Below are 46,679 nucleotides of genomic sequence, written 5' to 3'. Positions count from 1 at the left end.
GCTAATGAGAGGCTGTTTCGTTCGTTGAAAGACTACTTCTATTTAACTATCTTCAACTCTTTTATAATATTTGGCGCTTCCATCACCCTATCTATTATATACAAAACATAACGAATATCGACACTGATCATGCGCTGCATCGAGGGTTCGAAGAGGATATCACCACTCAGCGACTCCCAGTTACCATCGAATGCCAGGCCTATAAGCTCCGCTTTACCATTCAGCACGGGGCTGCCGGAGTTGCCGCCAGTAATATCGTTATCGGACAAAAAATTCACCCTCATGCAGCCATCTTTATCACCATACATTCCAAAATCCTTTGAGCGGATGGCATCGAGGATATATCTCTGTACATCAAACTCCGGGTCACCCGGTTTCTGTTTCTCCAATACTCCCTCTGTTGTTGTATAGTAATCGTACCAGACAGCATCACGCGGTTTGTAACCTTTCACCGTTCCGTAGCTCATCCGCTGCGTGAAATTGGCATCGGGATAGAAAGTTCTATGGGAATCCATTTCCATCAAGGCTGCCATGAACTCCCTTTCGCCACGAAGTATTTTCTCATAGGCCGGCATCATCTTTCCCGACAGTTCATACCCCATATCGGTCGCGGACAGCGCCAGCTCCATAGCCGGATCGTTTGTCAGCTCCTGCATATCGGCAGACTGCAACAGCTGCAGTAACTCTTCCAGAGAGGTAAACTGTGTATTGCAAAACAGCCAGTCGGCATATTTTTCATAATCGCCTCCGAACTCCTCCCTTATTTTATTGTAAATATCGGGATGATATTGTTCAGGCACACGTTCTGCATAAAGCTTCATTAAAATGGGAAGCACCTTTTTATCCAGTCCGGGATCATAATTTTTATACGACTCTATAAGACGGTCGTTAATAAACGCCTGCTTGTCCTCTTCGGTTCCACCGGAATCGAACTGAAGGATGGTGTTGGCAAACCTTATCAGCTCTATACCGTTATTGAATGTCTCTAGAAAGTAGGTAGTATAACGAGCCATTTCATCTGAGCCGGTATAGGCCTCTTTAAGAGTTGTGAGAGTGCTATCGTATTTTGCTTTGTTGTTGGGATTGCTGTTGATCCATTTAAGCAACCTTGCTTCCAGTAACTCTTTCCGGGGTAATACTTCAAGATTGACAATTGCCTTGTTCATTCCCATTGAGTTTTTCCAGTAGTTGGAGCTTCCGGCGTACTTATTGGAGTATTTGATGCGGATTGTGTCGTTTTTTTTCATGGCATCCCACCATACATCCTGCTTTGCGCCCCTCACCTCAACACGGGGAGTGTTTTCAGACTCCATTGTCTGGTGTATTCCCCAAGACGACAAATATCGTTGCGTACTCCCAGGATATCCTACCGTCATCGAATAATCGCCCTGCGTAACACCTGCAATCGAAACGGGAACTACATGTTTGGGTTTGTACGGAACGTTGCTTTTACTGTAATTTGCAGGCTTGTTGTTCTTTCCGGCATAGACACGAAAGACAGAGAAATCACCTGTATGCCTCGGCCACATCCAGTTATCGGTATCACCCCCGAACTTCCCCACCGACGAGGGAGGAGCAACCACCAATCGTACATCACGGAAAACATCATAAATAGCCATATAGTACTTGTTGCGGGAGTAAAAAGGGACTACACGAACATGAGTAAACGGATCATCCTCATACTCCCTGATCAACTCGTTAGAGATGGAGTCAATAGCCAGCTCCCGCTGTATTTCACTGAGCACTAATGGCACATTGGGCACAATACGGCTGGTTACATCTGTCATCGACCTGAGGAACGAAACGGTAAGGCCATCTGCATACAATTCATCATCTCTTTTGTTTGCAGCAAAACCGTTCTTCAAATAGTCATGCTCAACATCGCTTAGTTTTTGTATAGCTCCATATCCACAGTGATGGTTAGTGAAAATCAATCCTTTTTTTGATACCGCAACACCACTGCATCCTCCGCCAAAGATGACAACAGCATCTTTCAGCGATGGGCTGTTTTCACTATAAAGTTTATCCGCTGGAAATGTAAAGCCCAACTCCTGCATACGTGCAACGCTCTCGCTATTAAGCTCCTTTAGAAGCCACATGCCCTCATCGGCTCTCGACAAGAATGTTACGAGCAATATAGCAAGAGATAAAAATGGTTTCTTCATAAAGAATAAAGTTTCTATATTGATTATTGATTATTGATTCCCAATTTCCTGATATTACATATCATCAAAATTGTTTACAATCTTAAATTTTTCTGATGTATCATCAAAAATTCTGAAATCTGAGCTCAAAATTCATAGTTGCAATTTCCAAATTACAAAATCCAAATTATGAGTTAATGATTCTATTTTAATGATCACTAAGTTTTTTCCTTCCCAATTAATTTTCTTTGAGTGCATCTTTTAGTGGCCCGTACTGAACTTATTGGGTTTTATGCCTTAAAATATTTCCCTATAAACGGCCATTCTCTCAAAGGGAATTCCCTCTTCACAACCACAAATATATACGCCACTATAAAAGCGGTGTTTAACAACAATCTGCTCCACAGATTTGGAACATAGTTATATGTTGACACAATTCCTGCAAAAAGGATTATTGACAGCAGAAAAAAGAATCCGGCTGATTTTAAATTGTATGGAATAGGATAATTTTTTTGCCCCAGGAAATAAGATATTAGCATCATAGATAGATTGGCAATGAATGACGCCCAGGCACATGCCATATAACCAAAGTGCGGAATAAACAGCACATTTATTAATATGGTGATAATAAAGCCAAATATTGAAATATATGCTCCCCATTTTGTCTGATCGGTAAGTTTGTACCAGAGAGAGAGATTGAAATAAATCCCGAAAAACAGCTCACCCATAAGGACAATTGGCACCACTTTCAATCCAACGTGATATTTAACGGGTATCAGATATTTGATAATATCAATGTAACCTACGGTCACTAGAAAGATTAACAATCCGAAGATGATGAAATATTTAGTAGCATCACTGAACGATTGCCTGTCACCTGAAGCCTCTTTATTCCGGGCAAAGATAAATGGTTCAAAGGCATAGCGGAATGCCTGGGTAAACATCACCATAATAATGGCTATCTTGAAGTTCTGTCCATAGATACCCAACTCCGTATAAGCATTTATCTTATCAGGATAAACCCAGGGAAAGACAATCTTATCGACTGTCTGATTCAAAATGCCCGCAACACCAAGAATAAGAATGGGGAAAGAATACTGCAACATTTTGCGGAGCAGCTGCATGTCGAAAGTCAATCTGATTCTCAGCTCCGGCGATACCATCAGAAACTGAATAACAGAAGCAGCAAGATTTGATATAAGTATGTAATCTACACCTTTACTGATATCGAACCAAGAAAATATGTCTGGGTAAACGGCTTGAAGCCGTGGACAAGCCAGAAAGAAGAAGAGGTTGAACAGGATGGTGAGTACTACGTTCGCTATCTTGATAGTCGCAAAACGTATGGGCCGCTTTTTAAACCTGAGATTGGCAAAAGGAATTGAACCAAGTACGTCAAAGCATAGGATTACAACCATGATTAACAGGTAGTGAGGTCTCATTGCCGTGCCACCCAATGCTAATGCTGCCGGCTTCAGAAATAATAATGCCAGGATAAAGAATATCGATGTTGTTGCAGCGATGCTGATAAATGTGGTTGAAAAAACCCTTACGGGGTTATCCTCCTTATTGGCAAAACGGAAAAAGCCGGTCTCCATCCCGTATGTAAGAATCACCTGTAGAAGAGCCACCCAGGCATAGAAATTGGTGAGCACCCCTATATCGGAGACCCTTGGCAGTGCAAAAGCCCAATAAAGCGATAAAAGCCAGCTAAGGAGTTTTGGCAGGACGCTTCCCAAACCGTAAAAAAAGGTCTCCTTTGCCAACGTTTTCATTCCATTCGCCATATTTATCTGAAAATTTTCATCGTTTCAAGTGATACGGTCACAAAAGTACAATTTTTCGTCAAGCTCTCCCAAAAAGGGGGTCATTATTTATCTTTAAGAATAATGGTAACCAAAAATTCAAAAAAAACCACTTACTTTGCAGGTTGAAACAAATATAAAGATAGAAATATGAAATAAAAGCATGTAATCAGCCTGTAACCTGAAGAAAAAGGTACTGGTAAAACATGCACTACAAAATTATGGCACAACAGGACGACGTTTTTAAGAAACTGGTATCGCATTGCAAAGAGTACGGGTTTGTATTCCCTTCAAGTGAGATCTATGATGGATTGGCAGCTGTGTATGATTACGGACAGATGGGTGTGGAACTAAAGAACAACCTTAAGAAATATTGGTGGGACAGCATGGTGCTACTGCATGAGAATGTGGTAGGAATAGATTCCGCCATCTTCATGCACCCTACCATCTGGAAAGCATCGGGACACGTGGAAGCTTTTAACGACCCGCTTATAGATAACAGGGACAGCAAGAAACGGTATCGTGCCGATGTACTGATAGAGGAGTATCTGGCAAAGCAGGATGACAAGATAGAGAAAGAGGTAAAAAAGGCTGAAAAACGTTTTGGAGACAGGTTTGATGAAAAAATGTTCCGTGAGACCAACCCTCGAGTATTGGAATACTGTGAGAAAAGGGATGAGATTCACAGCCGCTTTGTTAAGGCGCTTAACGATAACAATCTGGAGGAGCTACGCCAGATTATAATTGACTGCGAGATTGTTTGTCCAGTTAGCGGAACACGTAACTGGACAGAGGTGCGTCAGTTCAACCTGATGTTTGCCACAGAAATGGGATCTACATCCGACGGTGCCATGAAGGTTTATCTTCGACCCGAGACAGCACAGGGTATCTTTGTCAATTTCTTAAACGTCCAGAAAACAGGACGTATGAAGATACCTTTCGGCATTGCACAGATAGGGAAAGCATTCCGCAATGAGATCGTTGCCCGTCAGTTCATCTTCCGAATGCGTGAATTTGAACAGATGGAGATGCAGTTTTTTGTTGCCCCGGGAGAAGAACTGAAATGGTTTGAGCACTGGAAGCAATTCCGTATGAAATGGCACCAGGCTCTGGGTTTTGGGTCCGCAAAATATCGTTTTCACGACCACGATAAGCTGGCGCACTATGCTAACGCTGCTACAGACATAGAGTTTGAAATGCCGTTTGGATTTAAGGAGGTGGAAGGAATTCACTCCCGTACCGATTTCGATCTGAGCCAGCACGAGAAATATTCTGGCAAGAAGATGCAATACTTTGATCCGGAACTGAACAAATCTTATGTACCGTATGTGGTTGAGACCTCAATAGGTGTGGACAGGATGTTTCTATCGATACTGGCCGCTACCTACCACGAAGAGAGATTGGAAGACGGAGAGACACGGGTATTGCTGAAGCTGCCCCCGGCACTTGCACCCGTTAAACTGGCCATCCTCCCGCTTGTTAAAAAAGACGGGTTGCCAAAGAAAGCACGTGAAATTATGGACGAACTTAAATTTTGCTTTACCTGCCAGTACGACGAGAAAGATAGCATCGGCAAACGATATCGCCGACAAGATGCCATAGGCACACCTTTCTGTGCCACCATAGACCATCAGACGCTCGAAGACAATACGGTAACAATTCGTTATCGCGACACCATGGAACAAGAAAGGGTATCCATAGATTCACTGCAACACACCATTGCAGACAAGGCCGATATGAAATATTTACTGAAACAATTATCAGAATAGAATTATGAAGATGTATTCAACCATATTCATCATTTTAAGTGCTGCCATTCTGTTTACATCATGTGATAAAACAGAGACATTTGATGACAAGTGGAAGCTCGACAACGAAGCACAGTTTGCCCTCATCACTAACGATGCCAGGTATAAAAAGATAAATTCTCAATCAGGAAAAGGGTTTATCATGCAAAAGGAGATTGAGTCGGGTGACGGCGCAACCCCGTATTTCACCGACAGGGTTGAAGTGCTTTATACCGGATGGTATAAGCGCGACTGGTCGAAATCGGACACCTACAAAGATGATAAGGGTAACATCATCTACAATAAAGTAATTTTCGATTCAACTGCAAACAGAAATAATATCCCCAGTAAATTCCAGATAAAAGAGCTTGTAGATGGTTTTTCCACTGCACTGCAGCATATGAAGGTGGGTGACAAGTGGGAAATTTGGATCCCATGGTATATGGGATACGGAGATATTTCATCAGGGACTATCCCCGCTTACACCACTCTGGTTTTTGAAATTGAATTGGTCAGCATCCTTTAGAAATCACGTTAATAAACGAACAAACACCTGTTTTTTCACAAACTAAGCAAAAACTGTTCAATGGCACCTTTTACCTGAATACGGGCTCCATTGAATTTATTGACCATCACGGTAAAAGCCAACTTCTTGTTGCCATCGACCAGATATCCTGCGTAACACTGTACTCCGCCAATGCTGCCGCTCTTTGCCGAAACTTTACCACTTAGCCGGGTATTTTGGAGGAAGTTCTGAAGTGTTCCGTCCTGCCCTGCCTTCGGAAGTGAATCGAAGAAAGGAATTGAATAATTGCTTTTATTATACATATAAACCAGTAGATCATCTAAAAACAAGGCGCTCACCGCATCCTGAGGTGCCAGGCCACATCCGTCGTACATTTGCAGCGATGAGACGTCAACCCCTTTTCTCTTCCAGAACTCCTTAACATACTCTATACCTGCTTCAAGCGGATCGGCATAGATATCTTTATTGCTGTATCTTCCAATGGTACGGATAAGATGTTCGGTATAGTGATTGTTGCTCTCTACGTTTATCTCATGTATAATCTCCTTCAATGTGCGGGAAAGCTGTGTAAAGATAACCCTGCCGATATGGTACGGTTGGCTTCTGTCTGATGAGCAGTTCAGTGAAAAATAATCTGAACGGGCTGTCTCCACCTTGCCAATTTTAAAGCCGGCCCGGGAGAGATAAGCGGCAAGAGTCTCACCCAGCAGCAAGCCAGGATCGGGAATATCTCCTTTTATGCTGAATTCGACCCGCCCTGCAGGTATATCTCCTCTAACGGCCCGATCGTAAGAAAAAGGAACTCCATAAATATAACCGTTATCAAGTCCCGTGTTATTCAGCGACAAGCTGTTCAGAAACTTAAGCCCTTTTATTGCAGGTTCCGTGCGAAGAATTTTTGGACAGCCATTCTTATCGGTAGTATTGAAAAATAGCCTGTAGCTATTATCGAAAATACTGATCCCGTAAGCGCCAGCTGCATAATAATTACCAATGTCTATCCATGTCCATTCAGGAGAAATACCGTTGTAACCAAACAGGTTATCAACAACGTAGATAAAATATTCCGGGTCCACAGGAAGAGACTTTTTCAAGGCATCGACACCATTAATGAAGAAAGCGTTGGGGTTCTCTCTAAATGCTTCACTCCCCAAAGTGGGATCACCAGATCCAATAACCAGTATACGAGAGGGATCATTTGTATCTATCGCCAGGTCGGTCTTATATCTGTAGTTTTCGCCAAGAACTTCAATTGCTGTAGCTGTGGTAACCAGCTTCAGCACCGATGCCGGAGCGAGCGATTTATCGGCATTATATGACACAATCCTCTTCCCGGTTTTCATATCGGTAACAGATATTCCAACCGATGCATGCTTAAGAGCAGGATGAGTGATGAATTGCTGTAAAGCTGTCTGTGAATAGCCAAAGCTTGCTAAAAACAGGAAAACTGAGAGAACGAGATTTTTTTGCATCGAGACTTATCTTTTGATTTTAGCAAACTTACATAAAAAATTTGTGATCTTTTATGGAGCTTGAAAAAAATCAATGAGAATTTTTCGAAACAATATATATGATATTCCATATTGAAGTCACAGATAATGGGAAAAAAGAGATTGACAGGCAGACAGCCTACCCTTTCAGCAGTTCATCAATCCTTAACAACCGGTATTCTCTTTTTTTTAACTCTTTTATCAGATCATCCAATAAATCATACAGCTTATCGGTACGCTTCGGATCGGTTCCAATATGAATTAAAAGTACAAAACCATTCAATCCATCTTTCTCTTCATATTCTAAAATATTGTAATAAATTGTTTCCGAAGAACGGTAGTTCTTCATATCGGGAGTGGTGTAATCGGCATTTGATGTAGTTCCAGGTGTAAAATTTACTATCTGTACTCCCTTCGCTTTTGCCCAATAACTGATCTCCCGGTTATACCATTCATAAGGTGGCATAAAATAGCGGGGCGACTGAATTTTCAAACCAATTTTCCGCATTGCTTTATAGTTATCATTCAGATCTTTTTCAAACTGCCGGCGGGTCACAAGTGTTGAGTCGCGCTTATTCCAGTCGGCATATAGCAAGTGTTTATCGGAGTGTGGGCCCATATAATGGCCCTCCTCTCCTAGTTTTCGTGCTATGACAGAATATTTGCGATAAAACTCACCTGTGAGAAAAAATGAACCTTTCACTCCATTTTTTTCTAATGCTTGCAGAATGGTTTCGGCACCATCGGCATATTCGTGTCCTGTAAAAACCAGCGAGAGCTGCTTTTTGAATGTATTCCCACGCACTATGCCTCCCTCTTCAATTTTCTTATTTTTGCTTATCAGGACAGCCTTCGTAATACCCTCTTGAGGATAATAAACGTGGTTAAATTGCATAAAGTCCTTTTCTGCACATAACATTTGAGAAAAAGGAATCAGCAAAAAAACAAAAATCAATTTCCTCATATATTTTTTTATTCAACTTTCGGATCTGTTGCAACTACAGCCGTACATACTATATTTCAATACTTTATATGTTTATACAGAAATATTGATTGTAATTCGTGCAAGATACAAATTATGTATGATTCAAAAAAATTTCAATCAGAAGTTGCTTTTTTGAATAGTTCTCTTCTGTAATAAATCGCAAATCTTTCATCTAAGATACAGATAGGCAAGAGGTTACGCAGGACCCTCGAAAGAGCCATACTCTATTGACATTCAGCGATTTATAAGATTTAAAAAAAACACCAAACTATTGATATTGCATATAATATCAACATCTTTATTGGCACATTTGTAATAGATGAAACTTTTAGAGGGATTATAAGGTCAAAAAGCAGCCACAAAAAACCCTGCACAGGTAAATATGCAGGGATAGTAAAAATATTATGATCTGATTTAAAACTTATATCCTACAGAGAGATATGCGTTTTGGTTTTTTACATCGCCATTGGAATAATTGGCAATCTTAAGCAATCCCATATCCCATCCGAGATCAACAAGGAAAGGCCCAAATTCTGCACCTACACCGAGTCCTAACCCGGCATCAAATGGTTTAAGTAATCCATCATCGCCAAAAGTATCGGCCAGGTCAACACCACCACTTGAAATTTTACCTCCTACACCATAAGCTACATAAGGGCCGCCATGAAATACCATACGTGTTCCCGGGGTAATATCAGTCTTATAGGCATAATGGACAGGGATCTGCAAATTCAACGAATTAACTGTGCCGTCCACTTCTCCGATGATTGGAAAATCATAATCAATTTTTGTGCCTTTGGTTGTAAAAAAAAGCCCGGACTGAATTGCCATTGCAGGAGCAAATTCATACTCGGCAGCTAAACCAATATTAAACCCGAACTTAGCATTTTTACTGTTCAGTTCTTCACCCCAGAAATTGGACATATTCACGCCACCTTTTACTCCGAGACTTACTTGTGCGCTGACAGCCGTTGCAATTGCAAGCATGGATACAACTGCTACAAATCTAATTTTTTTCATAATTAATCAAGTTAAGTTTTAGTTAATATACCTATTATATATCTCATTCACAATACTTGAATTAAAACATTTTTAAAGGTTTTTTGTTCGCACCTGAAAGTTTATTTACCTATTCAACTCCCTTATGCATTAATTTCTGTCTCGTACAGCTAAATATGAGGAATATAGATGTTATTTTGGTAACAAAACAATATAATACATTTCCTTTAGGTAAAATCTATTTTACCGCAGTTCCGCGATCTTTCTTTCTGATTGTGTAGTGTTTGAATATTTACCGAAGTATTGGCTATAAATATCGCAGTTCAAACATGGGAAATGAGAAAATTTTATTTGCAACATCCTTTATCTGTTTGGAGGTTATTGCGTCTATTTCGGAAAACAGTTCATCCAACGATATATAACGGTTAAAATGCAAATAGTATTTTGCCATGGTCAAAGCATTATTTTCTCTGCTTTCAGATGCAATTCCCAATTGCCCTTTCCACTGTCGCTTAGCCAGCGACAGCTGCATAGGTGTTAACTCGATCTCTTTTACTTTATCTATCTCTTTATTAATAAGACTAATGCACTTATCCTTATTTTTGAGGTCACTTGTGAAATATATGGCAAATAGTCCAGTATCGGTATAAAAAGTGACATTGGACTCAACATTATAAGCCATGCCGTATCTCTCTCTGAGCATATTGTTAAGACGACTGTTCATACTTCCGCCACCCAGAATATTATTGAGCAGGTAGAGAGCCTGTTTTTGTGGATGATACATATCAAACGTATTACATCCCAACATAACATGTGACTGTGATGTGTTTTTATTTAGAACACGCTTATGTGGTGAAAAAAGAGCAGGTGCAAACCTTTCTTTGACAGGGCAAAAGGACTGGGGAACTGAAAAATATTTTTCCACCAGCCGTATTATTTTTGTAAAAGGTGTTTTACCAAAAGAAAAAAACAACATCTCTGAAGGGTGATATTGCCTTTGCACAAAACTAACAATACTATCCCTGTTAAAATTTCTCAACGAATCAGGATCCCCTAATATATAGTGTCCGATATCGTGTCCGGTGAACATCATATTCTCAAAATCGTCATAGATAAGCTCCGATGGTGAGTCGTAATAAGAGTTTATCTCATCGATAATAACCTCCCTCTCCCTGTCAATCTGATGCGAAGAGAACTCGGAATGAAATATCAGGTCGCTCAGTAATTCCACTGCCCTTGGAAAATATTCATGCAGAAAAGTAGAATAAATAAATGTCTCCTCCTTTGTAGTATAGGCATTCAGCTCTCCTCCAACATTCTCCATTCTATTGGAAATATGGTGTGCCCTGCGTTTTGCCGTACCCTTGAACAGCATGTGTTCTACGAAATGAGCCATACCATACTCTTCTGGATATTCATCACGGGCGCCTGTATTCACCACTATCCCACAATAAGATATTTCGGAGGAAAAAGCTTTGTGAATAATTCGAAAACCGTTTGGTAATATATGTGTCTGTACTGTCATAATTTATTAGAAACTCCTATGCTCTCTGCATATACTTTTTTTTATGCCCTGAAGAGAGTCTTTCAATAGCATAACGCAGCATAGTGCGTGGCATTTTCTTATAGTATTTGTCGAGAAATCCTGTAAGCACCGATTCATCGCGTTTGCCTGTCTCTCGTAGCATCCAGCCGCATGCTTTATGTATCAGGTCGTGGTTGTGAGACAAAAACTTCTCAGACAGCTGCAATGTATCCTCGAAATCGTTATCCCTGATAAACGCCATGGTGGAAACAACAGCTATACGCTGATTCCATAAAAGGCCGCTATCTGCCAGGCAATATAAAAGAGAGCGGTCTTTCTTATTCTTCAACCATTCGCCCACTATTTGGTAACACGACAAATCCACAAGATCCCAGTTATTTATGCACGATGTATGTGCAAGATAAAAATCAACGATCTCATTTCGTTTCAGCTCACCAGCCTTTTTATACTGCTCAACAAGTATTAGCAATGCACATAAACGACACTCATGTAATTCATCGTTCAGCAGTTTTTCCAACTCCGCGAATGACATATTTTTATGTACTTTAGCCACATAACGTGTTTCCGGAACTGTACATCCGATAAATTTATCTCCTTCCCCGTATTGCCCCTCTCCTGTCTTGAAGAAATACTTAGAATGTTCTGCTTTTTTGGGATTTCCCAAAGCAAGGAGCTGTCTTTTTATATTTTCTGCCGTCATCAAATGATATGCGTAAATTCTAAATATTAGTCTGCTCTGAAAACCCCAAAACTCGATTTTGGTGGCTTACAACTTGCTGAAAATCAGCGAGAATTTTGGGCGATTTTCAGCAGAAAAGACTTATCGGAGTGAGCTCAAATATTAAGGTGAAAACTCTAATAACGGATAAACTGAATACATTAATGCTGATTTACTGACTTAGAAAAATCACAACTCAGTTGACCCGTGACACCGGATAAGTACCTTCATAAAATCCCACAATATTTTGTGACATTTCAATTGACATATTTATACGGTCTTCGATGGTCTTTGTGCCGGCATGCGGAGCTAACACTACATTGTCAAGCTCAACCAGTTCGGGAATAATATGCGGTTCGTATTCAAAAACATCAAGTGCTGCGGCCCATATCTTTTTTTCTCTAAGCGCCTTAGCCAAAGCCTTTTCGTCCACCATACCCCCCCGGGCCGTATTAATGAATATGGCTGTAGATTTCATCATGTTCAGTTGTTTTTCGCCTATCATATGATATGTTTCAGGAGTGTAGGGAGCATTAAGTGAAATGTAATCAGCTGTCCTAAGCAGCTCCTCAAAAGTAAAATAACGGGCATTGTACTGCTTTTCAAGAGATTCATTCAATCTGTTCCTATTATGGTAGATTATCTCCATCCCCGATGCCACTGCACGCCTGGCAAGTGACTGTCCTATACGTCCCATTCCTATAATACCCAAAGTTTTACCATACACAGACTGTCCACTTTCGGCATATATACCCCAGTTAACGCCTTCTGGTAAACGCAACTTGCGATCATAATACCCTATACGTCGGCCTGCAGCCAGGAGAAGCCCGAAAGCAAACTCTGCCGTAGGTTCCCGTGTTGAATTAGGGATATTTGTAACTGTAACCCCTTTCGCTGTCGCATACTCTACATCAATATTGTTATACCCAACACCAAAATTGGAAATCAGTTCCAGCTTCACGGCCTTATCCAATATATCTTTGCCGGTATAAAAGCTGAAATTAGGGACAAGAACCTCGTAATCGGGAATCAACTCCATAACTTCATCTTTTGTAAAATAGGATTTATTTTCAGGAAGCGTAACCTTATATTTTCCCTCCAGCATTTTTAATCCTTCCGGTTTTAAACGATAAGCTATCAAAACTTTCTTCATTGTTGTAATATTAATGATATTAATGATTCTAACCGCATATTCAGGACAGATGATGTATCTTTTAACGAGTTATCAATGCAAATTGTTTTTGGGAAACAATTATGATTAAGTAAGTAGGTATGCTAACAAAAAAACGAGCCTTTAGACTCGTTTTTTGCTCTTCAGGCTGGACTTGAACCAGCGACCCTCTGATTAACAGTCAGATGCTCTAACCGACTGAGCTACTGAAGAATTAATACACCCTTTAAAACTTTACTTTTCTGCTCTTCAGGCTGGACTTGAACCAGCGACCCTCTGATTAACAGTCAGATGCTCTAACCGACTGAGCTACTGAAGAATTAAATTTTCGATCTCAGAAAAGTGATGCAAAAGTAGTATAAATTTCCGAATTAACCAATATCTGTAGCGAAAAAAATGGACATCTAATTTTTTTGTGTAAAAACAGGCTCGGGAACGATCAATTTATGATTTGTCGAATATAAATATTTGAAACTTTTTATTACCTTTGAAACGTAATCAATCAGCATAAACAAAGATTAAAATGATATTCAAATTTCTAATTCTTTCCGATGAAGCAGATAACTTCAAAAGGGAAATCAAAATTGATGCCGATGCCACTTTTTTGGATTTCTACCATGTTATTTTAAACTGCACCGGTTTCAGCAATAAGGAAATGGCATCGTTCTTCTTATGTGACAACAAGTGGTGTAAGCTGCAGGAAATCACGCTGGTAGAAATGGATACATATTCTGATGAGGACTCCTATATAATGGAGAAATGCATTTTGAGCGACTATCTTGAAGATGAAAAGCAAAAGCTGATGTACGTTTTCGATTATCTCACCGAACGCGCACTATATATTGAATTATCAGAAATAATTCCCGGAAAAAACCTTGATAAAGCAATCTGTTCACTTTCCGTTGGCGAAGCACCCAAACAGCTATTGAATATTGAAGAAATAAAAACCGATGGCGTTTTATTGGATACCGGCGAATCGTTCTACGGTGATGAAAATTTCGATATTGATGAATTGGACAGAGAGGGATTTGAAGGATTGGATGATATCTCTGTTGATACAGGCGAAAGTGATATCTTTTGAATTGCCCCATCAACATTATCAAATCATCAATGAACGCCGGATATTAATTTAATAATAACGGGAAACTGAATCAATCCGTTTTAATATCGCTCATAATCGTTCAATCTGATTATTTACGGTTAAAGTTCAATTAAACCTGGTTTTGTATGTTTCAAACTCTCCAAATATCAATCAATCTCATTAAATCTGAATAATGAATACCCTTCTCGTGCTGCTTGGTCCCACAGGTGTTGGAAAAACCGAATGGAGCCTGCGCATCGCCGAAGAGATAAAAAGTCCCATCATATCAGCCGATTCACGGCAGCTATACCGGGGAATGACCATTGGAACAGCTGCTCCTACAGAATTACAACGTAAACGTGTACCACACTATTTCGTGGGAGTACTTTCACCTGAAGAATATTACAGCGCCAGTGAATATGAACAGGATGCCATGGCTCTGCTAAGTGAACTTTACAAGCAACATCAGGTTGTAATTATGACGGGGGGTTCTATGATGTATATCGATGCGGTGTGTAAAGGTATTGATAATATACCCTCTATTGATATCAGGTTGCGAAAAGATGTTCAGGAGCTCTACCGTAAAGAGGGGCTCGATCCTATTCGCCGGCAATTGAAAATTCTGGACCCTGCATTTTATGATGAAGTGGATCTGAAAAACCCCAAGAGGGTCATTCATGCATTGGAGGTGTGCCTGATGGCCGGGAGACCTTACTCTTCCCTACGTACTAACCCTAGAAAAAAGCGTCCTTTTAGTATAGTGAAGATAGGATTTACCCGCGACCGGCAAGAGCTGTATGAACGTATCAATAATCGTGTTAATCAGATGATAAAAGAGGGACTGGTTGACGAAGCTCGTCACTTTTATCCGCACCGTTATTTAAACTCACTTAACACTGTTGGTTACAAAGAACTTTTCGATTACTTCGACGGTAACTGCACGCTCGATTTTTCCATAGAGAAAATTAAACAACACTCCCGAAACTATGCCCGCAAGCAGATGACTTGGTTTAAGAAAGACCCGGAGATAAATTGGATAAACCTGTCAGAAGAAAATAGAGATGTGATAAATGAGATTAAGGATATTTTGAAATTAGATTGTTGAACAGATTCTTTTATTCATTGTATGAGTCCCGTCCGAAATATCTCGATTTTTCATGTTTTTGAAAAATGAGGTTTTAGGAGGGGACTCAAATATACAAATTAGAAGTACCGAAAAGCTAAATCTTACATAGTGTCGATCCTTTTTCCTTTTTTTATTGTAATCATTCAGTTTCATATAAAAATATATTTATACTTTTAATTATTCAGAACTTTTAAATGTCTCCCATTCATGTTTACTAATTTATTATGCGACTAATACTCCATTAATTAGCATTTTACAACAGTTCTTTATTCTGTATTAATGTTCACCACTCATCACACATGCATGGATTGAAACGCTTTTCTTCCATCGCTCATGGCGAGAATTACCGTTTGTTCTGCAGCAAGCAATGTCGCCACCGGCAAAATGATCTTATCGGCCGTTTCAGGTATCCCTAAGGTTTAAATAATTCAGAATGACTACCCAATCGTATCAATTTGATCACATCACTGTTTTCGTCTATCCAAATTAAAAGAAAATCACCCTCGATATGGTATTTCCAACATCCCTTGTTATTTCCGACCAAAGGGAGAAGTTTAGTTTTTACAATTTTTTCAATTGTCATCTTTAATATAAATCGACCAACAATTATACGATCTTCAAAACTTCACATCATACAAATGTGAGCCATCTCGCTCAAATTCCATTACCCCCTTGTCGGTCATCGGATGCTTCAGAATAGCTTCTAACACATTATATGATGCAGTTACGGCATGGCAACCAACCATACTTACGCGATATATCTGATCAACATTTTTAAAACTAGCTCCTAACACTTTGCAAGAAAATCCGTATAATTTGAATGTATTTACAATATCAGCCACAACATCAATACCATGAGAGGAAATATTATCGAGACGATTGACATACGGTGCAACAAAGTCAGCACCTGCTTTTGCCGCAATTAATGCTTGTTGCTGGGTAAAAATTGCGGTTGCCGTAACATACATTCCCGCCTCTTTTACCATTTGTATTGCTCTAAAACCTTCTTTAGTTACAGGGATTTTAACAAAATAATTATTATCGAATTGAAAATAATCTTTATAGCACTTAGCTTCACGTAAAATATCATCCGCTTTTTCACTTATTGTTTGTACGTGAATCATTTTATCGCCTATACATTCCTGAATTTTAGGAATAATTTTTGATAAAGGTTCATTTTCATGAGCCAGAATAGTCGGATTTGTAGTTACACCCTCTATTGGAAAGTGCGTGAACAAATCTTTTATTTCATTTATATTTGCTGTATCTGCTAAATATATCATAATATTGTTTTTAATTAAATTATATCAAAAAAATATCTTTGCCTTATCTCTTTACGTCAGCCTCTCCGAACGTGAGTTCTGAGTATCCTATTAAAACAACGTCTTCGTGAAACTGTTCATCAATATCGAAAATACACTTGCTATCGAAGGAAATAACTGGGACTTGGTCCCATGTATTACCTTGTTCATAAGCTCCTTGACGTCTCAAGGCAACTTTATCTAAAAGATGGCTTTGTCCGTCTCATAAGGAAACAAAATGTCTCCTTTTTTAACGGAATCACCCTTTCCCTTTTTTATTTCTGTTATGATATAGCTTTCAACTGATTGCCCCTTTCGTAGGCATAATGACTAAAACTGCCATAATTCTTGTCAATATCTTTTTTAAAACAATATATTGATTTCATCTTAAAAGAGAAGAAAGAAAATATAAAGTGGAGGACATATCTATTTCAATCATCGCACCGCTTCATAAGGGTTGTGTGGTCCAACCAGCTTTTGGTATGATTCTTACCGTTCAGGATTACCCTATCGATATAACGATTTTCTGCATTATTGCTAGGGGCATCAATCACTTTTTTTACCGTTTTCAAGATGAATGGTTGCTCTCTTGAATAACGTGGCACACATCACATAAAAAGCAAGGGACAGGGAGTATATTATGAATTGAATTATCCTTACTCATATTCGTTTGTCTTATTGATCTGGTTTAAAAACAGCATTGCTTCGCCCTCTGTCAATCCGCATATTTTCTCAAGAGTATTAAAAACCCCGTGCTCTTTCAATTCCTTGTGAAACTCGATATCCGGGGGATACATCTTACCGTTGATATCTGTTGCCTTGAATCTCAATGCCGATTCCAGAACCTTCCCTATCCTGTCATACGGCAGTCCGTTATTATACGCCGACATTAGTGGTGTAACAATCCTATCGTCGAATGATAGCTTACGAGGCAGATCGCAACCAACCCGAAACACCGTATCTTCCAAAAGTTGATTTGAAAAACGACGAAGCAAATCATCAATATGCTCATCCAGGTGGCGGGTTGAAAACACACCGGGATATTCATATTGTAGAGCTCCAGCACTCTGCTGCATTGCTTCATGTACGAAAGCCATTATCCTCCCATCTTCAAGCACCTCCCATAAAAAAGTCTGTTCGGGGTGAAATCTATATCCGAGATAGGCAGTCGCAGCATGCCCAAAATTGTGAATGAACAGTTTGCGATCGACCCAGGCTTTCATGTTCTCTTTCGCTTGCATTCCAGTAATAACGGGTATGGGATTTTTAAATGCTTCCTTGTTTACGATAAGTGTGTTGTAAGCCTCTGCATAAACAGAAAGGATGTCATTATCCTGGTGATTAACAGTGAAAGGCACCATTTTCCCGATACTTGTTTCCACAAGTCCCACATATTTGTTCAAAGGATAGCTTTCCGGCAGAACTTTCGCCAACTCATCACGCATAAATACATCCGCGTTCCGCATATTTTCTGCCAGGACGATATCAATCTTTCGTCCCGGACATACGTTTTCGCGTGCCAGCAATCCGCGTGCCAGCGTGGGAACGATATGTTTCAATCCGTTCTTTCCGATAGATACGGCAATGATATCAGCAGAGATAATCTCACAGATGACCTTTTCCTCATCCTGGCCCTGTACACCCCGTACATTATCTACAACAATTATTTCCGGACTCGTATCACAGATAATGACTTTGTAAGAATGTTTCTGATTTAAAGCATCGACAATGTTTTGGTCTATATCAATAAAAACAACTTCATATCCGGAACGGCTGAACAGTTGACCAATAAATGAGCGCCCAATTTTTCCGGCACCGAATAAAACCAATTTTGGAGATTTGGTCATTCTTATTTATCTTCCATACTCATTACACAGACAAAAATGCATGGGTTCATCTTCCATGATTTCCGGATAGCGCCCAAGTGATTCATAAAAACGATTATCATTACTATCATCGTTTACCGTCGAGACTTCACCCACAAGTGCCGGTCCGCCTTCCGCCCAGAAAGCATGATACACATACGGTTCAAGGCAGATACTGTCACCCGGTTTCAGGCTAAAAACATCACCAGCATTAAATGTTTTCCTCACACCGTCTATTAATAAAGAAAATCGCTCATTGGTTTTTTCTTCCGTTTGCTTATCGGCTTTCCATAGTTGAATGCAAAGATCTCCCCCACCCCGGTTAATAATATCTTCCATCTTTTTCCAGTGAAAATGCATTGGAGTGACCTGCTTTTCTCCAACAATCATTATTTTCTCACAGTATGTTTTATAAGGCACACGCGAAGGGTAGCCGTTACGAAGGGTAAATAAAGTCAACCCTTCTTCTTTAAAGCGTCCTTTCCCGAAATCGGTAATATCCCAACCCAATTGTGCCAACCGTATCTCTTCATACTCTTTACCTTTGGTCTTCCACTCTTCCGGAGTAAGGTATGCCCATGAAGGCAATTTGAATGAATGCTGTTTATAAAATTCAATCGCAAAGTCAATGGCATTGTTAATTTCACTTCGTTTCATAATCAATCTGTTTTTATGTATTTCTGTAATTCGAATAACGGAACCGCTCCTCCCGTACTGTTTTCGCTCAGCAGGTTAAACCTCGCATTCGCATTGGCCAATAGAAGCATTTCATGCAGTGAGAACCCTTCATGAATAGCATACAATGCACCGGCACAGAAGGCATCACCGGCGCCTACCGTACTTTTTATCTCGGCTTGGGAGACTTTAAACGCCGGCACAAATAGTTGTTGTCCGTCTTTTTGCATAACATACCCTCCCTCAGGAAAATGGATCACGACCATCTTATTTACTCCCTGGTTGAAAAGATCTTCAGCAACTTTAGACAGGTTTTCCCGGCAAAGCGTATCCTTTTTCCGAAGTGCTATATCCGTACAGGCACCGGCTTCTATCTCATTACAGATAAGATAATCTACATACTTTAAACTTGGTATGACCACACTCCGAAATCGTTCGCCTTGCTCCGATACAACATCAATGGATATTTCGTATCCCTTTGATTTTAGCATATGCAAGACTTTTGCCCCCACGGTACCATACTTTTCATCGAATGAGTCCAATTTATCCAATAACAACAGATACCCCAAATGGAAGATTTTTGCCGACGATTCCATTTTTTCAAGGTCGGAATAATCCAACAGCGCGTTTGATCCCCTGTAATGAAAAAATGTTCGTGCCCCGCTATGCATTTCCGACATCACATCAGTAAAAGAGGTTGTAACTCCGTCACGTATTGACATATACCGATTATCTATATTGTATTTAGCAATCTCATCCATAATATATCTGCCGTTGTCGTCATTACCAACTATTCCCCCTGCCCATAAAGGTATATCTGTTTGCAACCTTGCCAGATTGACGAGCACGTTATGCGCACATCCACCTAAAGCTCTCCCGGCTACAAGTTTGATATTGGCCAGATTGCCTTTTCCCGGCCAGGTATCGATCATTTTAATATGGTCGATGACCCAATTCCCTGCTGAAATGATTCCGTTGCGTTGCATATTCCGTTTCTTTATACTTTATTTGGTTATTGATCTGTATCCGTTATACGAAGGTGGCATATCGTTTTCTTTACTCCCCCACTTAAGATTGGGTTTATCACCCATTTGCAATTCCAAAAGAGCTCCTTTTACCAAATCTTCGTGAGAAAACCAGCATTTGGTCAAATCGCTACCGTTGAGACTAGCTCTTTGTATGTATTTGTTTTCACCTGAATTATTATAAGCGTTGATTATGAATTGTTTCCCATTGGGTAGATCGATGGTTATCTTTTCAAATACTGGGCTCCCAATGTTGTAAAACGGAATACCCGGGGTTACGGGAAAAAATCCCATCATGGAAAATACGACAAAAGACGACATACCTCCTCCGTCTTCGTCTCCGGGAATACCGAACAGGTTGTCCGCAAACCAGGTATCCAGCAACATACGAATACGCTTTTGGGTTTTCCATGGTGCCCTCAGATAATTGTACAGGTAAGGAATATGGAAGCTCGGCTCGTTGCCCATCGCAAATTGTCCTACTAAGCCCGAAGCGTCAGGTTGTGTGTACCAAAATCTGAATTTCGGAAGTCCGAGATCTTCACGGAACAACTGATCGAGTTTTTCTTCTGCCTGCTCCTTTCCTCCCATAAGATCAAAAAGTCCATACAAATCATGTTTGGCTGCCCAGTTAAAAGTATATGCATTATTTTCCGTAAAATATTCCCGTCCGGCAAAACGGGGATCGAAATGTTCAATCCATTCGCCGTTCTTGTCTTTAGGCCAAACAAAACCTTTTTCGACACGAAAAACATTGCGATAATTCAATGAGCGGTTTAAAAATAATTCGCGATCCTTTTCATTGCCTGTAAAATCAGCCATTTGCGCGATGCACCAGTCGCTATAACTATTGTCGATCGTAACGGATACGCTTTGCCGTTTTTCCCAATCTGGATCTACTTCTTTTACAGTTTCTTCTTCGCCGGGCCATAGTCCGGGCATGTATCCCTTTTCATTGTAAAAAGAATCAAGAGACGTTGCAGGACCATTATTCCAGGGCAAAAGAGTAGCTTCCAAAGAACCTTTTTTAATACCCTCATAGGCTTTGTCAAAGTCAAAATTCCGCAATCCTTTCGCCCAGGCATCCGTCATCCAGATAGCCGCGTTGTTGACAGTCATTGCCGGCCAATCACCAAATACGACTGCGAAGGAAGGCATCCATCCGCTTTGTTCATACATGGTTATATATGAGCGGATCCGTTCCTGAGCCAATGCCGGATTCAGAATCATACCCAATGGTTCTAATGCAATATAATTATCCCATAGCCAGTTATCCACATAAAAGGGCTTATCGGATTGATGTACCTTGTGATCGAAAGCACTATAATACGCCCCATACTCATTGATATCGACCATACGTTCATAACTACGGTACAAGGCAGTATAAAAGACCCTTTTCTGCGCTTCTGTTCCCCCTTCCACATTAATTTGTGACAAAACCTTGTCCCAGGCATTATAGGCAGCCTTTTTGACCTCATCAAAATTCCATCCGGGAATTTCATTATATAAATTTTGTTTTGCCTTTTCTACACTGATATAAGAAATACCGTATTTAAAGCGTACGGTTTTCGCGTTTTGACCGATTTTCAATAATGCGTGTTTCTTTTCGTTGTCTTTATACCGGATATCTTCGATGTCCACATCAGTTTCAGCATATAAGTACGCTTTCATCCCCTGAAAATGATCGGTTCCGGTTATCACTCTTTTGTTGGCCTTCAACTCTCCTTCACCGTTGAGAATGCCCAAACGAAAAAAATTATGATCATTCTCCGCAAAAGTCACCTGAAAGATCGCACTTCGCTCAGCGGTTGTAAATTCAATCACATCATTTTTCACTTCAGAAGCTACCTGATAGTAATAAGGTGTCGCTTGTTCCTTTTCTATGTTGAACTTTTTATCCCATAAATCCGATTCACCACTTACAGGCAAAAACTGAAAAACATAAGCAATACGGTGAGAAGCCACATTTAAAGGGAAGTAGCGTATCTGGTCATCCAACTGGTCCTTCTTCATCGGATAAGACCTCAGCATGCAGTTCGGCAACTGTACGGTAGGTCGTGTAGGTTCAAGTATAAGTCCTACACCACCGATGGTCGGGTCTACATACGACAGGTTTGATTGCGCAAAAGCGATAGGTGAAATAAGAAATAGTACTATTAAAATATAATTTCTAAACATAGCCTTAAAAAAATTAATCATTGATTGTATTCTTCAATCGTTTTGATAGCCGACCACAATACACCGGCTGTGCCTCGATATGCCCCCGAACCTTTAGGCTCACCGTCATGCGACCACCATTCGTAAAAACCATCATGTGCAATTGTTCTGTCAAGCATAGGGGATATGGCTTCATATGCTTCCGCATAAAAACCGTTGCGGGCTAACTGTTTAACCATTCGCGCCCCGAACCATGTCCAATCACCACCATTCTGATAGCCATAATCGCCGCACTCGTATAAAATTGGATTATTAAAAAATCCGATGGGATAAAATGGATATATCGTTAAGCCTATAGATTGGGCTCCAGCCTTTTCAACATTCTCTTTCATCTTTTTGTATGAACTAATAATTTCCTTCTTTGATAACAATCCGGCTTCTATTGCAATCGCCGTACCTCCGTGATAATATATCTCCAATTCGTTTAATTCTGGGGGGAAAGGGGATTTATCAAGATAGAGATGGGGAATGAATTTCTGGCGTTTCTCGTCCCATAAATGTATCCTTACATTTGTGAATATTGTATGGAATGTTTCTGACCAGAATTCTTTATTGTGCGTGGTGACAGACAGTAAATCCTTTATCGCAATGATAAACATCGCATTGTCATAAATATCCACACAGAGATGTGACGTACTGTCTAAACAAACGCCCCATTCATGCTCAGGTTGCACATCGCCCCAATCGATCGTGGTAGCCCCCCACAGTAAACCGTATTTATCGGAATAACGATGATCTAAAAGATAATACATAGCTTTTTCCATCCGTGACAATACGGATAAACCGTTAATTTTCTCTTGCAGAATTGTCGTATCACCGGTAGCTCTGATATATTTTGCAACAGCTTGTACAAGCGACGTCTCCTGATCGGTTTCAACCGTGTTCTTGTGAGCCATAAAACCGGGAGCACTGTCGGAATACCGGTAATCATAAGACCCATTCGTTTTCTCTTTTGGCACATATCCGTCCGGAATATCCCCGTCTCCTTTCTGGAAATGAAAAAACATCAGCAAGGCTTCCCTTATTTCATGAGAACGGCCCACGTCACAAGCTAATTCAAGAAATGTATTCAGGTCCCTGATCCAAATCTCATTATAATGGCCGCCGGCATTCAAACCGGTTGAAATGAATTCTTCGGCTTTATTTACCACTGATTCCAAACGTTTGTCATCCGCAATCTGGTTTCTTAATTTTCTATCCTGACAACCGGCAAACAGCATAAGACAAACAAATAAAACAGTAGTTAAAAAATATTTTTTCATATCCATTAGGTATTTATTCATACGATTATTTTATTTTTCACAATATGATGTATGAAATTATTTGAGTTATTGCACAGAAATTTTAAAATCCACTTTCAACATAAAATTTTTATACTTTCTTAGAGTGATGATATTACCTCCGTTTGTAGACTCCCCTCCATCACCTTTAAGAACTTTTAATATCCCGTTTTAACTACCCAGCCTTTTTCAGGGAACTGATCGAGTTTGGCACCACGCCATCCTTCAGTAGTTTTTCCGTTCCATAACAGCTTCCATCCATCTCTGGCTTTTTTTATAGAAATAGTTTTGGCAATTAAATTAATCTGCTTGATTTCATCTGGGTTTTCATTAATTTTAAATTGATCAGGATTTTCAGTTATGATGCGTATATTTCGCCATGCAACAGCTTTTCCTTCTAATTCCACATTTCCAATAGAGTGAACTTGCGGGGCAATAAAGCTGGAAGGTGTCTTATCATCTAAAAAATCGGCACAAGGTATGCCATTTACCCATGTGCGAATTGAGCTACCTATTGCCTCTATGCGAGCTTTGTTCCACTCATTCTTTCTAAATGCTTTTTGCCCTGCAGAGTTGTGCCCCATCGAATACAACCATCCACGACGTGCTTCATCGTAAACACCTCCGGTCCAAACTCTGGTAGAAGGATCAATCTCAAACTGATACCCATGCACTCTGCCGTTTTGATACTCTTCTAAGCTATTACTTCGGAGCTGGGCAACTGAATTTAGGCCATCATCAACTTTAAATTCAAACTCCAAAATAAAATCATCGTACATTTTTTTGTTGCTAAAAACGTATTGGGTGATCCCATTTTAGATATTCCTACAATTGTCTTGTTCACAATTTTATACTCTGCTGTCCCATTTAACTTGGTCCAACCTTTTAGATTTCTCCCGTTAAATAGATCCTGCCATTTTGCTATAACTTGCAGCATTGGTCTTTGAATATATACCGTTCATGGCTAATCTTGCGGATACCAATGCGGCACTTTTAATAAATTCTCTTCTTGTTGTCATAACATATTTTCAAGAGCTAATGCTTCGTATTTCATGTTTATTATGGATTTCACTCCTCATTATTCCCTCTTTTCCATTAATCCGAATAGGATCCATAAACTGAAAATTCGGCCAAATGAGCATGGACAGTACCACCCGCAGTCATGACAATTTTGATAAATTGTAAAGTTGGTTTTCCTTCCAAGGAGAATTGTTGTACTTTACCATTTACCGGTTCGAAATCGAAACTGCCGTAATCATTCCATGTGATGCCATCCTTACTTCCCTCAATGTTGAATTTTGTGAAACTTTGATTTGCATAATTTGATCTCGGGATAAGTTCAATATACTTTACGGTCACTTTTCTTTTCATATCAATTGCAAGCCAATGAGGATATCCAGGCGAGGCGGGTTTATGTTTGGAATGCCAATATGTATTCGGGTCATCGTCAATCACTTTCTCAGGACCTCCGTTTGGTGCCTGGGTATCGGCTGCGTTTGAACTCGCGGTAATGGCCCAACCATTTTTTTTCATTTTTTGCGGAGGCATGGTTCTTAAATAATAGTCAGTATAAAAAGTATCGATAGCGCCAACCTCAGGAATATAAGCAGTCCTATACCTATATTGGGTTCCACCTTTAAAATCGGTAATGGTAGTACTGACATCATCGACCATGGCAAGTATAGTACGATCAAGCCCCTGACTGTTTTTGTAAACTATCTCTGAAAAGATAGCTCCTTTGGCTATATCGGCTTTCTCCCAATTAATGATCCATCCGTCATCTTCAGAGACCACTTCTTCCGAAATATTTCTGTTAAAAATGCCTGCTTGATAAATTGCCCCGTAAGATCTCCCGGATACCTCTACCGGGATCGAAGCATTACCTGCGGCATCAAAAGTTTTTATGATAAACGTGTAGGTATTTTCCTCTAATCCTTCTATAAAGCAGCGGATAGTATCTAATTCTTGTGATACATCCAACTCCACTGAATCAGTATAGTTATTCCAATAAATCTTTGATCTGGACACTTTGGGATCAGATCCCTTAAGCCATGAAACCTGAACTCTATCTCTGCCCGCAGCAATAAAGGGAGAAGTTGCTTTTCCCGGGTAAATGATCCCGTTGGGAACAACATGCTCCTTATAAATTTCATCCATATTCTGACAAGAAGAATACAGGAATAGTACAATGATACTTGATAAAATATAATTAAATGTTCTCATTGGATATAATTTTAATCGATAATTTGTCCCCAAAAAGATATTTCAGCAATGATTAGTTGCCCACTGGTAACTTCCGAACCATGGGTTGCATAAGTTGAGTTGGTCTTGAACCGAATATATTTCACCGGCCGATATGGATTTGGTATCTTGTCAGAAACAACTAATTCACAATCAATCCCTTCAACTCTAGCATAGTTTTTATCTTCGGCTGTTATGGTTCCTACAGAACCTTCCTCAGAATAGCCCGATGGTTTAAAAGCTTCAAATTCACCCAAAAGATGCCAGTTATCCCAACTTCCATCGGAAGGAGGGAGTTCGGATCCCCACAGTTCGAAGGTTCTTGGACTTGAATTCATATATTCATCATTCAACCGATGATGTACCTTGAATCGGCTAATGGATACTTTATGTCCTAAAGAGATGGTGAAGTGTTGAGGTATTGGCTCCGTATTTTTTCCTGCATAGACATTCCCCCCTCTGTTGCTGGTTATGCCATCCCACATTCCCTCTATTGCATACTGAGGACCTTGGATATACTCCCAACTGTCCCCGGGTAGTTTCATATTTTTAAAATTATCCTTTGGAATTTCTTCTTCAAGAACAGGTATAATCGTTTGTACCAGTGTGTCAGACTTGTTGTTCCATCGATCTCTGATATACAGAGCAAAGTTCAGCTCCTTATTCTCGAGACCTCTTCGGTAAAAACTTCCGCCTGGTGCTTTTGTGTAAAAAGTTTGTAATGGTAACCATTCACCCGTTCCTAACGAATCGATCATAAGTACCAATGCCAAATTAGCTCGAGCTTCATTGGTGAATTCAATTTTTACACCACCGAAAGTGGCATCCATACTCTTGGAGGCGATGATAATAGGCGGTTCTAATGGGTTAACATTCACGGCAACGGGTTTAGAAGATTTGCCATTTCGTCCGATACTATAGAGTCTTACTTCATACGATTTTATTTCCCCAAGTCCTTCAACAAGCAAGGAGTCGGTGTATAATGAAGCCTCCGATTTCACGATTTGTCCGGGAGTCCTTTCATATTCTGCTTTCACTCCTAATAAATTTTCGTCGTCAGGTATAGAGTACCGAATAATAGCCCCTCCGGATATATTCTCAATTTTTGTAATTGTTACAGGTGCGGGAGCAGGGGTTGCGTCATCAATCTGATCGATGCGACCTTCTTCTTTACAACCTATAAAGATTATGAGAACAGAAAATATCCACATTGACAGCAAAGCAATACTTTTATTCATATTTTCCATATTTTTACATTCATTTTTTTCAATACATTTTACCAACCAATATTTTGAACAAGATTTCTGTTATTCTCGATATATGCTTCTCTTAACGGCCAGAAATAATTTTTTACGGAAAATTTCTGTTCGAATAGGGGAACAACTTTATAAAACAGGTCCGGATTACCTTCGGTAACATTCCATCCCTCTATCGGGGTTTGATAATACGAAGGAGCAGTTTTCCACCGCCGAATATCCCAAAATCTTTGACCTTCAAATGCCAATTCAATCAAACGTTCCCTATGGATAATTTCTCTCATTCCATCCTGTGTGAGATATTTTTTCGTGTTAGCGAAATTGTCCCATGAATATTTGACACCTTGCAATCCTGCTCGTTGTCTTACCAAGTCGATATATGTAAATAATTCACTTTGATTTTCACCTATTGGTCCCTCGGTTTCATTAATAGCCTCGGCATACAGAAGGTATAAATCTGCCAATCGGATTACAGGCCAGGGATAGTACTCAATGTCATATCCGTTTTCGGAGGATTGCACATTTTGAAAATGCACATTTTTCTTCCACCAATATCCCGTAAATGGGCCATATTCACGACCTCTGTTTTTTCCTTGCGTACCGCCTCTGCGAGCGGCTACATAAAACAGATCGAGTGGTTTCGAATCGTCGTATTTTCCTTGTCCGTACCATATTCCGCCGTCGAACCCCAAATTGGCATAAAAGCGAGGTTCACGATTAAAATGTAATAGAATGGTTTGATATCCCTCGCGGATATAAAGATTGTCCTGTTTTCCGGCAACTTTTAGTTCTAACACATCTATTCCTGCCCATTCCGAATCTTCCTCAATGGGGACACCATGATCGGTATAGAACAATTTCGCAATTTTGAGCGGCGGTTGCAATTGCGATCTCATCTGAAAATTATCGATGTAACGGATATCCAGATTGGGCGATGCCAATCGTTGATTTTGCAGAATATTGCCACGACCGGTCTTGGTGTTTGCCCAAATGATTTCACTGTTCCATTTGTCACAAAAAGCATTTCTGATGGATAATTGAGTAGTGATCGTATCTGTCAGTTTGTATTGTTGATAATTGGGATTGTAGGTGTATAATTTCATTCCGGCACTATGACAGGTTTCAATCGCCTCTTTACATGCTGTTACGGCTTTTTCCCATTTTGATATTTCATATTGAGCTGGGAAAAGAGGTTTTCCATCCGGATTTTTCAAAGTAACCTGATCGGAATTTCCATTGAATAACGGACTGGCTGCCGTGACCAGTACCTTTGCCTTCATCGCTGCGGCAATGGGTTTAGTGATTCTCCCCAGGTCTGAGGTAGGGTTGTCTATAATCAAGGGAAGATTCGGCATAGCCCCATCAAGCAGTTCAACAATATAATGGAAACAATCATCAATGGGATTTCTATAGACTTTTACTTCATCCACACCTGCATCAATGGGTAAATTCTCTTTTATCAATGGAATTGGGCCATACATACGTACCAGGTAAAAATGGTAATAAGCTTTTAAGAAAGTGACTTCTGCTTTCCATAATTTTTTTTCCCACTCTGGTAAATCGGGAACTTTGTCTACATTTTCCAAAAAAATATTGCAATGTCTCAATGCTATATAGAGACTCACCCAATAACCGTTTCCTATAGGGTTGTTAGAGTTTTGGAATCCTTGCGCCAATCTAAACATATCCTGTCCAAATTGTGAGGGTGCAGGATCAATGAGTGACCACATCTCATCTCCGCCTATAATCGCAGGATCGGATCCCAGATTACCATCCTGAGGTAAGTATGAGTAACAGGTATACAGGTACTTCTTAGCTTCTGACCTCATGGTAAAAGCCATTTCAATAGTAGCGATATTATCTGGTACAATATCCAAATAGTCCGAACAAGAGATGCTTATTGTTCCTATGAGAAAAAATGAGACCAAATAAAGAGTGATTTTATTTCTTTTCATTTTATAAGCGATTAATTAATTGTTAAATTTATTCCAGCATTAAATACCCGCTGAATAGGATATCCCAGCCCTTCACCGGCCATTTCCACATCCCATAATTTGAATTTGCTGAATAGGAGCAAGTTGTTTCCACTCAAATACAATCTCAGATTACCTAGATGATATTTCTTTTGCCATTTTCCTGGTATTGTATATCCGATTTCGGCTTGTTTCAAGCGAACAAATGATCCATCACGCATAAACCAAGTACTTGTCTGAATATTGTTCTGGTTGAGTGTTGGAGAAAGTCTTGGCCAAATGGCATACATATCCTGGTTTGCTTCCGACCAATGGCTGTCCGCATATGCTTGTAATATCTGAGTCTGGTTCCGGAATGGAGAGGTGTTTGCCGCGTTCATCCAGAATGATTCGTTCGCTGCTCCCTGAAAGAACAGGGAAAAGTCAAACCTCTTATATCCCATTGAAAAACCAAACCCATAAACAATTTCAGGGACGGTAGGGTATCCTATTGGTACTTTATCCGCTTCTGTAATTTTACCATCTCGGTTTATATCGGTATACTTTATATCTCCTCCGCCATATACGGAACCGAATCCCTGATAGGGTGAATTATCTGCTTCCGCATCATCCATAAATAATCTTTCTGCAATATAGCCCCAGGTCTGATTCAAGGACTGCCCCACCCTTGATCTCCAATATTCATTATATTGGGGTTCTTCAAAAACCTCAAACTTACTGCTTGCATAAGTGAAATTACCTCTCGCGGATGTCCAAAAATCTTTATTCCATGATTGTTGGTAGTCTAAAGAGATATCTATTCCTTTTCCTGATGCCTCTCCAACATTTGCTCTTATTGGTGCAGTTAATCCCATGGTAGTGGGAATAGCTTCCCTTGTCATTAATATCTTGCTACGATGTTCGGTAAAATATTCGGCAATGATATTAATCTTGTTCCATAATCCAAATTCCAAAGCATAATTGTTTTTTAAAGAAGTTTCCCAGCTAATATTCGGGTTTGAATATCTCGAAATAGAAATGCCAGAAAGTCCCTTATCTACGTTGGTTCCAAATGTTGCTCCATAATTTCCATCATTCATATTTACATTGGATAGGTAGAAAAATCGATCACTGGATGTGCCTATCTGGTCATTTCCAACCAACCCATAACTATATCTTAATTTTAAGTTTGAGATGACAGGCTTTATCGGATCCCAAAAATTTTCATTGGAGACCACCCATGCAACACCGGCTGACGGAAAGAAGCCAAATCGTTTATCTTTCGAAAAGCGCTCGGAGCCATTATACCCGAAATTGAATTCTGTAAAATACCGGTTTTCATATGAATAGGTTAATCTTCCTGATAGGCCAACATTCCTCGAAGGGAGGGACAATTGAATATTTCCTGCATTAGCTTTGCTCTGATCCCGCAACATATAGACTAAAAGCCCGCTTACATTATGTTTTTCGTTGAATGTCCGTTGATAATTCAATGTGGATTCCATGTACATGATACTGGTTATATCCTTGCCCCCTTCTGAATAATTCAAATATTCTGTACCGTTATCATTCGTTTGTATCAGTTGATATTTGTCAGTTACACTGTAATAACTGCCGATTTGGTAATAATAAGGATTATAAAACCTTCGAACATCATATTTCGACACTCTTGTGATATTCATTAATCCTTTGATTGAAAGTCCTTCGGTCAAAAAATTAAGATCCTGCTTGAGCTCCAGGTGTGCCATCATTTGTGATCTTTTTTCTTCCCTATACCCTCTTACCATTTCAGCATAGGGATTGGTATATGAATCGTCATAATTCCCGAACATAATATGATTAACAAATTTATGTTCTTCATCTACCGGGTAAAAAGCGGGGAACATGACCGGATTGGCGTGCATTACCATATTATACATCTCCTTTCCTGTATAAATAGGACCTGTATAATCATCGAAATTACCGTTTAACCGGACGATCATTTCGGTTGTTTTTGTCAAATCAATATTAATATTACTTCGCAATGTGTAAATTTCAGATTTGATGTTATTATTAAAATTGTTTCTTTTATCTACATTAAGAATCCCGTTATCTACGCTATAAGAGCCAGCTACATAATATCTGGCAACGCCACCGCCACCACTAACATTGAGATTTACTCTCTGGTTAGCTGTGTAATCTTTGAACAACATATCTTTCCAATGGACGGCAGGATAGATAAGGGGGTTCATTCCTGCAGCCGTATTCTCAATTTTCTCATCACTGTACGGTAATTCGCCTAGGGGATCCCGAGTGAGCACTGCTTCATTATGGAGTTTCATATATGTTACCGGATCGGCAATTTTTATGTCTTTCGTCGGTTGAGAAATAGAGTTCTCTATGCGGACTGATATCTTCGCAGGACCTTCTTTCCCCTGTTTAGTTGTAATGAGAATGACCCCATTGGCACCTCTTGCGCCGTATAACGCGGTGGCTGTAGCATCTTTCATTACGGAGAAACTTGCAATATCATCGGGTTGTAACCTGGCTAAATCAGTAGTGGTTAGTTCAATCCCGTCAATCAATATTAAAGGATTCTTGTTCTCTCCGAAGGTGGTAATACCACGTACAAAAAAGTCAGCATAATCCTGTCCCGGTTCGCCACTTCGCTGATAGGATATAACACCAGCCATTCTACCGGCAAGAGCCGTAGTAAGATTGCTTGATGGAACTTTGAGTTCGGTCGGATTTACTGTCGTGATTGAACCTATTACACTCTCTTTCTTTTGCTTTCCGAAAGCAACAATCGTTACTTCTTCGAGTTCGCTTGTCTCCGGCCTTAAAGACACCTCGATAAACGTTTTATTTCCAACCTCAATGGTTTGTGACTGCATCCCTAAAAACGAAAAAACGAGTTTATCGGATGTGGTCACTTTAATTTCAAATGTTCCATCTATATCCGTGGTTACTCCTCTTGTTGACTTATCTACAAGGATGCTCACGCCCGGCAACGGTTCACCGGTTTCCGCTTCTATCACTTTTCCCTTTACTTGTACCGGTTGCTGTGCAATTAACGATAATGGAAAAAGAAAAATTAAAAAAAGTAATTTCGTTTTTTTCATTAGTAAAATCTATTATAATAATTTAAGTTTGTTGATAAGCATAAGCTAAACCGGTTAACTAATCATGTATAAAAAATAGTATCTTCATGATCAATTAAGTTTTAAATAGAATGTGTAATTTCGGCATCGAGGACTAATTGTTGAATATTTTTAATCCCTTTGATCTGTTCAATCAGCATTTCAACTGCTTCCTCTCCCATTTTTTTGATCGGTTGTTCAATATAATTAATCGGAATATTGTTAATGGAAATCGTATCTATTTTATCAAAACAAAGCACTTCCATCTCCTCTGAAACCTTTATATTTTCTCTATGCATATACTTTATTCCGGTAATAAACACCCTTCTGGAACAAAAAAATATAGCCTCAACCTTATCAGGATTATTTTTCAGATCTACAATAGCTTGCCTAATTTGCTCTTCTTGTTCTTCATATTTAATGTCTTTTATTAGTGCAGGATCCAATAAATTATAACGTTTCATTGTATCAATATATCCCTGCCTCCTATCCGTCAATGCATTAAGATTAATATCGTAACATATAATTGCAATTCTCCTATAGCCTTTTTCTATTAGAAACTTAACTGCATCTGTAGATGCTTTATAATTATCCACAATTATATAGCTGGCTTGAATATCCGGATAATAACGGTCAACTTGCACCATAGGGACATGTCTTTTAACGATTCTATCAGCAATTCTACCTCCTCCAGCAACAGGAACAAGAATAATTCCGTCTATCTGTTTATTTAACAATATTGTAACTACATCATCAAATTCTTCTAAAGATTCGTTCGTATTTGTGGTAATCACCACATAACCATATTTTTTGGCACGTTCTTGAATGTGAAATGTAAGATTTCCAAAGAATTCATTCGAAATATCAGTCACAATAACTCCAATAGTCATGGTCATTCCGGTACTGAGGCTACGTGCAATCTCATTCGGGTAATAATTCATCTCTTCCGCCATTCGTCTGACTTTTAAGCACATTTCTTCGCTAATACGATTACCTTTTGCCTTACCACTCAATACAAGGGAAACTGTCCCCTTTGAAACTCCTAACCTGTCTGCTATATTTTGCATTGATACCTTTTTCATATTTTTTAAACCTGAGAGCAAACGCTAAACCGGTTAACTATATATACAACAAAACGTTCTAAATTTTTGCAATTGTATATTAAAATCTCATACGAAACAAAATATTTAAATTTATTTTGCATCATTTAATAGACACGATAATTTACTCTTAATATATGTAAACAGCGTAAGAAACGGGCTTCAGCAGTTTTCTTATAAATGAACAACACAAAATGCAAGCAGATAACTTGATTTAAGAAAAACCCGGAGATAAATTGGACAAACCTGTCAGAAGAAAACAGAGATGTGATAAATGAGATTAAAGATATTTTGAAATTAGATTGTTGAACAGATTCTTTTATTCATTGTTTTAATTCTATATCAAAACAAAAAGGAGTCAGTAATGAAACCAAAATATTTGCCGGTCGATCACGACTATTTTGAAATCTTTGACAGAGAAATGGAAAAAGAAGAGGCAAGGGTAATATATTTTGCTTTTTCAGATGAGCCTGAACTGGAAGAGTTGCGTGGGAAGATTATGAAAATCAGAGAAATAAAAGACGAGGGGTATTATCTTTTTTTTGAAAATGGCGACAGAGTGCGTTTAGACCGGATTGTGGTTATCAATGGAATTCCAGGCCCGGCTTATGACGAATACGACTCGTATGCCCTTGCCCCTCTTACATGTCAGGCAGGTTATGACAATTGCAATTGGTAGTAAAATCATTATCTTTGCTAGTGATTTATTTTTGAACAAAGTCTTATGGCACTCAAGCAGCAACAGGAACTAAAACAAATACAGCGACTCTCCCCCTTGCAAATGCAGGTGATAAAGTTAGTGGAGTTGAACTCCATTGAGGTGGAAGACCGGATTAAACAGGAGGTTGAAGATAATCCCGCGCTGGAGACTGCCGATGCCGAGATATCGGCCGATGTCGAAAATGAAGATATGGAAAGCGGGGAGGACACGTCTCTTTCGCAGGAAGATATGATTCTTGGCGACTATTTCTCGGAGGATGACATCCCCGACTATCGCCTGAACGCAACATATCATAAAAACGAAACAAATATTGCCGAAATAAATTACTATGACGATAAATCGCTCAGCGATTACCTTCTGGAACAGATAAGGTTGTTAAATCTGGACAACCGGAAACAGTTGATCGCGGAATATATTATCGGTAGCCTCGATGAGAATGGTTATCTGCAGCGCGACCTGCAATCGATATCAGACGACCTGTTGTTCCAGCAGCAAATGGAGGTCACTCCTCTACATCTGGAAGATGTATTATATGAGATACAGGATCTCGATCCGGCTGGTGTGGGAGCCCGTGGACTGCAGGAGTGCCTGCTGATACAGCTGAATCGCTGTGAACCAACACCATCAGTAAGTCTTGCAAAAAAAATACTTAAAGATTATTTTGATGAGTTTTCACGAAAACACTACGATAAGATCATGCGACGGATGAATATTTCACAGGACGATCTACGGGATGCCATTGAAGAAATCACGTCGCTGAACCCGAAACCTGGGAATAACATTGGAGATACTATGCAGACTGCAATGAACAATATTACTCCCGATTTCATCGTAGACTCCTATAACGGTGAAGTATCTATACACCTAAATAACAGCAATATTCCTACACTGAAGGTGAGCCGCAGCTTTTCGGAAATGCTGAAAGGTTACAGCGATAATAAAGAGAGTATGTCAACCGATGATAAACAAACAATGCTTTTTATGAAACAAAAGGTTGATTCCGCTAAATGGTTCATAGATGCTGTCAGACAACGCCAAAACACACTACAAAAAACCATAGAGGCAATTGTACACATTCAGTACGACTTCTTCCTTACGGAAGATGAAAAATGCCTAAAACCTATGATCCTAAAAGATGTTGCTGAAAGAACAGGTTTCGATATTTCTACCATTTCCCGAGTAAGCAACAGCAAATATGTACAGACCAACACCGGTGTTTACCCTCTGAAGTTTTTCTTCTCCGAAGCGATGCAGACTAGAGGAGGGGAAGATATTTCTTCAACAGAGATAAAATCAATTTTAAGGGAGAGCATCGACAACGAAAACTCTTCTAAACCTCTCACAGATGAGCAACTAACTAAAATCCTCAATAATAAAGGGTATGTAATAGCACGACGCACAGTGGCGAAATATCGTGAACAATTGAACATTCCGGTAGCCCGATTGAGAAAAAAAATATAACTTTGCCGTTTCAGAAAATGAAACTTAGCAGGATGAAGTCAATTTCACACGTAATTTCCACTATTTTCCAACCATTGTTGATGCCGACCTACGGGGTATTGCTCCTATTTGTTTATACCTATTTCGGTTTGATGTATCAAAATCATTTCTGGCAAATTATTACTCCTGTAGTCGTTTTTTCATTCGTGATACCTTCTATTCTCATTTTTTTACTGTACCGAATGAAAATTATATCCGATTTATCGCTAAAGATACGCAGAGAACGTATATACCCTTATCTGATTACTGTAGTATCTTACTCAGCAATGATAGTATTCTACAACAGGATGTACATGCCCGGATGGTTTCTTATGATGCTTGCCGCATCTGTTGCAATAATGATCTTTGCAATAATTATCACGCTGAAGTGGAAGATAAGCGCACATATGTTCGGGATTGGCGGACTCATTGGCGGGGCAATGTCGATAAGCTATTTTGTGGAACGTTCAAATCCATATTACATGTTTATGGGATTGTTTATCATTGCCGGGTTGGTAGGCACATCAAGACTAATACTGCGACGCCACACACTTTCCCAGGTAATTGCCGGTTTTTTACTCGGTTTCCTGGTCTCGTTCACGTTCGTATGGTTTGGAGTGAAGATTTGAACTGAAAAGTTTGATTTTTGATAATATAGAATTAAGTTGTAAATTTACCACATGAATTAATTTTTTTAAAATTTTAATCGTTATGAATTTTCCTGAAAATGTAAAGTATTCTTCCGATCACGAATGGGTGAGAGTGGAAGGCAGTGAGGCATACGTCGGAATTACCGATTTTGCACAGGATGAGTTGGGTGAAATCGTCTATGTTGATGTAACCTCTGAGGGAGAAACCCTTGCACAGGGAGATGTTTTCGGAAGTATTGAAGCTGTGAAAACCGTATCAGACCTGATGATGCCTATGGGTGGTGAAGTGTTGGAGTTGAATCCAAAACTCGATGATGCACCTGAGCTTGTAAACAAGGACCCATACGGTGAAGGATGGATTATCAAAATCTCAGTTAAGAACAGCGAAGAACTGACAGGCTTAATGTCGGCCGAAGCATATAAAGAGTTTATAGGTAAATAAAACAAAAGGATCTGAAAATGGAGGGAATCACCAACACCAGTGATTCCTTTCTGTTTATCGCAGGAAATATGCAGTAATACCATCTGTTTTAACACAGATGGTATCTGTGAATTATATTAATCAAACGGATAATTATATTATTTATGCAACCTGTTGTAAGCATTATTATGGGCAGCACATCTGATCTGCCCGTGATGGAAAAAGCGGCACGCTTCCTCAACGAGATGGAGGTCCCTTTCGAAATGAACGCCCTGTCGGCACACCGTACACCCGAAGAGGTTGAAATATTCGCAAAAGGTGCCAAAGATAAAGGGATCAAGGTTATTATTGCCGCAGCGGGAATGGCAGCACACCTGCCAGGTGTGATTGCCTCCATGACCACCCTCCCGGTGATAGGCGTGCCCATCAATTCATCGCTCGAAGGAATGGATGCACTGCTTGCCATCGTGCAGATGCCCCCGGGTATTCCAGTAGCCACCGTAGGAATAAACGGCTCTTTGAATGCCGCTATTCTGGCACTACAGATAATTGCCGCCAACAACGAGCCTTTGCAGAAAAAAATGTCTGACTATAAAAACAGCCTGAAAAACAAAATAAAGGAAGCCAATAAAGAGCTGGCATCGGTTTCCTATAAATTCAAAACAAACTGACAACAGTAATGAATCACGAAGATATAAGCACTATACTGAAACAGGAGGCTGATGCCATCCTGAACATACCGGTAACCGACAGATATGAAAAAGCCATTGATCTGATAATAGAGAATGTACACGGGAAACGGGGAAAATTAGTAATTAGCGGCATGGGCAAAGCTGGACAGATTGGACAAAATATGGCAACCACATTTTGTTCAACAGGTACACCAGCCATTTTCCTTCATCCCAGCGAAGCGCAACATGGCGACCTCGGAGTCCTACAGGACAACGATCTGCTTTTATTGATTACCAATTCAGGGAAAACCCGCGAGATCATAGAACTGATAGATTTGGCAAGAGGGATGTATCCAGAAATTCCCATTATCGTAATCACCGGCAACAAAGAGAGTGTGCTCGCCAAAGAAGCGGATGTGACACTCCTAACCGGAAACCCGCCGGAGGTATGCCCTCTAGATCTTACTCCCACCACCTCTACCACAATAATGACAGTCATGGGAGACATACTTGTTGTAGGAACAATGAAACGGATCAACTTCACTGCAAGTGAATATGCCAAACGTCATCATGGCGGATACCTGGGAGATAAATCGAGAAATGCATGTACAAAGCCCATATCTTAAACAAATAGACAAATAGTTATAAATATGAAAAAAGTAATCTTTATGCTAACAACCTTTTTTTTGCTTTCTTCATGTATAAGCAAAAACACAGATAATCAGACGGTAGCTGATGATGGTATTGATTCCGCTTTCCAGTATAAGGTCGACCGGTTTGCCGATATAGAAATCCTCCGCTATCCAGTCCCCGGATTTAACAGCTTGCCGCTCCAGCAGAAAGAGCTGATATATTACTTGTCGCAGGCTGCATTGGAAGGCCGCGATATACTCTGGGACCAGCATAATCGGTACAACCTGACCATCCGCCGTGTTTGCGAAGGTGTATATGAAAATTATATGGGTGACAAATCTTCCACAGAGTGGGAGAATTTCGAGACTTACCTTAAACAGATATGGATGGCGAACGGTATACACCACCATTATTCAGAGGACAAAATTATGCCGGAGTTTACAAGGGAGTACTTCGTGTCCATAGTGAAAAGTGTTGATCCGGGACGGATGCCTTTCCGCGATGGAATGGCTGCCGACGAAACTCTCAAAGAGATACTCCCGGTGATGTTCGATCCGGATGTTATGCCCAAAAGAATGAACCAGTCGGCCGGTGCCGATATTGTAAGAACATCGGCTGTAAACTTCTATGAAGGGGTTACTCAGAAAGAGGTGGAAGAGTTCTACAACGCCATGAAAAAGACAGACGATAACACACCTGTCTCTTACGGACTCAACAGCAAGGTAGTAAAAAAAGATGGAGTCGTTACCGAACAATTATGGAAAATAGACGGTATGTACGACAAAGCTATCGAACGTATAGTTGGATGGCTGGAGAAAGCTGCCGGCGTTGCAGAAAACGAACATCAGAAAGAGACCATCAACACGCTCATTGCGTATTACACAACAGGAGATCTGAAGATTTTCGACGATTTTTCGGTAAAATGGGTAACTGACACCGATTCGCGCGTTGATTTTGTAAACGGGTTCATCGAGACCTATACCGATCCGCTTGGCATGAAAGCCACATGGGAGGCATTGGTGAATTTCAAAAGCGAAGAGGCATCTAAGCGCACGGAATTGATCAGCAATAATGCGCAATGGTTTGAAGACAACTCTCCTATTGACAATCGTTTCAAAAAAGAGGAAGTGAAAGGAGTTTCCGCTAAAGTGATAACCGCAGCAATACTGGGAGGCGACACGTATCCGGCCACCCCTATAGGTATCAACCTGCCCAATGCAAACTGGATCCGCCGCGACCATGGCTCCAAATCGGTGACTATAGACAATATCACCTTCGCCTATGCCAAAGCAGCTGAAGGAAACGGTTTTAAAGAAGAGTTTATGTGGAGTGATGTCGAACGTGAAATTTCAATAAAATATGAAACTATTACAGATAATCTGCATACCGACTTGCACGAATGTCTGGGTCACGGTTCAGGTAAACTGCTCCCCGGTGTTGACGGAGATGCCCTGAAAGCATATGGCTCTCCCCTGGAAGAGACACGCGCCGACCTGTTTGCTCTCTACTATCTTGCAGATCCGAAGCTTGTGGAACTGGGGCTGCTGCCCGATAGCGAGGCTTATAAGGCTGAGTACTATAAATATATTATGAATGGGGCAATGACACAACTTACACGCATCCAGCCTGGCAAAGACATTGAACAAGCACACATGCGCAACCGGGCGCTTATATCGAACTGGGTAATTGAACACGGAAAGGCCGACAGTGTTGTTGTGATGCAGAAGCGCGATGATAAAACATATGTGGTGATCAGCGATTACAACAAATTGCGAACACTCTTTGGTCAGTTGCTTGCTGAAGTGCAACGTATAAAATCGGAAGGCGACTATGAAGCCGGAAAGAACCTGGTAGAGGCATACGGGGTAAAAGTGAATACTGAACTCCATTCAGAAGTATTGTCGCGCTATAAAGCCCTTGATATAGCTCCCTACAAAGGGTTCGTAAATCCCGTATACAAGCTGGTCACTGATGAGAATGGCAAGGTAACCGATGTTACGATATCATACGACGAGAACTATGTTGAACAGCAATTGCGCTATTCAAGACAATACTCGGTATTGCCACTTAAGAACTGATAGAAAAACAAATTTTTGGAATAAGCGTTTCGGTTCAGCCGAAACGCTTATTTTTGTATCAGAATTATTTAATGAATTTATGACTTACGAAGAGACTCTCAACTACCTGTACAGGCAAATGCCCGAATATCAACGAATTGGGGATAGAGCATATAAAGAAGGGCTAGACAACAGCCTCGCGTTGGACGAGATATTCGGCCATCCCCACAAGCGCTACAGAACCATACATGTAGGGGGAACAAACGGCAAGGGTTCAACCTCACATCTGCTAGCGGCTATCTTGCAGAAAGCCGGTTACAGAGTGGGACTCTATACATCACCTCACCTGATAGATTTCCGCGAGCGAATTCGTGTGAATGGAGCAATGATTGAAAAAGATTATGTTGTGGAATTCGTGGAAAAGTATAAAGATAAATTTGAACCTGTGATGCCCTCCTTTTTTGAGCTGACCATGGAGATGGCCTTTCTCTGGTTCTCCCTGCAGGAGGTTGATGTGGCAGTCGTTGAAGTGGGACTGGGCGGGCGGCTCGACAGCACTAACATCATCACTCCCGATATCAGCATCATCACCAACATTGGATTTGACCATATGAAATTTCTTGGTGATACACTGCCAAAGATAGCTGCCGAAAAGGCAGGGATAATAAAAAAACATACTCCTGTAGTGATTGGCGAGACGGACAATACGGAAGTAGCTCAGGTTTTTATTGATAAGGCACATTCCGTGAAAGCACCCATTGTATTCTCGGAACTATATATGAACGACTTTGAAGCTGAGAAGAAAGATTACGGATGGTTGTTTCAATCCGGCAAATACCCGAATCTGAAGGGCGAACTAAAGGGTATGGCACAGGACAAGAATGCCCGTACGGTATTAACAACAGTGGAGGCCCTACTTGAAACAGGGTACAACATACCGGCAGAAGCAGTTTACAAAGGGTTTGCTAACGTAACAGCTATCACCGGTTTAATGGGACGATGGCAGCAGCTACGGACTTCTCCTGAAATTATCTGTGACATAGCGCATAACGCCCATGGATTAAAGTATGTGGCGGAACAGTTGCTTTTGGAAGATTACAACAGATTGCATATTGTATTCGGAATGGCTAACGACAAGGATGTAGACTCCGTGCTTACATTAATGCCGCAAAATGCTGTTTACTATTTCACTAGGGCATCTGTAGAACGAGCATTAAACGAGAAGACGCTGGCAGGTTATGCAGCCGCACACGGGTTAGCAGGCTACATCTTTCCATCCGTTTCCCATGCTGTTGAAGCAGCACTGAAAAACGCCGGTGAAAATGACCTCATTTTCATCGGCGGCAGTTCCTTTATCGTGGCAGATGCGTTGCCTTTGTTTATATGATTACCATATTAATACAATCCGAAAATTATATGTTTGCGGTGCTGCAAGGTCTTTCGCCAATTGCGAGTCTTTTATGATAAATGCAACAGTACTTTTACCGTTATCTTTATATTGAACGTCATAACTGATGGTTTCTGTAAACGTCGCTATTGGATTACCTGCTTCATCTGCTCCGTCGTAAGTATTTATATAAAAAAGATACATATTTTTGTAAAAAAGGTGCAGGCTTAAAATCTTACGCCTTTTTCTTTTATTGTGTACCTTTGCCGGATAGTGTAGCCAATTGCGAAAAGTTGTGCTGCCTGTTTTTGATCATTTCAATTCGAGGAGCTATGCAATACACGGATGTGACACACGAGAAAATAACCTATTTATTTGTGAAGTTTGGTGAGGGGGATGAAAAGGCGTTTTCTTTCTTTTACAAATACTTCATGAACGACTTGTATGCATACGGCAGAAGCCTGGGTGCAACGGAGGTGCATGTCATGGATGTCGTGCAAGATGTTTTTGTCAACGTGTTTTTTGATAAGCCGCAACTTAAATCCGTGGAGCATTTCAAGTATTTCCTGCTCAAATCGCTGAAAAATCGACTGTACGACCTTTTTAAATCCAAATCATTTTCCAAGACTGAAGATATTAATGAAGAAGTACTAGCCTTTTCTATCAAAACCACCGTGTTGGACGAGATTATCGAAGAGGAAGACCGGATAATCATAGAGCAGAAGATTGAAAAACTGTTGTCCGTACTCTCTCCCTTGCAAAAAGAAGCACTCTATCTCGGCAATATTTAGGGTCTGGAGTATTCGGAGATTTCAGGAATGATGAACAGATCCGAAGTTTCCATACGCAAGTTGGTGTCGCAGGCAATCATCAAAATAAGAAAGGAGAATAAAGTGTTGCCGATGGTGGTGTTTGTTGCGATGTTGTATGGTTGATTTCTGTATCCCTAAATCTCTGCCTGTTTCGGTTTCGATAGTCATCGGGACATCGGGAGGGTAGCTGTGGCGAATGGTGTTTTTTGGAGAATAATAATGTTTTGAAGTTCGCAATATCCATCGGGATCAACCCGGGGTGGGTTCGGACAACTAACTTTGATTTTATTTGTGTTTTTGAGGTAATATCCCGCCTTTGTCTTGAAATTCATGGAATTTAATTTATATTAATTGAATTGCCCTAAAAAATACTCACAAAAAGGCAAGTCATTCGTATCTGTCATAACAACCATAGAACGAATAATAGATGCACATGAATAAATATCAGGGATACAAAGCAGTTGACTTTCTCAAAGATGATGATTTCTTGAGATGGAATCTCTTTCAATCGGAGGAGGACAATGCGTATTGGGCAGACGTAATGAGTACGCTTCCTGATTTGACACCTGCCATCGATCATGCCAAGGAACTTTATAAAACACAGATTCGTTTGAACGATTATCCCCTCACACCTCAACAAATAGACAGCAGTCATGATCGTTTCCGCCACCGCATCGCCAAGCAAAGGAAGCGCAGGACATTGTACTATTGGCTTTCAGGAGCGGCGTCCGTTTTGCTCCTGTTGGCGGTCAACCATTTTTTTAAACCTTTTGAAAAACAGGATTCCCAATTGTTGGATTTCGTGAAAACAAGTTCGTTTGCCGTTGATTCCGTTTCGGAAGAGATACAGCTTTACGTTTCTGCCGACCGATTGATCACGATTGAAGAAAAGGAGGCCCACATTTCGTACCATGCCGACAGCGTCCGGGTTACCGGCAAATCGCTTGCGGAAGTGAACACCATGGAGTATAGCCGGTTAGTTGTACCAAAAGGAAAACGCTCGAAACTGGTTTTATCTGACGCAACAACTTTACATGTAAATTCAGGCACAAAAGTGATTTATCCCAATCGTTTCGCGGGCAATACCCGTGAAATCTATGTGGATGGCGAAATTTTCTTAGATGTTGCTCATAATCAAAAACAACCCTTCATTGTAAGAACAAATGAAATTGCAATTCGGGTAACGGGAACACGATTCAATGTACAGGCTTACGAGGAAGATGCGGAAACCCAAGTTGTATTGGCATCCGGAGCTGTGCAAATTACACCTAATCATCATGCAGGAAAAATAGATTTAGTTCCGTCTCAACTCTGTGATTACAAGGCAGGTCAAGCATCCGTTAAGCATGTGGATGTGGAAAGATACATTTCGTGGATGCAAGGCATGATTTATGTGGAAGATGAGCGCTTGGATGTGTTGATGACCAAACTTTCACGCTATTACGGTGAGAAAATTCTGTTTGATGAAGGACTTGGAAATCAAAGATGTACCGGAAAAGTCGATTTGAAAGATGATCTTGCCGATGTGCTCAACGGACTTACTTTCTCTTTCCGTATCAAGGTTGATCAGGAGAGTGGAAACGTACAGGGTAACTACAAGATAAAGAGAATCTATTTCTAAATATGAATATAAACACTTAAAAACAGATGAATATGGAAGATTCAGGATAAGATAAATAAAAAAAGAAGATCGGACAACGTCGCCAAACACCATCCGATCCAGAACTAAATGTAATATTCGTTCCCTCTACTAAGGAGTTGTTTGGCAGATAGATGTATGAGAGAATTGGTTGAAGATATACTTTAGTGTGTATTTTTCAAAGAATAAATTAGCAATATCTGATTGAAAATCGGCTGTCCGACTAAATTTTTTTCGCTATCTTTACCCATGTTTTATTTTGTTACTGCAAATACAAAAGTAAAACATCGGGGCGAAACCATCAGGGAGTAGCCCTTTTTTTTTGAAATTTTATTCGGTCAGTAGTGATATGGGAGCATTTTGTATGAAGGAGATAGTTAAAAAAAACAAAGGCCGGTAAAGATTACTCCAACACGGTTTTTATGTCACCAAATGTAATAATGAAAGCTGAAATCGCCCAGTTCTCTGCCGGGATAGACATTGATCCATCCCTTGGGGATGCAAAAGCCTACCGCATGACCGCAAAAGCCACCATACTGCCGAAACGAATTATCTATTGTTCAGCAGAAAAATAGAGGGAGGAAGAGGTGAGAAAATATGCCCAAGAATGTCTTTTTTGTAATATGTTGGAAAGGTACTGGTTTTGAACATGGAAGCTGTCGATAAAAATCAATATATTTGCGTTTAAAATCAATAAATAAAAACGATGAAACCTATTAATCGGATTAAAATTGTATTAGTTGAAAAGCAAAAAACTAGAGGAAGCTATGAGTGATAATCAAGGGAATATCGTTATCTATCAAACCGAAGACGGGAACACCCGCATTGAGGTGAAGATGGAACACGAGACTGTATGGCTCACGCAGGCTCAGTTAGTAGAACTCTATCAAACTAGTAAATCAAATGTAAGCGAGCATATTAAGCATATATTTGAAGAAGGTGAACTGGACGAAAATTCAGTTGTTCGGAAATTCCGAACAACTGCCAACGATGGAAAGAATTACAATGTAACCTATTATAGTTTGGACATGATTATTTCATTAGGTTACCGTATCAAATCTATTGTCGCTACTCACTTTCGCCGCTGGGCAACGGAACGCCTGAAAGAGTATATTATAAAAGGATTTACGATGGATGACGAACGCCTGAAACAATTAGGTGGTGGAAGTTATTGGAAAGAGCTGCTCGACCGTATCCGTGATATTCGTTCTTCTGAGAAAGTGCTTTACCGTCAGGTACTCGACCTTTATGCTACAAGTGTAGATTACGACCCGAAATCCGATATATCTATCCAATTTTTCAAAATCGTACAGAACAAACTTCACTTTGCAGCACATGGACATACAGCAGCCGAAGTTATTTACAAGCGGGCTGATGCCGATAAACCATTTATGGGCTTAACTACATTTTCCGGCGAATTGCCCACAGGAAAAGATATAACGGTTGCCAAAAACTATCTTACAGCCGATGAACTTAAAATATTGAACAATTTGGTTTCCGGATATTTCGATTTCGCTGAAATTCAAGCTATGCGTCGAAACGCGATGTATATGTCGGACTATGTTACACAGTTGGATAATATCCTCTCTTCAACCGGCGAAAAACTTTTAACGGATGCCGGACAAATTAGCCACCAGCAAGCGATGGATAAAGCCAAAGTGGAATACAGGAAGTACCAGGTGAAAACAATTTCGCCCGTGGAGCAGGCTTATTTGGATACGATTAAAGCGTTGCAAAAGAAAGCGAAGAAGAAAGGAGGGGATGATGAGTAAGGGATGGAAAACAACGTTTTTGTCGGAGTTGGGTTCTTTTCATGTAGATAGCCCAAACTCATGAGGAAGCGCAGTTTTAGTATCAATTTCCAAAAGTAAGCATTTTGTATGAAGGAGAAAGTTAAAAAAAACAAAGGCCGGTAAAGATTACTTCAACGGCCTCTTTATTGGTTCTTTGTGTCAGTTACCAGATCAATACAATTCTAAAATTGTAGTTCTGCGGTGCATCCAGGTCTTTCGCCAATTGCGAGTCTTTTATGATAAATGCAACAGTACTTTTACCGTTATCTTTATATTGAACGTCATAGCTGATGGTTTCTGTAAACGTCGCTATTGGATTACCTGTTTCATCTATTTCGGTAGAATAGGTATTCACAAAAGGAAGGGGTTTTTGAACTTCGTCAACACCCTGAGTCCCGATAAAAACATAACCGATGGTTGCTCCATCCTCATAAATAAATTCTGTTAGTTCCGGAAAGTTAAAGAAGACTTCATATTGTGCGACTTCGTCGTTCCATTTCCAATCCTCTTTCTTTACGTTGATGTTTACGATTTTCCAACCTGTAGCGGCTTTTTCCACCTCCTGCTTAATAATCTCCCGAATCTGTGCTTCTGTAAGCCCTTGTCCAACCGCCTGAATAATCTGATCAATTTGTGCAGGAGTCAACGCTCCTTTTAATTCTTCGGTAATTATTTGACGGATACGCTCTTCACTTACGTTTGGAGGAATTGAGTTGCTAATAAGCTGTATAATTTGTTCCTGTGTTAGGTAACCCCTCAATTCTTCCCGGATGATTGAGCGCAACTCCTGTTCCGTAACATAATCTTCCGATGGTGATGTACAGGAATATCCTCCGAGAAGAATTCCCGCGGCCAACAAAGGTACAAGAAAGACAACAACCCGTTTTTTTACCATGATAAATGAACTTTTATAACATTTTTATCCATACCCAAAGGTAAACATTTTGCATGAGAGATCGGCAAAGATACTCTACCGGTTGTCATATTACCAGATCAACACTACCTGA

The 46,679-nt window shown here is 40.1% G+C and carries 39 protein-coding genes, 2 tRNA genes and 1 pseudogene; 16 read left to right on the top strand and 26 right to left on the bottom strand.

Annotation, left to right across the window (positions count from 1 at the left end; genetic code table 11):
* Positions 1-38: 38 nt before the first annotated feature.
* Both B3B27_RS09895 and B3B27_RS09890 read right to left on the bottom strand, forming a co-directional pair.
* The gene (locus tag B3B27_RS09895; RefSeq protein ID WP_238867015.1) at positions 39-2,165 is read right to left on the bottom strand and encodes a S46 family peptidase; all 2,127 of its coding nucleotides are present in this window, start codon (positions 2,163-2,165) and stop codon (positions 39-41) included.
* A gap of 269 nt (positions 2,166-2,434) precedes the next feature.
* On the bottom strand, positions 2,435-3,931 hold the full coding sequence (locus B3B27_RS09890) for a polysaccharide biosynthesis C-terminal domain-containing protein (RefSeq protein WP_286922794.1): 1,497 nt from the start codon (positions 3,929-3,931) through the stop codon (positions 2,435-2,437).
* Positions 3,932-4,170: 239 nt separating this feature from the next.
* Between B3B27_RS09890 and B3B27_RS09885 the strand changes: the two genes are divergently transcribed.
* Entirely contained in the window at positions 4,171-5,718 is a 1,548-nt protein-coding gene (locus B3B27_RS09885; protein WP_286832558.1) for a glycine--tRNA ligase, read from the top strand.
* A 4-nt stretch (positions 5,719-5,722) separates the two neighbouring features.
* Entirely contained in the window at positions 5,723-6,262 is a 540-nt protein-coding gene (locus B3B27_RS09880) for an FKBP-type peptidyl-prolyl cis-trans isomerase (protein WP_286847366.1), read from the top strand.
* A 35-nt stretch (positions 6,263-6,297) separates the two neighbouring features.
* Here B3B27_RS09880 and dacB read toward each other — a convergent pair whose 3' ends face one another.
* From dacB to B3B27_RS09840, 8 genes are all read right to left on the bottom strand, one after another.
* Entirely contained in the window at positions 6,298-7,734 is a 1,437-nt protein-coding gene (gene dacB, locus B3B27_RS09875; protein WP_286847365.1) for a D-alanyl-D-alanine carboxypeptidase/D-alanyl-D-alanine endopeptidase, read from the bottom strand.
* A 157-nt stretch (positions 7,735-7,891) separates the two neighbouring features.
* A complete protein-coding gene (locus B3B27_RS09870; protein ID WP_286845556.1) occupies positions 7,892-8,647 on the bottom strand; it encodes a polysaccharide deacetylase family protein in 756 nt (251 codons plus the stop codon).
* A 504-nt stretch (positions 8,648-9,151) separates the two neighbouring features.
* The gene (locus B3B27_RS09865) at positions 9,152-9,757 is read right to left on the bottom strand and encodes a porin family protein (RefSeq protein WP_238867025.1); all 606 of its coding nucleotides are present in this window, start codon (positions 9,755-9,757) and stop codon (positions 9,152-9,154) included.
* Positions 9,758-10,043: 286 nt separating this feature from the next.
* On the bottom strand, positions 10,044-11,261 hold the full coding sequence (locus B3B27_RS09860) for a M16 family metallopeptidase (RefSeq protein ID WP_238867028.1): 1,218 nt from the start codon (positions 11,259-11,261) through the stop codon (positions 10,044-10,046).
* Positions 11,262-11,277: 16 nt separating this feature from the next.
* A complete protein-coding gene (locus B3B27_RS09855; protein ID WP_286847363.1) occupies positions 11,278-11,982 on the bottom strand; it encodes a DNA alkylation repair protein in 705 nt (234 codons plus the stop codon).
* Positions 11,983-12,196: 214 nt separating this feature from the next.
* A complete protein-coding gene (locus tag B3B27_RS09850) occupies positions 12,197-13,153 on the bottom strand; it encodes an NAD(P)-dependent oxidoreductase (RefSeq protein WP_238867033.1) in 957 nt (318 codons plus the stop codon).
* A 157-nt stretch (positions 13,154-13,310) separates the two neighbouring features.
* Positions 13,311-13,384: transfer RNA gene (locus B3B27_RS09845), tRNA-Asn, on the bottom strand.
* A gap of 32 nt (positions 13,385-13,416) precedes the next feature.
* Positions 13,417-13,490 (bottom strand) — tRNA-Asn (locus tag B3B27_RS09840).
* Positions 13,491-13,694: 204 nt separating this feature from the next.
* Between B3B27_RS09840 and B3B27_RS09835 the strand changes: the two genes are divergently transcribed.
* Positions 13,695-14,252 carry an IS1096 element passenger TnpR family protein gene (locus tag B3B27_RS09835; protein ID WP_286847361.1) on the top strand — a complete coding sequence of 186 codons (558 nt, stop codon included), beginning with the start codon at positions 13,695-13,697 and terminating at the stop codon, positions 14,250-14,252.
* 193 nt (positions 14,253-14,445) lie between these two features.
* Positions 14,446-15,357 (top strand): tRNA (adenosine(37)-N6)-dimethylallyltransferase MiaA, encoded by a 912-nt coding sequence (miaA, locus tag B3B27_RS09830; RefSeq protein WP_238867037.1) that lies wholly within the window; start codon positions 14,446-14,448, stop codon positions 15,355-15,357.
* Between the two features lie 433 nt (positions 15,358-15,790).
* Here miaA and B3B27_RS09825 read toward each other — a convergent pair whose 3' ends face one another.
* The 15 genes and pseudogenes from B3B27_RS09825 to B3B27_RS09760 form a co-directional block, all read right to left on the bottom strand.
* Positions 15,791-15,961 (bottom strand): type II toxin-antitoxin system mRNA interferase toxin, RelE/StbE family, encoded by a 171-nt coding sequence (locus B3B27_RS09825; RefSeq protein ID WP_286847360.1) that lies wholly within the window; start codon positions 15,959-15,961, stop codon positions 15,791-15,793.
* 34 nt (positions 15,962-15,995) lie between these two features.
* The gene (locus B3B27_RS09820; RefSeq protein ID WP_238867039.1) at positions 15,996-16,661 is read right to left on the bottom strand and encodes a transaldolase family protein; all 666 of its coding nucleotides are present in this window, start codon (positions 16,659-16,661) and stop codon (positions 15,996-15,998) included.
* A 219-nt stretch (positions 16,662-16,880) separates the two neighbouring features.
* Positions 16,881-16,958 carry a hypothetical protein gene (locus B3B27_RS09815; RefSeq protein WP_286832556.1) on the bottom strand — a complete coding sequence of 26 codons (78 nt, stop codon included), beginning with the start codon at positions 16,956-16,958 and terminating at the stop codon, positions 16,881-16,883.
* Positions 16,959-17,110: 152 nt separating this feature from the next.
* A complete protein-coding gene (locus tag B3B27_RS11800; RefSeq protein WP_349678537.1) occupies positions 17,111-17,233 on the bottom strand; it encodes a glycoside hydrolase domain-containing protein in 123 nt (40 codons plus the stop codon).
* A gap of 102 nt (positions 17,234-17,335) precedes the next feature.
* Positions 17,336-18,526 (bottom strand): hypothetical protein, encoded by a 1,191-nt coding sequence (locus B3B27_RS09810; protein ID WP_238867040.1) that lies wholly within the window; start codon positions 18,524-18,526, stop codon positions 17,336-17,338.
* Between the two features lie 6 nt (positions 18,527-18,532).
* Positions 18,533-19,201, bottom strand: a complete 669-nt coding sequence (locus tag B3B27_RS09805; RefSeq protein ID WP_238867042.1) for a D-lyxose/D-mannose family sugar isomerase — start codon at positions 19,199-19,201, stop codon at positions 18,533-18,535.
* Between the two features lie 2 nt (positions 19,202-19,203).
* Entirely contained in the window at positions 19,204-20,205 is a 1,002-nt protein-coding gene (locus B3B27_RS09800) for a carbohydrate kinase family protein (RefSeq protein WP_238867044.1), read from the bottom strand.
* A gap of 18 nt (positions 20,206-20,223) precedes the next feature.
* The gene (locus B3B27_RS09795; RefSeq protein ID WP_286847358.1) at positions 20,224-22,443 is read right to left on the bottom strand and encodes a GH92 family glycosyl hydrolase; all 2,220 of its coding nucleotides are present in this window, start codon (positions 22,441-22,443) and stop codon (positions 20,224-20,226) included.
* Positions 22,440-23,744: a hypothetical protein gene (locus B3B27_RS09790; RefSeq protein ID WP_286847357.1), complete on the bottom strand. Its 1,305-nt coding sequence runs from the start codon at positions 23,742-23,744 to the stop codon at positions 22,440-22,442. Before B3B27_RS09790 ends, B3B27_RS09795 begins: the two co-directional genes overlap by 4 nt.
* A gap of 54 nt (positions 23,745-23,798) precedes the next feature.
* Positions 23,799-24,678 (bottom strand): annotated as a pseudogene (locus B3B27_RS09785) (family 16 glycoside hydrolase); the annotation flags it as partial.
* Between the two features lie 158 nt (positions 24,679-24,836).
* Entirely contained in the window at positions 24,837-25,964 is a 1,128-nt protein-coding gene (locus B3B27_RS09780; protein ID WP_286847355.1) for a DUF4998 domain-containing protein, read from the bottom strand.
* Positions 25,965-25,975: 11 nt separating this feature from the next.
* The gene (locus B3B27_RS09775) at positions 25,976-27,220 is read right to left on the bottom strand and encodes a DUF4959 domain-containing protein (protein ID WP_286832493.1); all 1,245 of its coding nucleotides are present in this window, start codon (positions 27,218-27,220) and stop codon (positions 25,976-25,978) included.
* Between the two features lie 38 nt (positions 27,221-27,258).
* Positions 27,259-29,193 (bottom strand): RagB/SusD family nutrient uptake outer membrane protein, encoded by a 1,935-nt coding sequence (locus B3B27_RS09770; RefSeq protein WP_238867055.1) that lies wholly within the window; start codon positions 29,191-29,193, stop codon positions 27,259-27,261.
* Positions 29,194-29,204: 11 nt separating this feature from the next.
* The gene (locus B3B27_RS09765; protein WP_286847352.1) at positions 29,205-32,291 is read right to left on the bottom strand and encodes a SusC/RagA family TonB-linked outer membrane protein; all 3,087 of its coding nucleotides are present in this window, start codon (positions 32,289-32,291) and stop codon (positions 29,205-29,207) included.
* 101 nt (positions 32,292-32,392) lie between these two features.
* Positions 32,393-33,391, bottom strand: a complete 999-nt coding sequence (locus B3B27_RS09760) for a LacI family DNA-binding transcriptional regulator (protein ID WP_286847350.1) — start codon at positions 33,389-33,391, stop codon at positions 32,393-32,395.
* Positions 33,392-33,773: 382 nt separating this feature from the next.
* Here B3B27_RS09760 and B3B27_RS09755 point away from each other — a divergent pair, with 382 nt between their 5' ends.
* The 12 genes from B3B27_RS09755 to B3B27_RS09700 all read left to right on the top strand — a co-directional run bounded on the left by B3B27_RS09755 (position 33,774) and on the right by B3B27_RS09700 (position 45,651).
* A complete protein-coding gene (locus tag B3B27_RS09755; RefSeq protein ID WP_238867061.1) occupies positions 33,774-34,088 on the top strand; it encodes a hypothetical protein in 315 nt (104 codons plus the stop codon).
* A gap of 45 nt (positions 34,089-34,133) precedes the next feature.
* On the top strand, positions 34,134-35,591 hold the full coding sequence (gene rpoN, locus B3B27_RS09750) for an RNA polymerase factor sigma-54 (RefSeq protein WP_238867063.1): 1,458 nt from the start codon (positions 34,134-34,136) through the stop codon (positions 35,589-35,591).
* 32 nt (positions 35,592-35,623) lie between these two features.
* Entirely contained in the window at positions 35,624-36,238 is a 615-nt protein-coding gene (locus B3B27_RS09745) for a phosphatase PAP2 family protein (RefSeq protein WP_238867065.1), read from the top strand.
* Positions 36,239-36,320: 82 nt separating this feature from the next.
* Positions 36,321-36,701, top strand: a complete 381-nt coding sequence (gcvH, locus tag B3B27_RS09740) for a glycine cleavage system protein GcvH (RefSeq protein ID WP_238867067.1) — start codon at positions 36,321-36,323, stop codon at positions 36,699-36,701.
* 143 nt (positions 36,702-36,844) lie between these two features.
* The gene (gene purE / locus B3B27_RS09735) at positions 36,845-37,351 is read left to right on the top strand and encodes a 5-(carboxyamino)imidazole ribonucleotide mutase (RefSeq protein WP_238867069.1); all 507 of its coding nucleotides are present in this window, start codon (positions 36,845-36,847) and stop codon (positions 37,349-37,351) included.
* 8 nt (positions 37,352-37,359) lie between these two features.
* A complete protein-coding gene (locus tag B3B27_RS09730) occupies positions 37,360-37,977 on the top strand; it encodes an SIS domain-containing protein (protein WP_286845995.1) in 618 nt (205 codons plus the stop codon).
* 24 nt (positions 37,978-38,001) lie between these two features.
* Positions 38,002-40,062, top strand: coding sequence for a dipeptidyl-peptidase 3 family protein (locus B3B27_RS09725; protein ID WP_286847349.1), 2,061 nt, complete (start codon positions 38,002-38,004; stop codon positions 40,060-40,062).
* A 79-nt stretch (positions 40,063-40,141) separates the two neighbouring features.
* Positions 40,142-41,428 (top strand): bifunctional folylpolyglutamate synthase/dihydrofolate synthase, encoded by a 1,287-nt coding sequence (locus B3B27_RS09720; protein ID WP_238867072.1) that lies wholly within the window; start codon positions 40,142-40,144, stop codon positions 41,426-41,428.
* 332 nt (positions 41,429-41,760) lie between these two features.
* On the top strand, positions 41,761-42,219 hold the full coding sequence (locus tag B3B27_RS09715; protein ID WP_286833338.1) for an RNA polymerase sigma factor: 459 nt from the start codon (positions 41,761-41,763) through the stop codon (positions 42,217-42,219).
* A 454-nt stretch (positions 42,220-42,673) separates the two neighbouring features.
* Positions 42,674-43,861 carry a FecR family protein gene (locus B3B27_RS09710; protein ID WP_286833337.1) on the top strand — a complete coding sequence of 396 codons (1,188 nt, stop codon included), beginning with the start codon at positions 42,674-42,676 and terminating at the stop codon, positions 43,859-43,861.
* Positions 43,862-44,301: 440 nt separating this feature from the next.
* Positions 44,302-44,454 carry a hypothetical protein gene (locus tag B3B27_RS09705; protein ID WP_286833335.1) on the top strand — a complete coding sequence of 51 codons (153 nt, stop codon included), beginning with the start codon at positions 44,302-44,304 and terminating at the stop codon, positions 44,452-44,454.
* A 192-nt stretch (positions 44,455-44,646) separates the two neighbouring features.
* Positions 44,647-45,651, top strand: coding sequence for a virulence RhuM family protein (locus B3B27_RS09700; RefSeq protein WP_286833333.1), 1,005 nt, complete (start codon positions 44,647-44,649; stop codon positions 45,649-45,651).
* Positions 45,652-45,835: 184 nt separating this feature from the next.
* On the opposite strand, the gene B3B27_RS09695 is transcribed toward B3B27_RS09700, so the two are convergent.
* Positions 45,836-46,567 carry a hypothetical protein gene (locus tag B3B27_RS09695; RefSeq protein ID WP_286833331.1) on the bottom strand — a complete coding sequence of 244 codons (732 nt, stop codon included), beginning with the start codon at positions 46,565-46,567 and terminating at the stop codon, positions 45,836-45,838.
* Positions 46,568-46,679 lie beyond the last annotated feature (112 nt).

It is taken from the genome of Proteiniphilum sp. UBA5463 (assembly GCF_002427225.1).
Classification (GTDB): domain Bacteria; phylum Bacteroidota; class Bacteroidia; order Bacteroidales; family Dysgonomonadaceae; genus Proteiniphilum; species Proteiniphilum propionicum.
Note: the sequence above shows the minus strand (reverse complement) of the source record. Positions and strands in the feature narration are given on the sequence as shown.

Bases quoted from the DNA above. Each gene is read 5' to 3' on its own strand.
- B3B27_RS09705 (WP_286833335.1), top strand. From the start codon at position 44,302: ATGTCACCAAATGTAATAATGAAAGCTGAAATCGCCCAGTTCTCTGCC.
- B3B27_RS09745 (WP_238867065.1), top strand. From the start codon at position 35,624: ATGAAGTCAATTTCACACGTAATTTCCACTATTTTCCAACCATTGTTG.
- B3B27_RS09860 (WP_238867028.1), bottom strand. From the start codon at position 11,261: ATGACAGTACAGACACATATATTACCAAACGGTTTTCGAATTATTCAC.
- dacB (WP_286847365.1), bottom strand. From the start codon at position 7,734: ATGCAAAAAAATCTCGTTCTCTCAGTTTTCCTGTTTTTAGCAAGCTTT.
- rpoN (WP_238867063.1), top strand. From the start codon at position 34,134: ATGGCACTCAAGCAGCAACAGGAACTAAAACAAATACAGCGACTCTCC.
- B3B27_RS09885 (WP_286832558.1), top strand. From the start codon at position 4,171: ATGGCACAACAGGACGACGTTTTTAAGAAACTGGTATCGCATTGCAAA.
- B3B27_RS09820 (WP_238867039.1), bottom strand. From the start codon at position 16,661: ATGATATATTTAGCAGATACAGCAAATATAAATGAAATAAAAGATTTG.
- B3B27_RS09790 (WP_286847357.1), bottom strand. From the start codon at position 23,744: ATGAATAAATACCTAATGGATATGAAAAAATATTTTTTAACTACTGTT.
- gcvH (WP_238867067.1), top strand. From the start codon at position 36,321: ATGAATTTTCCTGAAAATGTAAAGTATTCTTCCGATCACGAATGGGTG.
- B3B27_RS09715 (WP_286833338.1), top strand. From the start codon at position 41,761: ATGCAATACACGGATGTGACACACGAGAAAATAACCTATTTATTTGTG.
- B3B27_RS09775 (WP_286832493.1), bottom strand. From the start codon at position 27,220: ATGAATAAAAGTATTGCTTTGCTGTCAATGTGGATATTTTCTGTTCTC.
- B3B27_RS09855 (WP_286847363.1), bottom strand. From the start codon at position 11,982: ATGACGGCAGAAAATATAAAAAGACAGCTCCTTGCTTTGGGAAATCCC.
- B3B27_RS09710 (WP_286833337.1), top strand. From the start codon at position 42,674: ATGAATAAATATCAGGGATACAAAGCAGTTGACTTTCTCAAAGATGAT.
- B3B27_RS09700 (WP_286833333.1), top strand. From the start codon at position 44,647: ATGAGTGATAATCAAGGGAATATCGTTATCTATCAAACCGAAGACGGG.
- B3B27_RS09720 (WP_238867072.1), top strand. From the start codon at position 40,142: ATGACTTACGAAGAGACTCTCAACTACCTGTACAGGCAAATGCCCGAA.
- purE (WP_238867069.1), top strand. From the start codon at position 36,845: ATGCAACCTGTTGTAAGCATTATTATGGGCAGCACATCTGATCTGCCC.
- B3B27_RS09895 (WP_238867015.1), bottom strand. From the start codon at position 2,165: ATGAAGAAACCATTTTTATCTCTTGCTATATTGCTCGTAACATTCTTG.
- B3B27_RS09755 (WP_238867061.1), top strand. From the start codon at position 33,774: ATGAAACCAAAATATTTGCCGGTCGATCACGACTATTTTGAAATCTTT.
- B3B27_RS09770 (WP_238867055.1), bottom strand. From the start codon at position 29,193: ATGAAAAGAAATAAAATCACTCTTTATTTGGTCTCATTTTTTCTCATA.
- B3B27_RS09760 (WP_286847350.1), bottom strand. From the start codon at position 33,391: ATGAAAAAGGTATCAATGCAAAATATAGCAGACAGGTTAGGAGTTTCA.
- B3B27_RS09695 (WP_286833331.1), bottom strand. From the start codon at position 46,567: ATGGTAAAAAAACGGGTTGTTGTCTTTCTTGTACCTTTGTTGGCCGCG.
- B3B27_RS09850 (WP_238867033.1), bottom strand. From the start codon at position 13,153: ATGAAGAAAGTTTTGATAGCTTATCGTTTAAAACCGGAAGGATTAAAA.
- B3B27_RS09795 (WP_286847358.1), bottom strand. From the start codon at position 22,443: ATGATTAATTTTTTTAAGGCTATGTTTAGAAATTATATTTTAATAGTA.
- B3B27_RS09865 (WP_238867025.1), bottom strand. From the start codon at position 9,757: ATGAAAAAAATTAGATTTGTAGCAGTTGTATCCATGCTTGCAATTGCA.
- B3B27_RS09880 (WP_286847366.1), top strand. From the start codon at position 5,723: ATGAAGATGTATTCAACCATATTCATCATTTTAAGTGCTGCCATTCTG.
- B3B27_RS09835 (WP_286847361.1), top strand. From the start codon at position 13,695: ATGATATTCAAATTTCTAATTCTTTCCGATGAAGCAGATAACTTCAAA.
- B3B27_RS09725 (WP_286847349.1), top strand. From the start codon at position 38,002: ATGAAAAAAGTAATCTTTATGCTAACAACCTTTTTTTTGCTTTCTTCA.
- B3B27_RS09780 (WP_286847355.1), bottom strand. From the start codon at position 25,964: ATGAGAACATTTAATTATATTTTATCAAGTATCATTGTACTATTCCTG.
- B3B27_RS09765 (WP_286847352.1), bottom strand. From the start codon at position 32,291: ATGAAAAAAACGAAATTACTTTTTTTAATTTTTCTTTTTCCATTATCG.
- B3B27_RS09870 (WP_286845556.1), bottom strand. From the start codon at position 8,647: ATGCAATTTAACCACGTTTATTATCCTCAAGAGGGTATTACGAAGGCT.
- miaA (WP_238867037.1), top strand. From the start codon at position 14,446: ATGAATACCCTTCTCGTGCTGCTTGGTCCCACAGGTGTTGGAAAAACC.
- B3B27_RS09825 (WP_286847360.1), bottom strand. From the start codon at position 15,961: ATGACAATTGAAAAAATTGTAAAAACTAAACTTCTCCCTTTGGTCGGA.
- B3B27_RS09890 (WP_286922794.1), bottom strand. From the start codon at position 3,931: ATGGCGAATGGAATGAAAACGTTGGCAAAGGAGACCTTTTTTTACGGT.
- B3B27_RS09800 (WP_238867044.1), bottom strand. From the start codon at position 20,205: ATGCAACGCAACGGAATCATTTCAGCAGGGAATTGGGTCATCGACCAT.
- B3B27_RS09805 (WP_238867042.1), bottom strand. From the start codon at position 19,201: ATGAAACGAAGTGAAATTAACAATGCCATTGACTTTGCGATTGAATTT.
- B3B27_RS09810 (WP_238867040.1), bottom strand. From the start codon at position 18,526: ATGACCAAATCTCCAAAATTGGTTTTATTCGGTGCCGGAAAAATTGGG.
- B3B27_RS09730 (WP_286845995.1), top strand. From the start codon at position 37,360: ATGAATCACGAAGATATAAGCACTATACTGAAACAGGAGGCTGATGCC.